The 57,671-nt window shown below is 42.9% G+C and carries 41 protein-coding genes (2 of these 41 only partly in view); 15 read left to right on the top strand and 26 right to left on the bottom strand.

What is annotated here, in order from left to right; genetic code table 11:
* Positions 1 to 426, bottom strand: the 5' end (the start) of a protein-coding gene (locus C5749_RS11255; RefSeq protein WP_105726086.1) for a S41 family peptidase. 1,185 nt of this gene lie to the left of the window's left edge; the window shows 426 of its 1,611 coding nt (coding positions 1-426); it begins with the start codon at positions 424 to 426; its stop codon lies beyond the left edge, outside the window.
* A 297-nt stretch (positions 427 to 723) separates the two neighbouring features.
* Here C5749_RS11255 and C5749_RS11250 point away from each other — a divergent pair, with 297 nt between their 5' ends.
* Positions 724 to 1,293: a hypothetical protein gene (locus C5749_RS11250; RefSeq protein WP_105726084.1), complete on the top strand. Its 570-nt coding sequence runs from the start codon at positions 724 to 726 to the stop codon at positions 1,291 to 1,293.
* 30 nt (positions 1,294 to 1,323) lie between these two features.
* Here C5749_RS11250 and C5749_RS11245 read toward each other — a convergent pair whose 3' ends face one another.
* From C5749_RS11245 to C5749_RS11220, 6 genes are all read right to left on the bottom strand, one after another.
* Positions 1,324 to 1,866: an outer membrane beta-barrel protein gene (locus C5749_RS11245; RefSeq protein ID WP_181151364.1), complete on the bottom strand. Its 543-nt coding sequence runs from the start codon at positions 1,864 to 1,866 to the stop codon at positions 1,324 to 1,326.
* Between the two features lie 120 nt (positions 1,867 to 1,986).
* Positions 1,987 to 4,155: a TonB-dependent receptor plug domain-containing protein gene (locus tag C5749_RS11240; protein ID WP_105726080.1), complete on the bottom strand. Its 2,169-nt coding sequence runs from the start codon at positions 4,153 to 4,155 to the stop codon at positions 1,987 to 1,989.
* Positions 4,155 to 4,979 (bottom strand): DUF4249 family protein, encoded by an 825-nt coding sequence (locus tag C5749_RS11235; protein ID WP_105726078.1) that lies wholly within the window; start codon positions 4,977 to 4,979, stop codon positions 4,155 to 4,157. The genes C5749_RS11240 and C5749_RS11235 overlap by 1 nt, the downstream gene beginning before the upstream one ends.
* A 188-nt stretch (positions 4,980 to 5,167) precedes the next feature.
* Positions 5,168 to 6,160 carry a hypothetical protein gene (locus C5749_RS11230; protein ID WP_105726076.1) on the bottom strand — a complete coding sequence of 331 codons (993 nt, stop codon included), beginning with the start codon at positions 6,158 to 6,160 and terminating at the stop codon, positions 5,168 to 5,170.
* Positions 6,161 to 6,311: 151 nt separating this feature from the next.
* Positions 6,312 to 6,707: a DUF3244 domain-containing protein gene (locus tag C5749_RS11225; RefSeq protein WP_105726074.1), complete on the bottom strand. Its 396-nt coding sequence runs from the start codon at positions 6,705 to 6,707 to the stop codon at positions 6,312 to 6,314.
* Between the two features lie 197 nt (positions 6,708 to 6,904).
* A complete protein-coding gene (locus tag C5749_RS11220; protein WP_105726072.1) occupies positions 6,905 to 8,578 on the bottom strand; it encodes a tetratricopeptide repeat protein in 1,674 nt (557 codons plus the stop codon).
* 236 nt (positions 8,579 to 8,814) lie between these two features.
* Between C5749_RS11220 and fumC the strand changes: the two genes are divergently transcribed.
* Positions 8,815 to 10,212, top strand: a complete 1,398-nt coding sequence (gene fumC / locus C5749_RS11215) for a class II fumarate hydratase (RefSeq protein ID WP_105726070.1) — start codon at positions 8,815 to 8,817, stop codon at positions 10,210 to 10,212.
* Positions 10,213 to 10,216: 4 nt separating this feature from the next.
* Positions 10,217 to 10,750 (top strand): fumarate hydratase, encoded by a 534-nt coding sequence (locus tag C5749_RS11210; RefSeq protein WP_105726068.1) that lies wholly within the window; start codon positions 10,217 to 10,219, stop codon positions 10,748 to 10,750.
* Between the two features lie 550 nt (positions 10,751 to 11,300).
* Here C5749_RS11210 and C5749_RS11205 read toward each other — a convergent pair.
* The 6 genes from C5749_RS11205 to pepT all read right to left on the bottom strand — a co-directional run bounded on the left by C5749_RS11205 (position 11,301) and on the right by pepT (position 17,024).
* Complete coding sequence (locus C5749_RS11205) at positions 11,301 to 12,410, bottom strand: toxic anion resistance protein (RefSeq protein ID WP_105726066.1); 1,110 nt, start codon at positions 12,408 to 12,410, stop codon at positions 11,301 to 11,303.
* Positions 12,411 to 12,413: 3 nt separating this feature from the next.
* A complete protein-coding gene (locus C5749_RS11200) occupies positions 12,414 to 13,202 on the bottom strand; it encodes a hypothetical protein (RefSeq protein ID WP_105726064.1) in 789 nt (262 codons plus the stop codon).
* A gap of 8 nt (positions 13,203 to 13,210) precedes the next feature.
* Complete coding sequence (locus C5749_RS11195; RefSeq protein WP_105727005.1) at positions 13,211 to 14,404, bottom strand: MFS transporter; 1,194 nt, start codon at positions 14,402 to 14,404, stop codon at positions 13,211 to 13,213.
* A gap of 84 nt (positions 14,405 to 14,488) precedes the next feature.
* Positions 14,489 to 14,965, bottom strand: coding sequence for a copper resistance protein NlpE (locus C5749_RS11190; protein WP_105726062.1), 477 nt, complete (start codon positions 14,963 to 14,965; stop codon positions 14,489 to 14,491).
* Positions 14,966 to 15,130: 165 nt separating this feature from the next.
* Positions 15,131 to 15,694, bottom strand: a complete 564-nt coding sequence (locus tag C5749_RS11185) for a nitroreductase family protein (RefSeq protein WP_105727004.1) — start codon at positions 15,692 to 15,694, stop codon at positions 15,131 to 15,133.
* A 61-nt stretch (positions 15,695 to 15,755) separates the two neighbouring features.
* A complete protein-coding gene (gene pepT / locus C5749_RS11180; protein WP_105726060.1) occupies positions 15,756 to 17,024 on the bottom strand; it encodes a peptidase T in 1,269 nt (422 codons plus the stop codon).
* A 78-nt stretch (positions 17,025 to 17,102) separates the two neighbouring features.
* On the opposite strand from pepT, the gene C5749_RS11175 reads away from it, so the two are divergent.
* The 3 genes from C5749_RS11175 (at position 17,103) to C5749_RS11165 (ending at position 20,937) form a co-directional block, all read left to right on the top strand.
* A complete protein-coding gene (locus tag C5749_RS11175) occupies positions 17,103 to 18,566 on the top strand; it encodes a WG repeat-containing protein (RefSeq protein WP_105726058.1) in 1,464 nt (487 codons plus the stop codon).
* A 68-nt stretch (positions 18,567 to 18,634) separates the two neighbouring features.
* Positions 18,635 to 19,075 (top strand): hypothetical protein, encoded by a 441-nt coding sequence (locus C5749_RS11170; protein ID WP_146113739.1) that lies wholly within the window; start codon positions 18,635 to 18,637, stop codon positions 19,073 to 19,075.
* Positions 19,075 to 20,937 carry a M1 family metallopeptidase gene (locus C5749_RS11165; protein ID WP_105726055.1) on the top strand — a complete coding sequence of 621 codons (1,863 nt, stop codon included), beginning with the start codon at positions 19,075 to 19,077 and terminating at the stop codon, positions 20,935 to 20,937. Before C5749_RS11170 ends, C5749_RS11165 begins: the two co-directional genes overlap by 1 nt.
* A 69-nt stretch (positions 20,938 to 21,006) precedes the next feature.
* On the opposite strand, the gene C5749_RS11160 is transcribed toward C5749_RS11165, so the two are convergent.
* Together C5749_RS11160 and C5749_RS11155 are read right to left on the bottom strand one after the other, a co-directional pair.
* Positions 21,007 to 22,458, bottom strand: a complete 1,452-nt coding sequence (locus tag C5749_RS11160; RefSeq protein WP_105726053.1) for a SusD/RagB family nutrient-binding outer membrane lipoprotein — start codon at positions 22,456 to 22,458, stop codon at positions 21,007 to 21,009.
* 11 nt (positions 22,459 to 22,469) lie between these two features.
* Entirely contained in the window at positions 22,470 to 25,742 is a 3,273-nt protein-coding gene (locus C5749_RS11155) for a SusC/RagA family TonB-linked outer membrane protein (protein WP_245893728.1), read from the bottom strand.
* 176 nt (positions 25,743 to 25,918) lie between these two features.
* On the opposite strand from C5749_RS11155, the gene hemW reads away from it, so the two are divergent.
* A complete protein-coding gene (hemW, locus tag C5749_RS11150) occupies positions 25,919 to 27,046 on the top strand; it encodes a radical SAM family heme chaperone HemW (protein WP_105726051.1) in 1,128 nt (375 codons plus the stop codon).
* Between the two features lie 176 nt (positions 27,047 to 27,222).
* Positions 27,223 to 28,671, top strand: a complete 1,449-nt coding sequence (locus C5749_RS11145; protein WP_105726049.1) for a glyceraldehyde-3-phosphate dehydrogenase — start codon at positions 27,223 to 27,225, stop codon at positions 28,669 to 28,671.
* A 68-nt stretch (positions 28,672 to 28,739) separates the two neighbouring features.
* Here C5749_RS11145 and C5749_RS11140 read toward each other — a convergent pair whose 3' ends face one another.
* A complete protein-coding gene (locus tag C5749_RS11140; RefSeq protein ID WP_105726047.1) occupies positions 28,740 to 29,984 on the bottom strand; it encodes a 3-deoxy-D-manno-octulosonic acid transferase in 1,245 nt (414 codons plus the stop codon).
* Between the two features lie 123 nt (positions 29,985 to 30,107).
* On the opposite strand from C5749_RS11140, the gene C5749_RS11135 reads away from it, so the two are divergent.
* Entirely contained in the window at positions 30,108 to 31,103 is a 996-nt protein-coding gene (locus C5749_RS11135) for a UDP-glucuronic acid decarboxylase family protein (RefSeq protein ID WP_105726045.1), read from the top strand.
* On the top strand, positions 31,100 to 32,128 hold the full coding sequence (gene galE, locus C5749_RS11130) for a UDP-glucose 4-epimerase GalE (protein WP_105726043.1): 1,029 nt from the start codon (positions 31,100 to 31,102) through the stop codon (positions 32,126 to 32,128). The genes C5749_RS11135 and galE overlap by 4 nt, the downstream gene beginning before the upstream one ends.
* 37 nt (positions 32,129 to 32,165) lie before the next feature.
* On the opposite strand, the gene C5749_RS11125 is transcribed toward galE, so the two are convergent.
* The 4 genes from C5749_RS11125 to C5749_RS11110 form a co-directional block, all read right to left on the bottom strand.
* Complete coding sequence (locus tag C5749_RS11125) at positions 32,166 to 32,468, bottom strand: DUF983 domain-containing protein (RefSeq protein ID WP_342748702.1); 303 nt, start codon at positions 32,466 to 32,468, stop codon at positions 32,166 to 32,168.
* A 131-nt stretch (positions 32,469 to 32,599) separates the two neighbouring features.
* Complete coding sequence (locus tag C5749_RS11120; RefSeq protein WP_245893727.1) at positions 32,600 to 33,562, bottom strand: helix-turn-helix domain-containing protein; 963 nt, start codon at positions 33,560 to 33,562, stop codon at positions 32,600 to 32,602.
* A gap of 27 nt (positions 33,563 to 33,589) precedes the next feature.
* Positions 33,590 to 35,164 (bottom strand): RagB/SusD family nutrient uptake outer membrane protein, encoded by a 1,575-nt coding sequence (locus C5749_RS11115; protein WP_105726039.1) that lies wholly within the window; start codon positions 35,162 to 35,164, stop codon positions 33,590 to 33,592.
* Positions 35,165 to 35,176: 12 nt separating this feature from the next.
* Positions 35,177 to 38,302 carry a SusC/RagA family TonB-linked outer membrane protein gene (locus C5749_RS11110; protein ID WP_105726037.1) on the bottom strand — a complete coding sequence of 1,042 codons (3,126 nt, stop codon included), beginning with the start codon at positions 38,300 to 38,302 and terminating at the stop codon, positions 35,177 to 35,179.
* A 215-nt stretch (positions 38,303 to 38,517) separates the two neighbouring features.
* On the opposite strand from C5749_RS11110, the gene C5749_RS11105 reads away from it, so the two are divergent.
* Both C5749_RS11105 and mfd read left to right on the top strand, forming a co-directional pair.
* A complete protein-coding gene (locus C5749_RS11105; protein WP_105726035.1) occupies positions 38,518 to 39,063 on the top strand; it encodes a hypothetical protein in 546 nt (181 codons plus the stop codon).
* Positions 39,064 to 39,115: 52 nt separating this feature from the next.
* Positions 39,116 to 42,451, top strand: a complete 3,336-nt coding sequence (gene mfd, locus C5749_RS11100; RefSeq protein WP_105726033.1) for a transcription-repair coupling factor — start codon at positions 39,116 to 39,118, stop codon at positions 42,449 to 42,451.
* Positions 42,452 to 42,508: 57 nt separating this feature from the next.
* Here mfd and C5749_RS11095 read toward each other — a convergent pair whose 3' ends face one another.
* Entirely contained in the window at positions 42,509 to 43,651 is a 1,143-nt protein-coding gene (locus C5749_RS11095; protein WP_105726031.1) for an Sb-PDE family phosphodiesterase, read from the bottom strand.
* A 160-nt stretch (positions 43,652 to 43,811) separates the two neighbouring features.
* Here C5749_RS11095 and C5749_RS11090 point away from each other — a divergent pair, with 160 nt between their 5' ends.
* A complete protein-coding gene (locus C5749_RS11090; protein ID WP_105726029.1) occupies positions 43,812 to 44,990 on the top strand; it encodes a trans-sulfuration enzyme family protein in 1,179 nt (392 codons plus the stop codon).
* Between the two features lie 67 nt (positions 44,991 to 45,057).
* Here the strand turns inward: C5749_RS11090 and C5749_RS11085 are convergent, their stop codons facing one another.
* From C5749_RS11085 to C5749_RS11070, 4 genes are read right to left on the bottom strand one after another with little or no spacing between them, the layout of a single operon-like run.
* Entirely contained in the window at positions 45,058 to 46,140 is a 1,083-nt protein-coding gene (locus tag C5749_RS11085; protein WP_105726027.1) for a family 43 glycosylhydrolase, read from the bottom strand.
* A 4-nt stretch (positions 46,141 to 46,144) separates the two neighbouring features.
* Positions 46,145 to 46,906, bottom strand: a complete 762-nt coding sequence (locus tag C5749_RS11080; RefSeq protein WP_146113738.1) for a carbohydrate-binding protein — start codon at positions 46,904 to 46,906, stop codon at positions 46,145 to 46,147.
* A 50-nt stretch (positions 46,907 to 46,956) separates the two neighbouring features.
* Positions 46,957 to 48,492: a RagB/SusD family nutrient uptake outer membrane protein gene (locus tag C5749_RS11075; protein ID WP_181151459.1), complete on the bottom strand. Its 1,536-nt coding sequence runs from the start codon at positions 48,490 to 48,492 to the stop codon at positions 46,957 to 46,959.
* A gap of 44 nt (positions 48,493 to 48,536) precedes the next feature.
* Positions 48,537 to 51,713 carry a SusC/RagA family TonB-linked outer membrane protein gene (locus C5749_RS11070; protein ID WP_105726023.1) on the bottom strand — a complete coding sequence of 1,059 codons (3,177 nt, stop codon included), beginning with the start codon at positions 51,711 to 51,713 and terminating at the stop codon, positions 48,537 to 48,539.
* A gap of 291 nt (positions 51,714 to 52,004) precedes the next feature.
* On the opposite strand from C5749_RS11070, the gene C5749_RS11065 reads away from it, so the two are divergent.
* Positions 52,005 to 52,808, top strand: coding sequence for a response regulator transcription factor (locus C5749_RS11065; protein WP_105726021.1), 804 nt, complete (start codon positions 52,005 to 52,007; stop codon positions 52,806 to 52,808).
* A 42-nt stretch (positions 52,809 to 52,850) separates the two neighbouring features.
* The gene (locus C5749_RS11060; RefSeq protein WP_105726019.1) at positions 52,851 to 55,994 is read left to right on the top strand and encodes a ligand-binding sensor domain-containing protein; all 3,144 of its coding nucleotides are present in this window, start codon (positions 52,851 to 52,853) and stop codon (positions 55,992 to 55,994) included.
* A 28-nt stretch (positions 55,995 to 56,022) separates the two neighbouring features.
* Here C5749_RS11060 and C5749_RS11055 read toward each other — a convergent pair whose 3' ends face one another.
* A protein-coding gene (locus C5749_RS11055; protein ID WP_105726017.1) for a GMC oxidoreductase crosses the window boundary here: on the bottom strand, positions 56,023 to 57,671 show its 3' portion. Its footprint extends 70 nt past the window's final position; 1,649 of the gene's 1,719 nt are visible here — the last part of the coding sequence; its start codon lies beyond the right edge, outside the window; the stop codon is at positions 56,023 to 56,025.

Here is a 57,671-nt window from a genome sequence, read left to right as displayed (position 1 = left end):
ATCCCCTACTCGGAAACCAGCCTTATCCGCAGGTCCACCATTAATCAATGATACGATCATCAATGTATCGTTTAGATTAAAGTATTCCATGCCGATACCCTCGAACGTTCCTTCCAAGATTTCTGTCTGACGTCGTGACTCGTTAGGGATCAAATAACTAGAATAAGGATCTAAATGGGAGATAATGTGATTGATGGCCCCATTTTGAACCGAGTCAATGTCTACACTATCCACATAAGTTTCAGCAATAAGGTCTAACAATTGCTGTACTTTCCAGGTATTACTGGAAAACCCGATAGGCACCAAACTGTTAACAGGTTTGTTCCCCTGCTCATCTACATAGTTCTGCCCCAGCAGTATGCCCAAGAGCAATACTGCTGCGTAAGTAGCTGCGACAAAGATGTTTCGTTTAGTGCCTTTTTGCATGGATAAAATTCGGTTGCAAAATTAAAATAGTTTTCTCAAATATTTGCGTAATAAATTAACACGTATGCGAATAATATACGCAGAAAATAACGTTTTGTTTATAAGATGTACGTAAAATCTACGTGATAATTTATTTCATCTATTTATTTTTGTTTCTTATGGCTGATGAGCGTTCAGGTAAATAATCATTACCCCCCGTGTTAACGATTATTTACATCTCAGTTTTGTACCTTTGTTGTTGTCGGCGGTGAGTTTCACACTTACTGTCGTTAGTCGAAAACAGAATAAAGATTTGCTTTGCACGAAATAGAACCATATTATAATTGGCGTGACTATTATATCGCTTCGGAAGACGAAAAATCGCCTTTTTATGGCATGATATATAGCGAATTTGAATTCGACAAACAAATCTATAACTTTCTGTTGCACCCCCAATGGGACCAATTCGGTTCGCTCACCCTGTATATAAAAATCCTATATGCCGACTATGACAGGGGATTTGCCATTATGGAGCTGATTGGCGAATGGAACGATACTATTTACAATGATATTATGCTCTTAAAAAGGGAAGTAATCGACATCATGATTGCGGAGGGGATCAACAAGTTTTTACTCATTGGCGAAAACGTGCTCAACTTTCATAGTTCAGACGACTCCTATTATGAAGAATGGTTTCAGGACATTGACGACGGCTGGATCGTGGCCATCAACTTTCGGGATCATGTTATCCACGAATTTCAGTCCCAAGGGGTTGATTACTACATCCACTTTGGCGGCGATTTCAATAGTTTCCCTTGGCGAACACTAAAACCCAAACAGCTGTTCCATCATATACAGCAGCATATTAATAAACGGCTAGGGATGTAACTCCCCGCCGATCATAGCCGAATCGTTCCCTTATCTCCTAAACTTATATCTTACCGTTCCGCCGACTTTCATGGAATTTGAAGTCCCGAATGTCCCTGCTTCTACCTCGATAGCATCTTGGTTCCGCAACGATATCTGGTACCCGGCGCCTACGCTTTTATATAAACTATATGCACTTCCGCCACTACGTTCATCACCGTCTGCTGTTTTGAAAGTACCCTTATCGTGCCCCGCACCTAATGCACCGCCAAGGTAAAAATCACCGATATAATATCGTGCCCCAACATGAAGCGCGTATACCTCGTGTCGCAACGTCTCGTCCCCAAAGCTGGATTCAGAAAAATCTTTTCTTGTTTGTTCATAATTAAATCCGGCTGTAAACCCGACGTTCTTAAACGGCCGAAACTCATACATTAACCCTCCACCATAGATGGGGCCTTTGATATCATAATCGTAACCAGCTATTGGTCCGATACTGAAATTATGCTTTTTAGGATGCATAAAAGACTGTGCCTGCACACCCGGCAACGTCATACAGAAAAGCAGCAATAAAAATAAGTAGCGTTTGTTCATAATTGAAATATTAAAGTTTAACAAATTACTGATATTCACGAAAATAGAGCAAAAACAACAGGGTACCAGCTTCTTTAACATTTTTAACTTTTTAATTCTATAAAATGATATTAAAATCATTTATTCTCTATTGAAGTTGACTTTCAGGGAGACAGATGGGATTGCCGGAAAGACCGAAAGACTCTTTATCTGAGGTATATTATTGTTTGCCTTGTCGATTCCCAAATAATAAAAACTAGCGTTTTTCCTGTTGTAAAGGTTGTATACCCCAAAACTCAGTACTGCCGATCTTCTGAATGCCGTCATATTTTTCGTGAAACCAATGTCCAGCTTGTGAAACGGGATCATTCTATAACCATTACGGACGCCATAACTGTAAATATTCTCCCCGGAGAGAACAAGTTCATTAGACGGATATGGTTTCGCCAGAACAAAATACGATTCGGGAATGTTGACGGGCTGCCCGCTGCTGAACATCCACGAGGCAGAAAATGACCACTTCGGATTGATCCGCCATACCACCGCAGCATTGAACAGGTGCCGTCTATCCTGTAACGCATCGAACCAGCCTCCGCCGTTCAGACCATCAAACTTGTTTTCAACCCGTGATAGCGAGTAACTCAACCATCCCGATAGGTTTCCGACAGTGCCATCCAGCTTAAAATCTACACCTTTTGCCCGACCAATACCGTCCGTAAGAATCATGTTATGTACCGAACCTGCGCGGTAAACACCACCAAACGCATGGTAAATAACACTACGCGTATCGTAACCATCGATAAAGGAAACAATATTTTTCATCTTCTTATGATATGCCTCAACTGACAGAGACAGTTGCCTATCTTCTGCAATAACAAAATCCCGTGCGATCCCGATAGTGAAGATATCTGAAACCTGCGGCCGCGCGAATCCATCAGATGGAAAGATAATCTCCATCGGCATCCCTAGACCTGCGTTCAACAAACGTTGAACGGGTTGTGTCATCCTGGAATAAGAGGCCTTCACCGCCAAATGCTCTCCTATCCCCTGATAGAGAGAAACTCTTGGTTCCAGAAAGGTCGTTCTGTAACCACTGTTCATAAATGTGACGTGCCTTGCCCCGGTTGTCAGTGCCGTTTTTTTCAGGGTGAATGATAGCTGCGCGAAACCCGACAGTTCCCCAATCCGGCTCGTTGCTAAGCCCCGTTCCCGAAACGGGGTGCCGTTATTTTCTCCGTAAAGTGTCGAGGGGTCGGTATTATGCAGGTTATAGTCAGCTCCTGTAATGATATTCATGTTTTTGTTCAAATCATAATCCAGTGTTGCCTTAAGACCTATCGCCGATATTTTAGAGCGGAAGTAATTGCGGTAAGAGTTGCTATCATATGGTCGCAATCTTTCTTCCAGCAGCTTGTTACTGTAGTAGTTGTGTGTTGCCGTTAGGTTACTTTTTAGCTTTTGTCCCATCTGCCGGCCCCAGTTCAAAGAAACAGCTCGTTGGGTTTTCATAAGGCCGTCGTTTTCCACATCCCGTCCACTGCTTTTGTAGCGAAACTGGTCACCTTCAAAATACGAGCTCAATTTGATCACATTCAACGAATCTGGCTGGTACGTCAATATACTGTTGACATCGTAAAAATTAAAAAACTCCTTGTTACTTGATTGATTCAAGAGAGAAAGCGCATCAAGAAATGTACGTCTTCCCGCCAGAAAGAGCGAAAGCTTATTGTTGACAACGGGTAACTCCAGATGTCCTTTCCCGGAGGTTAGCCCCAGTTCTACAGAACCAGATGCCCGATTAAAATTGGCATCCCGTGTTGTCACATCAACGACAGACGACACCTTACCGCCAAACCATGCCGGAAAAGCACCTGTATAGAGTTTCGCGTCCTTGACGACAAGGGGGTTGAAAGAAGAATACATTCCAAATAGATGCGTGGAATTATAAAGAGGCACACCATCGAGCATAATCAAATTCTGATCGGCCGTACCACCTCTTACTTGTATCTCCGCACTACCTTCGCTGCTTGCCGAAACGCCCGGCATCATCTGCAAAGTACGCATCACATCTTTCTCTCCGAGAAAAGCAGGCATAGTTTCCAGCATTTCTTTATCGATGGTAGTGACGGTACTTTTCATCATCTCTATATGTTTGCGCTGCCGGCCATGTACTGTTACTTCTTCGATCGCTACCGGGATACTGTCTTTTTGATAGACGACGTTTTTTAGCGTATCCCTGGACTGCGCATGGCCATTTGTCACCACGGAAATAGAAAGAAAAAAGGGAATGAGATACAGTGTATGCCGCATTAATTTATCGCTTTCGTGTGCAACAAATAACTACCAAAAACACCCAAGCCGTTTTCAATATTCGAAAATTGAGGGATGACACCCTTGAAACCTGAAATAATTTCATAGAACCTGGCGTCCGAATAATACATTTCCATTTCCCGCGTCAGCTCCGCCATTTTGCTGAAATTTCCGAGCATCTTGGTACGGGTCACCAAGACGGCTTCCAAGGAACTGCCGGTACCGGTATATACCACTCTCTCGACCGTGTATCCTCCCGACTTCGGGATAATGGACTCGTTTCCAAACAATAAATCCTGTGGTTCTGCTGATCGGTATACAAAGACGCCATAATCAATATCCTGCTCATCGAGAAGGGCATCCCACGAACCGGAAAATTGGTTTCCTCCATCATTGGTTTGCGATATCGTAGCCGATTTCCAGGTTGCTGCTCGTTCGGGTACCGTAGTTCTAGCTGTCACAGTCGTCATATCGGGAGCTGATACTGTTAGATGATATGTTTGCCCTTGAATAACCGGAAAGTCTTCTTGCGAACATGTATAAATGGGAATAGACGGAATAGAAAGGTCGAGTTGCTGTTTTGCTCCCGCGTCGTTTCTCAAGATAACAGTAGCATTCAGCACGTCCGTATGGACAGGATCGACCGGATTTCCAAAAGGAATAGACTTGTTCACAAATATTCGAATGGAGTCTCCGGGAGTCAGATAAGCCAGCACTACGAGTTTGGGCGAGATGTGCTCTCCATCTATGTCGATAATCTCCTGTCGAACGCAGGAAAAGGAGACTAAAAGTCCTAATAACAAGGTTAAAATGCTTCTTTTCATTTATTCTTTCGGAATATAAGTACACCGATACTACCTCTGTAATTCTCAAAATTTTTGGAAAACACGGTGTTTTATTGAGAAAACAAACTCGACGACTACTTTAAGCTATGTTCTAAACAAGTTAAAAATAGTCAAAAAAATGACTGGCCTCATTAATTTGACTATTTTTAACTTCTACCTCTTTAAGCTTACCAGTTCACGGTTGCCGTTTGTAAAACGCCCCCAATAACTGAAAGTGATATTGTTCTTAGAGGATTATGATTCGCTTTTCTATAACTGATATTTGCTTGCATGTCTGCAAAACCAAAATGCTCGCCTCCCGGAGCTGTCCCTCCTCCTACTGGGAAAGAGAAAATAGTAGTCTCTTCCCTATTGTACAACGTACCAGGTGAAATAGTCCGTCTCAACGGCAGAGGATTGGTTTCATACCAAGTACCTGATAGGATATTTAATACAGCAACCTCATCTGCACGCCAGTCAACACACCATAGTCCGCATCGCCTATAAGCTTCGCCCTTTACTTTCAAGCCACAACTAGGATATAATGCAGCAGTTGAGGCGTATAAAGTTGTTCTTACCCGTTCAGGCCTATCATTATTACCTACTTCTTCTGGGGAATAATAATGGACTTCTCCGTACCAGGTATTTGGTAAAGTGTAAAACGGGGTTATCGTTTGATCGGATTTTATCTCTAAATCCTGAGTTTGTACAGAATTTACCACTGGACGGATTTCAACTTCTTCAGATAATTGGTTTCCAGCCAATACGTCCTTATAGACATCTAGATCGGCACCCTTAATAATTATTTCTTCTTCAGCACGTAGGACAAATATCGAGTCATTTACCCTTACCGCTCCTTTATTATTAATGACTTTCTGTAATAAAATATCTGGGTGTACTTCAACTTCTTTATTTAAGGTTGTATCGCTATGATAGCTAATAAAATCAAAAGATTTCAATGCCTTTGTGACTTCAAGTTCATCCATTTGGCTCCACGCAGCCATTGTTTCCATAAAATGACTATGGCTTTTAAACGCCAACATACCGTTTTCAACTTTTACAGATTGAAATTCAGCGGACAAAGTTTCTTCTTGTTCTTCAATATCCAGATCAGCTGACTTTTGGCAGGATTGAAATGCGATAAATACAATAGAGAATAAAAATAATGTTACTTTTTTCATAATAATTCGTTTTTAAAATAATTTTAATAGGGATTGGTTTCTTCCGATATCTGATTTTTGTTGCTTGTTAAACTTTACCTCCTTTCTCTTCTTAATAGTTCTCGCTCAATTGATTTGTTTCATGTGATTACAAGGAATTGAAATAACACATTTAAATCTCAAATTCTCCCCACATACTGCCATTGCCGTTATCAAACGTAATCGTATAAGTACCACTCAATAAATTAGTAATAGGTATTATTACCTGCCCGGATTGGCTGTTTACGGTCGAAGAGTATACGACAACCTCCGATTGATCTTTTATAGTAATAGCCACAACCCCGACATTACGGTTGAAATAGACATTGATCAGATCTTCCTGCAAAAATGCAGTAAGAGTTTCGTTGACACTATGGATACCTGTCGACGGTAGATCTCCTTTTAAGTCTATCTTATCCGACTTCGACATTACGTAATTGCGAGCGTTAACGTCTACCCACGAACTACCCGTAATTGGTGAGAACATCCACCCTCCACATAGCAGCAATGCTAAAATTTGTTTCTTCATTATACTCCATTTTAAAGGTTATAATGACAAATTTATACCTGCCGAAGCAAGCTAATTGTAGCGATATAGGTTTATTTAAGACAGATATAGGATTTTCTTCTGGAAGAAAAACAAAATATTGACTATCAATATATTAAAAAATCATAAATATAGGTTTTGAGATACTAGTTGTTAGCCGATGTAACCTTTCGGTAAGATTATCTCAAGATATTGTCGATATGTTCAGCAATGTCACCTCCACTATGCAATCCTAATTTTTTACGGAGTGTAGTTCGGCGAGTTTGAATGGTATTAGGACTTTGCTGCAACACAACGGCTATCTCCTTCACGCTAAAATCCGCATACGTGAGTATACAAATACGAAACTCTGTTTCCGCCAAGTCCGGATAGTTTTCCCGTATTTTATCTGCATAACCCGGACGGGCATTTTTAAATGTCTGTAGAAGGGCTTCCCAATGCTCGTCTATAGTAGTTTCACCATAGACAATGTTATTAAATTGGGCAATAATAGATTTTTCCAACGTATTTTTCGGGCTCATACGCACTCCCTCATTCAGCTTCAAGACTTTCTTCGCGATATCAAAACGCCATAACAAGGCGCGGCGCAATGCCAATCTTTTCTTCTGCACGGTATTTTCCAAATCACGGTTCATCTCCGTCAAGGTATCCATGCTTTGCTGCACCTCTATTTGTCTATTTTTCTGTCTAATCCAATACCAGATAAACAATACTCCACCAATCATGACTATCCCTAGGAGTACAATAATCCATCGCTGTTTAATAGATTGGGCACGATAATGTTGGGTTTGCATCCGCTCATAATTATACTTCTGCTCAACCTCATAAACCGACTGATTTCCTCGATCTTCCATAATTTGAGCAACGACCTCCATACGCTTGGCTTGATACGCAAATGCACTATCGTAATTCCCCTGTTCTTTCTCCCAACCTGTCAAGAAATTCCATGCACTTGCTTGAAAGTAGTTATCTTTCAAATCGTCCACGCGCTCTTTCAGTTTCTCGAGGTAAACTTTTGCGGAATCTATCTGGAAACTTTCTGTGAATAATTTAGCAAGGTTTAAATAATATCGAGGTAAATCACTACTATCCGCATGTAGCTGCCATGATTGACGCAGGTATTTTTCCGCCTCATTATATTTTTGAATCTCTCTATAGGCTACCCCTAAACTTTGCGCCAACGCACTTTGCAACAAATTATTATTTGCCTCTTTTGCAATATCCAATCCCCGATGAAAGTAATGAAAAGCACTATCGATTTCTTCCTCAAGCAAAAACATCCGCCCCATCGCACTATAAGAATAGGCTAGTTTATCCGGCTCATCTTGATAATAGCTGGCAGCGGTTTTGTATCTGCCTAGGGCTTTATAATGTAGCCCTTGTTCGGCAAGGAGATCGCCGATATTGTATTCTACCAACCCTCTCAAACTGTTGTCTTTTGCTTTTTCAGCATACTGTTCAGCCTCTTTATAGTACACCATAGCCGGCTCATATTGCTTTTGCTGCCGGCGTACATTACCGCTGTAAAATTGTGCAAGGGAGGTCTGTTTTAAATCTTTATCATACTGCTTAAAATACCTTGCCGCATCGAATATCAGCGTATCTTCCGTAATATCGAGATAATTCTTATGCCGTACCTGTACTCGGGTTACAAGGTATTGCATATACTGCTTTTTATTTAAGCTTCCCTCCGGATCAACAATAGCGTCAATAAGCCGCAGAGCGCTATCGGGATGGCGCTCAGCCAAATGACGGGCTTTCTGGAGTAGAGAAGGGGTCTCCATCTGTGAAGTACAGGGTCCCATGAACCCTATAAAAAGTATTAATCCTAAGAAATAAATTGGTATGCGCATGGTTTGATATTACTCGACTCATGCAAACCTAAATAAAATGCATTGCATTCACGAACCGAATGTTAAATGAGTCTAACCGTCATTTCGTTGAAAGACTTGGTCAAAACAAAAAGGAATGCTTTAAGACGTTATGCTTCGGAATGACATTAAAATTCCTTTTTCCTATAAGTTTCCTTAACTTTGTTGCACAACCATTTACAGGTTGTTTTTGTAATTTTTAACTTTCACATTATACTATGTCATTTAGGATTGAAAAAGATACCATGGGCGAAGTTCAGGTTCCTGCGGATAAATACTGGGGAGCACAAACCGAACGTTCGCGCAACAATTTTAAGATTGGTCCGGCAGCATCTATGCCGAAAGAGATTATCGAAGGTTTCGCCTACTTAAAGAAAGCAGCAGCATTTGCTAACCATGAGTTAGGTGTTTTGTCTATTGAGAAACGCGACGCTATCGGCGCTGTCTGTGATGAAATTTTAGCCGGCAAGCTAGACGACCAATTCCCATTGGTTATTTGGCAGACAGGCTCAGGTACACAATCTAACATGAATGTGAATGAAGTTGTAGCGAATCGTGCACAGGTTTTGGCTGGTGGCAAAATTGGCGAAGGCGAACCTGTTTTAAAAGCGAATGATGATGTCAATAAATCACAGTCTTCTAATGACACATTCCCTACGGGGATGCATATCGCTGCATATAAAGCCGTAGTGGAAGTAACGATTCCCGGCGTAGAGAAACTACGGGATACCCTGCAACGTAAATCTGAAGCATTTATGCATGTCGTCAAGATTGGTCGTACCCACTTAATGGATGCTACACCATTGACACTTGGCCAAGAACTTTCCGGATATGTTGCGCAGCTTAATTACGGACTAAAAGCATTAAAGAATACCTTAGCCCATCTATCAGAGCTGGCCCTGGGTGGTACAGCAGTAGGAACAGGATTGAACACCCCCGATGGCTATGATGTTGCCGTGGCAAAATACATTGCCGAGTTTACAGGATTACCTTTCGTTACGGCTCCGAATAAATTCGAAGCGCTAGCTGCCCACGATGCTATTGTGGAAACACATGGCGCCCTTAAACAGCTCGCTGTCTCCCTGAATAAAATTGCGAATGACATCCGTATGCTGGCCTCGGGTCCTCGTTCGGGCATTGGCGAAATCTTAATTCCGGAAAACGAACCGGGGTCTTCGATCATGCCGGGCAAGGTAAATCCAACCCAATGCGAAGCGCTCACGATGGTTGCTGCACAGGTAATGGGAAATGATGTTGCCATTACGATCGGAGGTACACAAGGACATTACGAACTCAATGTATTTAAACCATTGATGGCAGCCAACTTTTTACAATCGGCACGCCTTATCGGAGATGCTTGTATATCTTTTGAGGCGCATTGCGCTGTAGGTATCGAGCCTAATTATGCGCGTATTAAAGAACTTGTGGATAACTCTTTGATGCTCGTAACGGCCCTTAATACCAAAATCGGCTATTATAAAGCAGCAGAAATCGCGCAAACAGCCCATAAAAACAACTCCACCCTCAAAGAAACAGCGATTGCTTTAGGTTATGTAACGGCAGAACAGTTTGATGAGTGGGTGAAACCAGAAGGCATGGTGGGAAACTTAAAATAAGGAAGTGACTATATTTTTATCAGCAAAATATTGCCTATTTGCATGCCTATCTATATTGGTAGGCATGCTTCTTTTTGTCAGCAGCTGCGTGCGTCATTCAGAAATGCAGTCCGAAGGCGCAGACTACCTCCAAGGGGTATGGGTACAGGATAGTATCCCCCATCAATCGCAAATGATGGACTACACGCTACACGAATTCAAGTTCATATGCGATTCGGTATACACCACCATGCGGGTACACGCTAAAATGCAACGTATCGCCGATTCTTGTTATAAAGACGGGGCGTGGACGGAATATGCAAGGGGTGTATATGTCATTCGTGGAGACAGCCTGATAGGTGAAGGCATCTACACGAAACCGAACGGCAAGTACAAAGTATCAGGCTGCTACCGAACGGGCACATATTTGCCGCGCTATCGTGTTGCTTACCACGATACGGACTCCCTCGTTCTAGAAAGTCGGTACGATCAACGACCGATTGTGCTACGAAAAATACACGATATTTCTTGTGTTCCTAAAAAGCGATGGGAAGATTAATTTCTTCTTCATTTTTTTCTTGATAAAAAAACGAAGCAAAAAAATCAAGACTGAATATGGTTCTGCTATTTTTCTTTGTCTATTCCTAAACAAAATAAACTCGCTTCGCTCAAACAGTATTTTGTTTTTAACAGAATAGTCTTCAGAAAAATGGCCGCAGAACAATATAAGGTCGTTTTAGCCCACATTCCGTGGCTTTAAGGTGTCTACATTGGTATTACCTTTCTATGTTATGATTATCAAACACAGAATTAACACACTATACAAAATTGTATTGTCCCTTATTAACACAAAATGTCCATCCGAATGTTTTACAATTGTACAATCCGTAAACAAAAGCGATCAATATTGCTTCATGGTGATGCGATTTAATCGACATAGCATTGTTCCGCGGCCAGCTTTACGTAGGCTATTCCGTTAAAAACAAAATACTGTCTGAGCGAAGCGAGTTTATTTTGTTTAGGAATAGACAAGTAAAGGTAGTGGAACCTTGCAAGTCTTGACTTTTTTTGCTTCGTTTTTTGTGTCAAGACAAAAAATGAAGAACAAACTAATTTAATAAACTATTCTCATCCGTAGCAGACTTCAATATATGTGTCTTCAGTTCATTTTCGGATTGCAGTAATTCTTGTTCGACGACCTTTCGTTTCTCTCTACCTTCTCGTTGTATCTGGAGTACTTGATCAATAGTCGAGACAATATCCTGATTCGCTTTTTTGATGGTTTCTATATCGACAATGCCACGTTCGGTCTCTTTCGCGATATTAACGGTCGATTCTTTCAGCATCTCTGAATTACGTCGGAGCAACTCATTGGTTGCGTCTGTAACTGCTTTTTGGGCTTCCAGCGCACGTTGCGAATGGGCGATACCCAATGTCAGTACCATCTGGTTTTTCCACAGTGGAATGGTGTTCACAAGAGAAGATTGGATTTTTTCCATCAACGCAGAACTGTTATTCTGTATCAACCTGATCTGTGGTGCGGTTTGGAGCACCACCATACGTGTAAGTTTTAAATCGTGAATTTTACGTTCAAAGCGAACCACGTGCTGCTCCATATCTTTGTACGCTTGGACTTTATGCTGATCACCCGAAGCTTCCGCTTCCGCCTTCAACTGTGGAAGCGTAACCGAATGGACTTCCTGTAACTTCTCCTCACCCGCCGCAATATATAATGAAAGCTCTTTAAAATAGTTTTGATTCTCCACAAAAAGCTTATCGAATATATTGACATCTTTGCCCAAGTTTTTGTAATGTCCTTCGAGTTTCAGTTCGATTTGATGAATGTTTTTCTCCACCGATTGGTACTCGGTGCGCATCCGTTTTACTTTTTTCTTCAGGTTGTCAAAAAAAGGAATTAAGGGCTTTTTATTGAGGTTTTCATCAAAAGATTTTATGTCCGTCCGTAGGTTTAACAAAATATCTTCGGCTCCGCCCATATCTTTGGTGCGTACCTGTTTTAATATTTCGTTCGAAAAATTACTGACCTTCGTTTGGCTCCCAACACCATACTGAATCACATCAGTAGTCGAGGTTAGGTTTATTTTATCTTTATATTGCTTTATTACAGCCTTCTCTTCATCGGAGAAATTGACCGATACGTCCTGGCTTTTTTTATTTTCTTCGTTATCGTCGTATGTCGTCAAATCTAGATTTGCCATAAGTTAATCGTTTAATAGGTTCCTGTTTTTTAATGTCTGTATATATACGTCTGTTTCAGCGGATACATCCAAAATACCCGCTTTAAATTGGTTCGTTACCTCTTGCTCAATTGCTATCGCCGCCTTGGCAATAACTTCTTCCAATTTCTTTTTAGATTCAATCGCCACTTGGTTATTAAGCCTTGAATTTTCGATTTCATCGTACTTCATCAATACATTGACCACAGTTGAATGCCGAACGAGAAATTTCTCCGCTTCGATTTTATCGCGTTGTTCTAAGAGATGAAAAAGGTGGATTATTTTGTCAATATTCTGATGTATTGCCCGGTTGTTGATTGCTTTGCGCCAATGCAACAATCTTTCAATAAAGAGTTGCGGAGTGTCCAACGTCGCTTGAGGCAACTCTTGTAATCTGTTTCGGGAGGCAGCTGTGGGAATCCATGCCAAGGGACGTACTTCTGCCAACTCTAAACGTTGTAAATAGGGCTTCACGCGATTTAACAGCAGCCCATTCCCGACAACATAAGAAGTAACGTATCCGCCAAGCGTTAACAACATACCCTGCGAAAGAGTCCCAAAAAAATAAACAAACGAAGCGAACAGACCCAATTCAACCAACAACAACGCGACTCCCGTAGCGTACCAGGAACGGATTTTGCTTTTTTTGGCTTGGGATAACATCACAAAGGGGAAGATGTGCACCGGAAAAGGAATGAACATGGCAATGGATATAAATGTCCATGTCAATTGACGTAGCTCCCAGCGTTTTGGTTTCTTCGTTGCAAATCCCATGGTGCAATTTACTTATTTTTCATTAAAAAAACTCGTCCTAACAAAACATGTGCACTAAATGCTGAAACACTGAAAACCGTACCAACGAAACAGACACCTGTCCAACCAGCATACTGCCAACCTACGGCACCTAGATAAGTCCCTAAAGATCCTCCAATAAAATAGCTGACCATGTAAACCGTATTTAAGCGATTAGTAGCATTGGTAGGTAAAGCGAAAAAATCAGATTGATTCATGATATGCGAACTCTGCAACCCCAGATCAATCAAGATGATACCTATTATTAAACCCCAATACGTATATCCCCCAAAATAGATAAACACCCAGCTCAGCAATAAAATTAATAGGGCGTAATAAATTAATTGGTATCGGGTAAACCGTTGCACTAACCTTCCCACAAAAGCCGCTGCCAACGCCCCTACTGCACCAATCAAACCGAACCCACCTACGACGGATGAACCCGCATTAAAGGGATCCCCTTCCATATGAAAAACAAGTGTCGTAAAAACTGCTGACATAGCCCCAAAACCCATTGCACCCCGGAATGACGCGAGCTGCAGGACGGGCTGGGTTTTCGCCAACTGCCATACCGATTGCATCAACGAGCCATAAGATCCTTTAAAATTTGGACGTAATTCCGGCAAATAGCGGTAAACCAACAGCCAGGCCAGTATCATCATACCAGCTGCTATTTCAAACATCGTCCGCCAGCCCCATAGCTCACCGATCACACCACTGAAAAAGCGGGACAACAATATCCCGATTAGTAATCCTGACATGACCATACCAATATTGACCGATTTTTCCTCCGGGCTGGAAAGCTCTGCAGCCATGGGCACAAATAGCTGTGGAATAACGGACGTAACTCCGATAAAGAAGCTAGCAATAAAAAGCCCCATTAGTTGTTGGGCAAAGGCCATAAACAGCAATGCCAGAATAACGAGTGCCAAATCTACCAGAATCAATTTCTTTCGCCATAATTTATCCCCCAACGGCACGATGAACAGTAATCCAAAAGCGTATCCTATCTGGGTCAGCACAGCAATTTTACTCACCGTACTTTCAGTTACCTGGAAGTCCGCCGCGATTAAACCCAAAAGAGGTTGGTTGTAATAGTTATTGGCAACCACCAGACCGGACAAAACGGCCATCAACCATAATATGGCCGACGTAAGTCGAGGATTCTGTGCGTTTGTTTGCATATTCATTCGATTGGAGACAAACATAACCAATAAAAGAAAAGCCCGCAATGTATGCAGGCTCTTCCTTTATAAATTTGACATTTATCACATCTGTTTTTTATATATATAATGTTCCGCTAAATCACCTGTGATTTCGTTACCATCTTGATCTAACTGAAACAGCATATGTTCGCCCACTTTAAGCTTAATATCCGTATCTTCCCCCTTCAAATGCACGACAGATCCATTATTTTTCCACTCAAATGTTCCTTTGTCTTCAAACTTCACGTCCCTTTCCAGATATTCACTACGCATTTCAAACGTTTCATCTTCACGGAGAACCAATACTGTTTTAATACCCGGACAATCTGCGCACGGTAAAGTTGCTTCGTAGGTTCCCATCCAATCAATAGCGTTTTGGGAATTATGTGCCGGATCGGGATTTTGCGTCTCCAGCGGCCTCGACACCATTTGGTCTTCCAAAGAATCTTTTAGCTCTTCCGAGCTCGTTTGCGAATTATTGGGCGACGTACAAGCTGAAAAAGCACATACTGCAAGGGCCACATAAAACAATTTTTCCATAACTTTTTTAGTTTTATTGACAAATACAAATATTGCGCCATGCTTTCCTAAGCCTCTTCATTTTTTGTCTTGACACAAAAAACGAAGCAAAACCGAACGAAGTAAGCTCATGGATACCAAAATAAACACGATTTTTTGGTTCTTTTTTCTAAAAAAAGAACCATGCTACCCTTCCCAACGTACCTTCTCGGCTATAGGCGATCTTACCGGCTCACGCGGTTCACTGTTGTGATGGCCCATATAGAAAAGTCCAACGCATTTTTGATGGTCTTCTAAGTTCAAGAACGATCCTAAGTGATTAATAAGACCCGGGGAGGCCCAATAGCCCCCAATATGGAGCGAATGTGCTGCTAACCACATATTTTGCACAGCACAAGCCGTAGCCGCTAGTTCTTCCCACTCGGGAAGCTCTCCCGTGTAATTCACAACAATAGCAATCGCAACATTAGACATCGTCGCCTTCTTTGCCATATTTTGTTCCGCCAGTTCCGTATATTTTTCGGATGGCGTGATTTCTTTATAAATCCGGCTCAGCTCCGCGCCTAAACGATTTAATCCATCCTTTTGAAATACCACAAAACGCCACGGTTGCGTACGCTTGTGGGTGGGCGCAGCATTCGCTGCTTCCAAAATAGTCAGGATATCCTCGTTGGAAATATCTTCGTCGGTAAAACTATTCTGGTTTACTGTTCTTCTGCTATGAATAGCTCCTAGTACTTCGTTGCTCATATTTTTTTCGTTAATCATTACTTGTTATTCACTATCTAACTTATCACTTATAATTCATCACTCATTTTCCGCTTCTTTCTTCCCATACGCTAGCAATATGTAAAATGGTCAATACCGCCTTTTCCATATCCTGCTTGCTCACCCACTCCATTTTACCGTGGAAGGCATGCCCACCTGCAAATACATTCGGACAAGGTAGTCCCATAAATGAAAGCCGGGAGCCATCCGTGCCCCCACGTATACTTCGCCGTTCGGGCGTAAGTCCGACGCGTTTGATAGCTTCTAACCCGATCTCCATGACCTCCGGATGCTGGTCGAGGACTTCCTTCATATTGCGATATTGCTCTTTAACATCGAACGCGTAGGTCGAACCCGGATAGCGTGCCACCACGTTCTCTACGATACGTTGTAAAATAGCTTCGTATTCCTTCAGTTTCGCTGCATTATGATCTCTGATAATAAAATTGATTTCGGCCTTGTCTGCGCCTCCACTTATCTCTGTTGGATGAATAAAGCCCTCCTTTCCAGCGGTTGTTTCCGGCGATAACTCGTCCTTCGGCAAATCGGCGATAATCTCTGCTGCCAACTTCAGCGCACTAACCATTTTTCCTTTGGCGAAGCCCGGATGTACAGAAATGCCTTGAATAACGATTCGTACGCCATCTGCCGAAAATGTCTCATCTTCAATGGTGCCAGCCCTTTCTCCATCGATGGTATAGCCAAACTGCGCGCCCAGCTTCTTCAAGTCGACATGATCAACCCCCTGTCCAATTTCTTCGTCCGGGGTAAACAATATTTTAATTTCGCCGTGTTTTATTTCCGGATGGCTCATCAGCAAACGCGCAGCGTCCATAATCTCTGCTACACCGGCTTTATCATCTGCTCCCAGTAGCGTCGTACCGCTAGCGGTGATAATATCATTACCAAATTGATGCTGCAAATCGGAATGTTCGCTATATTTAATAATAACCGACGGATCATCCGGCAATACCATATCCTGACCTTGGTAGTTAGTATGTACGAGCGGTTTCACATCTTTCCCCGAACAATCCGGCGAAGTGTCCACATGGGAGCAGAAACATATAACAGGGACTTCCCGATCTGTATTCGCCGGAATAGTTGCATAAACATAGCCGTATTCGTCAAGATGGGCATCCGTTATTCCCATTTGTTGCAACTCCGTCACTAAAAGCCTACTCAAATTCTTTTGTTTTTCCGTAGAAGGAAAGGAAGTCGCATGGGGATCGGATTCCGTATCAATCTGAACGTAGCGCATAAAACGTTCCACCACTTGAAAATCGCTTACCTTATTTATGTCAAAATAAATCATACATACTTGTAAATATCATTCAAAGGTAGAAAGTTTTGCAGTTTTTTCTCAAATTTGCAGCCTAATTACACAACATCTATGTATCGAAGTATATTGGCTCTACTATTGAGTTTCTCTTTTTCGACTGTCTTTTCACAGGAAAAGCTTTTTAAGATTGACTATAAACTCGCGCTGTCTTCAGAAACACTTACGCAAACTGACACAACAGAGGACAATTCTCTTGACTTGTTATCAGCATTGGCAGCAGCATTCGGTGAGGATGACACACCACAAGTACAAGCTTGGGTAAACCAAAATTTTATCCGGGTGGAAACGCAAGGTATTACGCAGAACAACCAGATTCAAATTACCAACCGCAACACAGAAGATTCGTATATGCTCTACCCTTCTATGCAGGCCTATACTAAAACCGCCGATGCGACAGATAAAGTAAATATCCATGAAACTGAGGATGACATCACCGTTACGAGCACGGCTGATTTGCCTATACGTTTCGTCGCGGACACCAGCAAGACCATCGCCGGCTTACTCTGTAAACTGGCCGTCTTGGAATTTGATTCAGATGAGTTTAATGCCGCTCTCCCGCAAGACACAAGACTGGAAATCTGGTATAATGAAAGCCTCCCATCCTTATACTGGGGAGAATATGCCTATCTCAAAAATATTCCAGGCGCAGCATTGTATATTGGTGCTTTCGGAATCGGTATCGAAGCCAGTGCCATCGATGAAATTGATTTTGACCCATCCCTCTTCGAAATTCCCGAAGACTATACGTTACAAGAGAATATTTATGCCCTCAGCTTCTTTGACATGCCACTAGGCCATAATCTGTATGCGTTCCAGGATTCCACAAGCCATCTTATCGGTATCCGGGATGACAGCCAGCAGGTCATCGTGGAACCAAAATACGCTTCCATCAATGAATTTATAGGAACACGCGCCATTGTCACGAATCCGGATTTCCAATATGGTATTATTGATATAAACGGACAGGAAGTTGTACCCTGTACGTGGGAGTACTTAGCTCTGGATCCTGAACTTGAGATTATATTCTTCTCTATAGATGGCAAAACGGGGGTCATGGATTACAACCGAGAAACGCTTATTCCTGCTCAATATGACCATATTTCGTTCTTTTCAAAAGATTACGCTTTATTTTCCGAAGACGGTAAAACGGGATTAATTGATCTAGATGGCAAAATCGTTTTACCTGCAGTTTTTGAAACCATCATGGAATACGACGAAAGCCACGTCATCATCATCGAGAACGAGCGTTATTATGTTGTCGATATACAATCGCAGCAAAAGACCACAGCTGGACACGATTACCTACTGCTGGCAAATGAGGGTGACTTGGTAGTAGCTCTTCAAGACAATAAGTACGGCTACATTACCAAAGATGGAAAAATAGCCATTCCTTTTAAATATGAATACGCTACCCCATTTTATGATGGCATAGCGGCGATTAACGAAACCGATGATGACGACGTGTTGTATATCAACACCAAAGGGGAGTATGTGCAGGTGGAGGAAACGGAATAATCCGTAAATAACTCGTGATATTTAACCAAAAGGGCGGCTATATGGCCGCTCTTTCTTATTTTTGAAGCATGACCGACAAGTCTTTTCATATAGCGACGCTACATCGCGGACGATACATGTTACTCCTTTTGGCAGGGGTCTGCATTGTTACTGCTATCGCTTCCCGACTTCCTATATCCGAAATCATTAAGATTCTCACGGTGTTGGTTAGCCTGCCTTTACTGATTTTCTGCAGCACTAAATGGAGCAAAAACAATTCAGTATGGACGATACAACAGGGAGAGATCAGGATACGATTTCAGAACCAGCAAGAGGATTCTTTTCTATTGGAAGACATTAAGTACCTACGCAATGTACCTCGATCCGGCGGCAATCTTGTAATGTTTTTTTTTAAGAAAGACCAAAAAACAAAAAGATACTGGCGTAATAAATTATTTGAAAAAGCCGATGACCTTAATGCACTCGTCCACACGATAAAGCAAGAGGGCGTCGAATATTATTATATGTAATGAAAACAAAACTACTTTTATCTTTTTTACTACTTTTCCATAGTATTTTATTTGCACAACGGGCAGGATACTGGCAGCAGGCGGTCGATTACAAAATGGATATTGATGTCGACGAAACAAGCTATCAGTATCAAGGAAAAATGGCACTGAAATATACCAACAATTCCAATCAAGCGCTTAAAAAAGTATACTTCCACCTATATTTCAACGCATTCCAGCCAGGAAGTATGATGGATTATCGATTAGCGAACATCGCTGATCCTGATTCGCGGATGACGACCAACATCGGCACAGCAGCAAATCCGAAGTTCCAAAGTCGGATTGCCACGTTGACACCGGAACAAATCGGTTATCAGCACATACACTCACTCACGATGAATGGGCAGCCAACTTCGTTCCAGGTCGATGGCACCATACTGGAAGTCACCCTGCCGACCGAGATCCAAAGCGGAGAAACGGCGACATTCGACATGAGCTGGGAAGCACAAATCCCTGAACAGATACGCCGTAGCGGTCGAAATTCCAAGGAGGGCGTTGCTTTATCAATGACACAATGGTATCCTAAGATGGCACACTTTGATGAGTTTGGATGGCATTTAGATGAATATGTAGCGCGTGAATTTATCGCACCTTTCGGCAATTTTGATGTTACCCTAAACCTGCATAAAGATTATGTCGTGGGAAGCTCCGGCGTTCTACAAAATCCGTCGGAAGTAAAAGGGTATGACAAAAAAGCCAAGATAATTTCTGCTAATGGGAAAGCTACATGGCATTTCAAAGCCGAAAACATCCATGATTTCGCGTGGGCGGCCGATCCAAAATTTGTCGTCGATTCGACCAAAAGTAAGGGGGGAGTGACGGTATATACCGTTTATCTGCCAGCTAACAAACAGGTGAAAGAGAACTGGAAAATTGCACAAGAATTGGCAGCTGAGTTTTTTGATTTCTGCACCGAACGATTTGGACCATATCCGTGGCCAACATATACCATTGTACAAGGTGGCGATGGCGGTATGGAATACGGCACGGCAACTTTAATCACAGGCAACCGGGAAATAAAGAGTTTAGTTGGGGTCATTTTCCACGAAGCAGCTCACTCTTGGTATCAACATCTATTTGGCATCAACGAAACGGTAGACGAGTGGTTTGACGAAGGCTTTACAAGCTATGTCGAAGAATTAGCTTTCCAAAGTTTGTTCGAAAAAAGAGGCCAGTTAGACACGAATCCAGTAATCAATGCTTATCGATCATACTACAAGCTGGCTTTATCCGGCAAGGAAGAACCCATGAGTCTGTTAGCCGATTATTACAACACGAACTATGCGTACAGCCAAGCAGCCTACAACAAAGGGCAAGTGCTTGCCCAACAATTAGGCTATATTATCGGCCAACAAAACTTGGACAAAACGTTTTTGAAGTTTTATGAATTATGGAAATTTAAACATCCGACCGCTAATGATTTTAAACGCGTCGCCGAAGAGGTATCGGGTATTAATCTGAAATGGTACTTTAACCTATTTATCAATACTACTCGTACCATCGACTATGCCATCGAAAAGGTAGATGACAACGAGATCACACTGGTCAACAAGTCTAACCTTGCCATGCCTATCGACCTACTGGTAGAATACGAAGACGGCAGCACCGAGCTGTTCTACATCCCCCTACGCGAAATGCGTGGTGAAAAACCCGTAGAATCCTTTGCGATCTACGATGGCGTGCAACGCACGGTATTGGAAGACTGGTTCTGGACCAAACCAAGTTATACCTTACAGACAAATAAGAGGCCGGTTAAAGTGCAGCTAGATCCATCGTTACGATTGGCAGATATTGAATCCGAAGACAATAGTTGGGTAAAATAGGGAAACAAAAAGGCGTAGCGACCATCCTGATCACTACGCCTTTTTGTTTATAAGCAAATCCTACCGGGATTATTTTTCCCACCACACCTTGGTGTGAAAATCGTCTGCTCCCATTTGTTCAACCGCTTTCGCATAATTTTCCGGATTGAAACGACGAACCTCGTTTTTATACATAAAACGACTAGGCATCACGCCATTATGAAACATATATGGCGTTGTTGGCAACTCCGGATAACCTGTACGACGATATTCGAACCATTGCTGGTAATCTACCATAAACAATCCGATATACTTCTGGAACATGATCCGTTCGAGTGTACCATCAAATTTAGCGGCCTCATTATCAAAATAGTCGGCAGGAACCGCAGCACCATACTGCTCAATAGATGCTTTTACACCGGCTTCATAAGCCGCCTCCGCTTCTTCCAGCATGCCTAATTCCAGATATACCTCCGCCTTTATAAATTCCACTTCCGAATACGGCATCAAAATTTCCTTAATCGGTGTGCCCACTGACTCTGGGAACATCAAATCACCATTTGGCGTGCTAGGATTAAACTTATAGGCAGATAAGTCGCCCGAGTGTCCGGCAGGAATACCTTTATAACCTATTTTAACAAGTTTCCCATCCACCAATTCAGACGCTTCTGTCATGATAAACGGACGACGTGGATCATTCAATTCATTCAGGTTCTTAACGAAGAACTCAGCCATCGCAGTAAAATTTACATAATCTTGCCTCCTTCCCCAAGCATAATCATAAGGGGCCAATCCGGTGATCTCCACAAACGCCCCTTCGTCATTCGAGGTAAAAATCGGATATTCTGTAGGGTTATCTAAAATCGCTTTGATCTTCTCGGGAGCATTTATACGTTTGGACTGACGCAGATAAAAACGTAACAATAGTGAGTTATTAAACTTACGCCATAAGTCTTTTTTGTTGTTGTACAACAGGTCCGCACCATCCATATTAGAATCTTCAGTATACAGCGCGTTAGCTTCTTCTAAAGCCGAGATCATATCCGCGTAAATCTGTTCCTGCGTATCAAATTTTGGCTGACCGACCCCCTCCTCCGCCTGCAGCGCCTCCGAAAAAGGCACATCACCAAAGCTGTCCGTTAAGATCCCAACAATATATGCTTTCAGCGTCGTTGCCACCGCGGCGTATACCGGACTATTGGAAGCGATTGCCGCCGCTTCCATCTCTCGTACATTGCGTAAATAGCGGTAACAGGTATTCCAAGTGCCATCACCGGACGTCTCTGTGAAATAATAGCGGTGTACCCCGTTTGCTGCGCTCGGGTTGGACAATCCGGTCTGCATAATTTCCCAAGTAAACCCATTGCTTCGTACCGTGAAATAAGTTGACATCCCATAAATCGTAGGTGTCAGTAACGTTCCAGGACTAGCCGTTTCAACTCTATTGGGGTCTGTATTTAACTCATCAAAATGTTTGGTACACCCACTCAGCCCAATTGCGGTTGTAAACAATATCGCCGCACTAATATGTTTGATTTTCATTTTTGTTCTTTTTAAAAGTTAGCTCTAAGATTGATACCAAAGGTTCTTGTACTTGGCATTTGTCCCATTTCGATCCCCGGCATAATGGTCGCGCCGTTTAACGCTGCGGTCTCCGGATCATACATCGGAAAATCAGACCACATAAACAAGTCACGTCCAAAGAAGGCCACAGATGCACTATTCATTTTCCAGCGGGATACTAATGCTTTTGGCAAACCGAATTCCAAGCGGACCTCCCGCAATTTCAGGTAGGATGCATCAAAACTATTCGTCTCCAAATTGGCTCTGCGGTAATAGTCACCGTACCACGTATTAATCGGCGTGGCTGTCGTATTCGGGCTATAGGTGCCGTCACCGTTGTCCACCACACCTTCCCCTACTATCGTTCCTGTCTCACGGCCCTTTAAGGTATGTCCTAACTTTCCTTGTTCGGTCATTTTATGATGCGATTGTGAATACACAATACCGCCATATTGTCCATCCAGAAGTGCACTTAACGAAAAGTTCTTATAGCGAAATTCGTTATAAAACCCTCCCCGCCAGTCGGCATAAACATTGCCGATATTCACTTTATCAGCCGGTCTCACAGCCAAGCCGGTCTCTCCGTCGTATAGAACATCTCCGTTTTCATTACGGACAAGGCCATACCCCCATAGATCGCCGGTTGATCCACCAACCACCGCTCTAAGCTCAGCAACACCATTTCCGCTAGTAGAAATAATTTGGTAGGGTGTCTCTACGCCCTCCGTAAGTTCCAAAACGCTATTGTCGTTTGTAGACCAGTTTACGGTCGTTGTCCACTGGAAGTCGTCGTTTCTAACAGGCGTTCCAGACAAACTTAACTCCCAACCTTGGTTACGGATTAATCCGCCATTGATCCACGCAAAGCTATAGCCTGTGGTCACATCAAGCGGCACCCGTAACACTTGGTTTCGCGAGCGGTTATAGTAAAAATTCACATCTGCCGTCAAACGGTTGTTCAGAAATGCGAAATTTAGACCAGCTTCTGTTGACGTCGATATTTCCGGTTTCAACGCCGCATTATGCAGTTCCGATGGTGCACCCACTGAGCCTGGGAACTGAGACGTTTCAAAATATTTAATTGTTTTATACGGATCAGCATCTGTTCCTACCTGCGCCCAGGACAAGCGTAACTTAGCAAAAGATATCGCTTCCGGCATCGGCATCAATTCGCTCAACACAAAACTACTACTCACCGATGGATAGAAATATGATCTATTATTCGAAGGCAAGGTAGACGACCAATCGTTACGAGCCGTCAAATCCAAAAAGATTCTATCTTGCCATGACAAGTTCACCAATCCGAATACGCTCTGTATTTCCTTTTTCGTCAAATAATTTTCAGCCATCGCATTGGTCAGCGCATTACTCAACTTATAAATACCGGGAGATGTCAGGCCTCTGGCTACTCCTGCACTCTCTTTCATATTACGCTTCATCACATTTCCCCCTACTGACGCACGGATACTGAAATCTTCGTTCAGATTATTATTGTACGTTAATAATGCGTCCGTATTGGATTCGATGTAAAATAAATCCTGTTCTTTATAATATCCTTTTGGAAAGTTGGCCGTATCGTAAGGACGACGTTGTGCCCGGGCATCAGAGCGCATATTTATACCTGAACGGATCATCAGCTCCCAGTTCGGATTGAATGTGTACGCTCCCTGCAACATCCCGTCAAGGCCATGGCTGGCTAAGCTATTCGTCATTTCATGGGCAATAACAAAGGGGTTTTCGATATACGAACTAAAAGGATGTATTTGCTCGATGTTCTCTCTTCCCGCTTTCCACATTGGGCGATACCAGTTTAAATCAATACTCGGATTCTGAAAGATCATAAAATAAGCGATCGACTGGTTGTTATAGCCCGTTCCAGGGAGGTTATCGCTGCTTTTATTTGTATAATTCGCTTTAAAATTGATTTTCAGTTTATCGCTTAAATTCGCCGAACTATTCAAAGAAGCCACAATACGTTCAAATCCCGTGTTTGGCATAATCCATTCATTCTTAGTGTGTGTTAAGGATGCCCTTGAGGTGAAGTTGTCGTTTCCACCATCAAAAGCCACACTGTTCATAAATGTCGCGCCTGTACGGAAAAAACCTTTGACACCATCTTTATACGGTCGCCAAGGCGTCCGGACGGATCCCTGCCCCTCAGTCGCGGGATCGTACTGAAAGTATTCCTGTCCATCGAATTTCGGCCCCCAAGCACTAGAAGTTCCTCCTGTATGTGCGCCATCGTCACTCAGTTGATAGGAGTAATATTGATCTCCCTCTGCATTACGGTTTAAATTTCCCTGTCCATATTCATATTGAAAATCTGGCCATTTTAGCACATTTTGAAAACTGCTGTTTGAATTGACCGTAACACCGATTCCCTGCGCATTCCGTTTGCCAGACTTGGTGGTAATGATCAAAGCGCCATTTCCGGCCCGGCTACCGTAAAGAGCGGTCGCAGCCGCCCCTTTTAATACAGATATAGATTCAATATCATCCGGATTGATATCACCCAAGCCATTTCCGAAATCCACCGGAACATCTTTATCAGGTCCAGTAGACCCCGCACCATAAGCATCCGTCACGCCAGAGCTAAAACGACCGTTCACCATCGGTACCCCATCAACGACAATTAAAGCCTCATTTTTCGTCGGGTCTAAAGATCGGTCTCCACGAAGGTTGATACGCGCCGTATTAAGAGGCCCAGAGCTCGCTTGTGTGATATTCAGACCGGCGACCTTACCTTTCATGGCATCTACCCAGTTGCTGGGTATGGCTTCCGTCATTTGCTCTCCACTGATTTTTGTCACAGCATAACCCAGCGACTTCTCCTCTCGCTTGATCCCTAAGGCGGTAACGACTACCTCAGAAATTTGCTGATCCGTCGCGTGCAATGCAACGGTTGCATTTGTCGTCGCTTCAGTCCAATCCCGAGTCAATGTCTGATAGCCGACACTCTGAAAAGTAATGTCTTTTCCAGGCGTTACCTGTACGTTAAAGCGCCCTTGATTATCGGTTGATCCCAATATCCGTCCTTCCTCAAGAACGGTCACACCGGCCAGCGGCGACCGTGTATTATCATCCAGTACAGCTCCTGAGACCGCTATTTTTTCTTGATCCAACCATAAATGCTCTTTTTCCGTTACGGTAAAAGAATGCGTTAATTCGGGCGAAAACCCAAGTCCTATCAAAAGTAAAAATGCCCGGCCGGTGCGGCTCGATCGGCGATAGAACGACGAAGTAACTGTTTTCATTTCTCTCATAATAAACACCTGTATACAGAATATTCTGTAATCCAACGGGGGCAAAGCTAGGTACGCAAGATTAAGAGTGTGTTAATAAATTATTAACAAAAAATACAACAACGACATATGAATAGGAGCTTAAACGGATCAATATGCTGCGTCAATGCAAACAAGAATTTGCGTAAATTTGCAACATGATTTACTTCCATATCCCATTTTGTAAGCATGCCTGCCATTATTGCGACTTTCATTTCAGCACATCGCTGAAATATAAAGATGCGTTACTCCAGGCGTTAGAAAAGGAAGTAACATTACGTGCACATTACCTCACGGACAAAATCATACCATCGATTTATTTTGGGGGAGGCACCCCCTCTTTGCTGACAGCCGACGAAATTGAGCGTCTTATTAATCAGGTTGCCACACATTTCGATATTGCAAACGATGTCGAAATAACCTTAGAAGCGAATCCCGATGATCTAGACAAGGCAAAGGTACAGGCCCTTCGACGCACGCCCATCAACCGTTTCAGTATTGGGATACAATCCTTTTATGAGGAAGATCTACGTTGGATGAACCGCGCCCACAATGCCACTGAGGCCGAGGCCTCCATTAAGCGGGTACAAGACGCGGGGTTCGAAAATATCACGGCCGATCTTATTTACGGCTATCCATTGCTTACGCATACTAAGTGGACAAATAATATACAAAAACTACTGCTTTTTGAGATCCCACATATCTCTTCCTATGCCATGACAGTAGAGCAGAAAACAGCACTTGCCCATTTTATCCGACAGGGGAAAACCCCTCCCATGCAAGAAGCACAGAGCGCCGAACAAATGAGTATGCTTATCGATACCTTAACGAAAAACGGATTTGAACATTATGAAATCTCGAATTTCGCTAAAAACGGACAGTACGCTAAACATAATACGGCCTATTGGCAGGGTAGACATTATCTCGGTATCGGCCCCTCAGCACACTCGTTTAACGGAAAATCCAGAAGTTGGAATGTAGCAAACAATGCACGCTATACCGAAGGTATAAACCTAGAAAAACCCGTTTATGAAACGGAGAATCTATCTCGCGAAGATCAATTTAACGAATACGTCATGACCTCCTTGCGGACGATGTGGGGTATCGATTTGGAGAAAGTCATACATGATTTTAGCAACGAAATGGCACAACAGCTCCAAACGCAAATTGCTCCTTTTATCGAACAGCAGCATGTGGAGCGCGTACAAGGACGCTTTTTTAAATTGACTGCAAAAGGAAAGCTAATGGCAGATTATATTGCATCGGAACTGTTTATTATTCCGTGATAGCTACCTCATAAGTCGTCTCTAAATTTAAAAATCATCAAATATTACCTCTATTTTTATAAAATTGTAAAAACAGCAAGCTTTAAACGTTGTATTTTTGCCAATTTTTCAAATTCATATCGTTTTATATAGAACATTTAATATGTTTGTACCGTAATCATCTATAACAATAAATTATGGTACCATTCACTACTTTTGAGCAGGAAATCAAAAGTTACCAACAACAGCAGAATGCAGCTGCTCGTCTCGCTGAAATCGTCAGCGATCTATGGATCAATCAAGGTGTTGAACTCGTCTTATTCCGAAATAAGATTCTTCATCAACGCCCTAGCTCGCTTCTCCATCTACATAGTCATAACGCCATTTTAACAGGTACAAAAGTGAGGATTTCTGATGTACTGGAAGTAGCGGGGATTATCCAAGAAATGGAGCTTCCTCCCGCTACTATTGACCTAGGAACGCTAACAATGGATTTCCGAAAGCAACAAGACAGCGAAGATTCAATCTACTTATTTGTTCGTAAACGGCTAGCCTCCGCTATACGCCACCAACCTTTCCCAGCTAAGGATGTTGTGCTGTATGGCTTTGGACGTATCGGACGATTGTTGGCTAGAGAACTCATAAATACCACCGGAGATGGCAAACAGCTCCGACTTCGCGCGATTGTGGTACGCGAAAAAATAGATACGATCAGTTTAAGGAAACGTGCGAATTTGTTAAAACGAGATTCCATTCACGGCGATTTCGAAGGCACCGTGGACATCGATAATGAAAAGAACGCACTTGTAATCAACGGCATCACGGTCTATGTGCTGTCTTCCACTGCACCGGAGGATATCGACTATATCGCTTATGGCATCCAAAATGCACTCGTTATAGACAATACAGGAGCTTTTCGAGAGCAACGGGAATTGGAACGTCATTTAAAGGCGAAAGGAGTCGACCAGGTGCTGCTGACGGCTCCAGGAAAAGGTATACCCAATATCGTCTACGGCATAAACGAAAGCGATGTCTCACCGGGCGAAACCAGCATATGTTCCGCAGCATCCTGTACGACAAATGCAATTTCGCCTGTGTTGGCAGTCATTGATAAGGAACTAGGCATAACCACCGGTCACGTCGAAACCATACATGCTTATACGAATGATCAGAACCTCGTTGACAATATTCATAAAAAATATCGTCGAGGACGTGCTGCAGCTTTGAATATGGTTATTACAGAAACCGGGGCGGGCATTGCTGTATCAAAAGTATTACCTTCACTCGCTGGCAAGTTGACGTCTAATGCCGTCCGGGTACCGATACCAAATGGCTCGCTCGCTATATTACAATTGGAAGTCCAACAGGCGTGCACCGCCGAGCGTATTCATAACATCCTATTAAACGCCGCATTAGGAGGGCCGCTGGTCGAGCAAATCAAATATGAAAATAATCCCGAATTAGTATCTGTGGACATTGTTGGTACTACCGCAGCTGCTGTAGTCGACGCTCCAGCCACGATTGTATCTTCTACTGGCAAAAATATTGTTATCTATGTCTGGTATGACAATGAATATGGCTATGTTAACCAGGTCATGCGTCTCGCCCGACACCTAGCGGGAGTCAAGCAATACCGTTATTACTAGTGTTTCCAATTTTCAATTTTTTCTATAATCAGGCAACGGGCTTTTTTCGAAAGAGAAAGGTCCGTTCCTCAAATTAGGCCCTCCGTCTCCAAATACTTCATAATAATCTGTGTCGCGCCGGCTTTTTCCCGCACATATTGTTCGGCGGCTTCTCCTGCGATAGTCCGCCTCTTTTCATTGGACAAGGCTTGCGCAATAGATTTCAATTCTTCGGCAGTTCCCACTTGAAAACCGCTTCCAACCGCTATAAGATCCACCGCCTCTTGGAAACGTGTATAATTAGGTCCAAAAATAACCGGAATGCCATAGGTTGCGGCTTCCAACGTATTATGAATCCCTACACCAAAACCTCCACCTACATAAGCCAATTGTCCATATCCATACAGCACCGAAAGCATGCCAATATTGTCAATGACCAAGACCGAGGCTTTTTCTATTTCAAACGTCGTATATGCAGCAAAACGAGAGAAAAACAATGCGTCAGGAAACAATTGTTTAATCTCCTGCAAATGGGCTTCGTGGATTTCATGCGGAGCCAGTATCATTTTCCAACCCTGTTGGGTCGCCAATAATTCCGCTAATAAACGTTCGTCAGGTGTCCATGTGCTTCCGGCCACCAATACCTGTGCATGATCGCCTATAAATTGTTCTACTTCCGATATGGGGCGGCGGTGTCTAGGTAGTTCGACCACCCTGTCAAACCGGGTGTCCCCTGCAAGTCCTGCTTGTCTGATATGAATAGCTCTCAACCAAAGCACCGAATCCGTATTCTGGGCGAAGAAAAAATGAACTTGTTTCAATATCCCACGAAAGAATCCACCGTACCATTTAAAAAATACCTGCCCTTCCCGAAAAATTGCAGAGATAACGAATAAAGGGATATTACGTTTATTAAGTTCGCGAAAATAATGATACCAGTACTCATATTTGGTGAAGACCGCAAATTTGGGTTTGAGAATATCTAAAAAGTTTCGAGCATGGGTTGCCGTATCTGTAGGCAGATAAAACACATAGTCCGCTAAAGGTGTGTTTTTTCGGATTTCATATCCCGACGGGGAAAAAAAAGTGATGACTATTTTTTCGTTCGGGTATTTTTTTTTGATAGCCTCCATTACGGATCTTCCCTGTTCAAACTCACCCAATGAAGCGAAATGGAACCATATCGGTCTAGTCCCCTTTTCAATCGTTTGTTCGATGTGATCGAATACCCTTTTACGCCCATCTACCCACAATCTAGCCTTTCTGTGAAATGGCGAAATCAAGCGTAATAGTACGGTATAAAGGCCTATTCCTATATCGTAGAGAAGACGCATGTTGATAAAACCTAAATAAATTTATTTATTTTGCTCTCCTCTGTCAACAAGAAAAAATGTTACAGAGGAAAATATGCTTATATTCGTCAAAGATAACACTAAACTACAAAGAAATATTGGTTCGTGGATAAACAAGAAAGGAAACGTATACTCATAACAGGCGCAGCGGGTTTTCTAGGCTCGCACTTATGTGACCGCTTTATTGCCGAAGATTTTGATGTCATCGGTATGGACAATATGATTACAGGCGATCTCCGCAACATCGAACACCTGTTCAAGCTTCCCAATTTCGAGTTTTACCACCATGACGTTTCTAAATTTGTACACGTTCCCGGTAAATTGAATTTTATCCTACATTTTGCATCTCCTGCGAGTCCGGTGGATTATCTACGTATTCCGATCCAGACCTTAAAAGTAGGCTCGTTGGGCACACACAATCTTTTAGGATTAGCCAAGAGCAAACGCGCCCGGATTCTGGTTGCATCGACCTCGGAGGTGTATGGAGATCCTCTAATTTCGCCACAATCAGAAGAATACTGGGGGAACGTCAATCCCGTAGGGCCTCGCGGCGTATATGACGAAGCAAAGCGCTTCCAAGAAGCCATCACAATGGCTTACCACAACGTTCATGGACTAGATACACGTATCGTCCGAATTTTTAATACCTACGGGCCTCGTATGCGCCTAAATGACGGACGAGCGTTACCCACCTTTATCGCACAGGCTTTACGTGGGGAGGATCTTACGGTTTTTGGAGACGGAAATCAGACACGTTCTTTTTGCTACGTGTCAGACCAAATTGAAGGCATATTCCGTTTATTGTTTTCAGATTACGCACAGCCCATGAACATTGGCAATCCGGATGAACTGACCATCAACAATATGGCAAGGGAAATCATCTCTTTAACAGGCAACCAATCGAAGATCCGTTATGTACCGTTGCCCATAGATGATCCGAAGCAGCGGCGTCCGGATATCCGTAAAGCGCGGCGGATTTTGAACTGGACCCCCACCGTTAATCGTAAAGAGGGGCTGCTCCAGACGATAAATTATTATCAGCAAATGCCGCCGGAGGAATTAAAACAAAAAAACTTTACATACTATAATCAAGAACAATGAGCAAAATATTGGTAACTGGGGGAACCGGGTATATCGGTTCCCACACGGTAGTAGAATTACACAACGCTGGTTATACACCGGTTATTATTGACAACTTATCCAACTCGAATGTCCAAATTTTGGATCAGATAGAGAAGATTATTGGTGTACGCCCGGAATTTCATCAGTTTGATTTAAGTAATGAAGCTAAGGTAAACGCTTTTGTTCAAGAAAATCCAGCTATTTCCGGCATTATTCATTTTGCGGCCTCAAAAGCGGTGGGAGAATCGGTACAGAAACCACTCAAATATTACCGCAACAATTTTTTCTCGCTGATTAATCTGCTGAACGCCTATCAAGGTAAGAACATCAACTTTGTATTTTCTTCCAGCTGTACAGTTTATGGCGAGCCGGATACCTTACCCGTAACCGAATCTGCACCGGTAAAAAAAGCAGCGTCACCTTATGGCAATACCAAGCAGATTGCCGAGGAGATATTGGAGGAAACAGCTGGCGCCTACAATAATTATAATTTTATCGCGCTGCGTTATTTCAACCCAGTAGGCGCACATGCATCTGCATTGATCGGCGAACTTCCCATTGGCGTTCCACAGAATCTCTTGCCTTTCATTACGCAGACAGCGATTGGTAAACGAGAAACATTAACGGTGTTCGGGGGCGATTACGACACGCCGGATGGTTCTTGTATCCGTGACTACATTCATGTAGTGGATTTAGCGAAAGCGCATGTTGCCGCCATCCGTTTATTGGAAAAAGGAAACCCCAATGGCAACTACGATGTATTCAATGTGGGCACTGGAAACGGTTATTCCGTATTGGAAGCTATTGCAGCTTTCGAAAAAGCGTCCGGACAGAAGCTCAACTACGTAGTAGGTCCTCGCCGCGAAGGAGATATCATCAAAGTTTGGGGAGATGTGACGAAGTCGGCTGAGCAATTGGGTTGGAAGGCCGAATTGGGTATTGACGAGATGATGGCATCGGCATGGGCATGGGAAAAGTACTTAAAAGAAAATCCGATTGGATAAAGTACAAGCTGGGGCAATTCGATTATTGCCCCACGCATTATGATCTCTTCTTATACGCCGCTCCGTAGTATTTCTCGTTGAAATGCAGGTTTGGTGTCAACCAATACAATTGGATAACCCGGGAATATCTAAAGTTAACTCCCGCTAATATAACTGCTGTTAATAAACATGCCGTTAAATAAAGCCAAGGCGATTCCGAACCTCCAGATAGCACGGATACAGCAATGCAAACAGTCACAAATTCCGCAACGTTAAGCGCATAACTAACGAACATGGCGACATAGAAAAATCCGGGCTCCATTTCAAACTTCAATCCGCAATGCGGACAGTTCTTATTCATTTTCTGCCCTTTCAAACGAAACATGCCTCCTTCAAAAATTTTCCCAGTTCGGCATCGGGGGCATTTACAGTGTGTTGCTGCTTTAAACTTGCTAATCGTATATGTGCTGTTATTTTCCATTTATACACTAATTAAATATGCTTTTTCCTAAATTCTTCCGGTGTTACCCCTTCTCCTTTTTTAAAGAACTTTGTAAAGTAAGAATTGTCATTAAAATTAAGTTCGTAAGCAATCTCTGCTATCGTATAATCCTTAATCACCAACAAACGTTTTGTCTCCAGCAGCACCCGGTTTCGGATAATTTCACCAGCAGATGAACCTAATATTTCTCGGCACAGTGCATTAAGATGATTCGGCGTGATATACAGCAATGCCGCATAATCTTTTGGCAATCGCAGTGACTTATAATTCAGCTCTATCAAGTTTAAGAAGTTACGCAATAACGTATGATTGTATACATCGTCTCGCAATGCCAGAGGTAAATCGCGTTGCTTTTCCAGTAGATGGAAGATATACAACAGTGAAATACGCGCAAAATCCACATCGCGCATGTATGTTTGCAAACGCTGAAATGTATCTACAATCAGTTCTCGTTCTGCGCCCTTCACCATAAATACCTCATCCCGTACCAATCCCGAGAAAAAAGAAAAGGAGCCAATATAATCCGGGCGTAACAAAAAGGTTTTGAAGAAATTCTTATCAAAGTTAACCACAAAGCCATCCATCTCTCCTTCGAAAGACCAGGTATGGATTTGACCGGGCGACATAAAATAAATCTGCCAAGGGACAATTTCAAATGTTTCAAAATCAATGGTATGCTTCCCTCCCCCTTTTGTAAAGAGTAACAAATGGTAGAAATTATGGCGATGCGGAAAAACCAATTTTTTATTTCGGGCTAAATATCCTGCCAAATCCTCCACTATAATACCTTGTTGGACATTTTCCGAAACGGTACATTGCTCTATGATAGGCACTTTTGAAACCATATACAAAGATATGGCGATATTTCCATAAATAATGGTGGAATTACGGGTTTTAATGGTATTTTTTATGGATTTCAAAGACACAGCCCTACCACGGAGGTAAGGCTGCATTCATCATTGTGATTCCTATCCTAAAAACTATTGCACTTGATAATCCGGATTCTGGGTTAATTTAGGATTTCGTTGTAGTTCATCCATGGATATTGGCCACAGAAGATCCGACTCTTTGAATGTAGCACCGGAGGCATTGGTAGCACCCACTAAAGGCTGGAAAGTGACATGTCCCTTTTGACTGGCCGAAATATTGGGAAATTGCTGAGTACGCAAACAATCATCCCACATTTTAAATTCCAACGGAAGCTCTCGCAGACGTTCCTTCCATACCTCTTCCACGAACGCATCAACACCCATTCCTTCTAACTCACTGGTATATTCGGCAACTGTCTTACCATTAATATCCGCGCGTGCTTTTATTTGAGCAAGGTAGCCTGCTGTTACGTTATTAACGCCAATCGTTCTGGCATTGGCTTCCGCAGCGATTAATAGCGCCTCTGCATAGCGATATAAGTTCCGATCTTTGGTGGATCTACCTGAAGTTAACAAAGCTGTTTCGTCAAAATAATACCATACACCGGCGACCTCCGAAGACCATTTCTGACCGTTATTCGGATTCGTATATTCCCAATGATAAAACTGATTCGGTTGGATCCGCAGATCTTGTTCGTCATAGACATTTAAAAAACGATTCGTCGGACCGTATACACGCTCGAAGATAGCATACGTTCCGAATACGGATACAGCGGATGAACTAAAGGCATAAGTAGGCCACCATCCACCATGACTGATCGTCTCATCAAATTCATACGAATAGATTACCTCCGGTAGATCATCCGAAGTCCGCAACTTGTTGTATGCACTGTTCATCGCTAAATCCTCGTTCAGCGTTAGCTCGTGGGGAGAATCAATGACGATCTGTACGGCATCGGCAGCGTCTTCGTATTTACCCTGTTGCAAATACACATTAGCTAGTGCCATTGCGGCAACATACCGCGTCAGCCGATAACCACTTTGCACGAACATACTAGATGGTAACACGTCCACAGCTTCCTTCAAATCTGCCTCTATCAACGCATAGACCTGTTCCTCTGCCGTACGTGGGAGATATAAATTATCCTCTAAAGACGAGTACATGGTGGTAGAAAGAGGGATTGCACCAAACATTTTTACCAGATAAAAGTAATTGAACGCCCGAAAAAATTTAGCTTCGCCAATAAGCCGGGAACTCAAGGCCTCATCCATTTCAATTTCTGGAATATAATTTATCGCGCCGTTGGCTATATTTATTGCCTGGTAGGATTCATTCCATATACCATTCATAGTATTGGACACGATCCGAGTGTTCTCTTGTCGTGACAATAACCGGGAATACTGAGCGATCAATTCCTGACCTTCATAACTGTTAGTAAAGTATCCCGTCAGCATTGGAGGAACAGAAGCCGACGGTCCTATATACGCACTAGCGGCAACCCCGTACCTTACCGGCGCTCCCATGCGGTACAACGTATTGACATTTTCCTGCGCCTGCGCTGCATTTTGATAAAAAGAATCAAGCCTTTGGTTAGACCGAGGATCTTCCTCCAAGAACTTATCACATGAGTTCAGACTCAACACCCCAGCACATACAACTCCTAATAATATATTTCTCGTTTTCATATTCTTTTTATTTTACAATGTAAGATTTACTCCGAATGTGAACGTTTTCGCCCGCGGGTAGGCAAAGAACGTCATATTTTGTCCAAAAACATTCTCCTCTCCCTGTGAGGTGCTTTCTGGATCGTATCCCTGAAAGTCTTTTGCCATAAATAACCACGGATTATTTGCACTTGCGAATAGTCGTAGTGATGAGATCCCCATACGTTTTGCCATATCTGGTTCAAAAGTATAGCCTAGTTGTAAAAGATTTACACGCAAATAAGAACCATCAACGATCCACGAGGAATCCACATTTGTATCTTGCCCGGCATGGCCACTGTTCGTCAGGTAAACAGCCTGCTGCATTGTATTGGGGTTTGCCCCATCGTATGCATCGGTCATGATTGACCGTAAGCCGTTTGTGATACCAAAACGATCATATGTTGAATGGAAAAACTGCTGCATCGTCTCTATGCCGTATACAAACTGTAGGTCGACTGTTAGATCAAAATTACGGTAAGCAAAGTTATTAATAAAACTTCCTGTCCAATCAGGCATCCCTTTTCCAAGAATCTCTTGTGTAGAAGATCGTCTCGGCCGGCCAATACTACTCTCTTCAATTTCACCATTTTGGAAATCTTCCATCGTATAGATACCATCACGGCGATAACCATAAAAGCTGTTCAGGTTTTCTCCGACGCGTATAATGCTGTTCGGTCCACCAACCCAACTGTTCAACAAAATATCTTCATCATTTTCACCTAGACTCAGAACCTCGTTTTTATTATAATTCATGTTAAGCGTGGAATTCCATACAAACGCATCATTTCGCACGGGAGTTGCAGTCAACATAAAATCCATTCCCCTATTTCTGACAGAACCAATATTTTCCATGACTGACAAAAATCCTGTCGATCCCGGGAGTGGTCTTGCCAAGAGTAAATCTGTCGTCGTTCTATTGTAATAAGAAACATCAAAGTTCAGCCGGTTTTGAAAGAGGCCTAATTCAAATCCCGCATCCCAAGTACCCGTTCGCTCCCACCGTAGATTTTCGTTCGCCATCGTATTTACATATGCAATACCTTGCCTAGAGTTGTTTCTCAGGATTGTGCCCGCCGCAACATTGGCAATTGCCGAATATGGATCGATCTCCGAGTTCCCTGTCAAGCCATAACTAGATCGCAATTTCAAATTGCTGATGTAATCTACATCTGCCATAAAATCTTCGTTAGAGACATTCCAAGCTACACCCATCGACGGGAAAAATGCATATTTATTTTGCGCACCAAATTTCGACGATCCATCCTGTCTTCCCGTCACCGTCACTGAGTAACGATCATTGTACGTATACGCTGCTCTTAAAAAATAAGAGTGCATACCCCAGCGATCCCAAGCAGATTGTGGTGGTGCCGGAATTGTTCCAATTCCCATATTATACCATTGAAAAAAATCATTACTAAAGCCTTCTGTACGAGAACCATCGTAATTAGACGTACGTTCCTGCCAAGAAATACCTGCCATCGCATTTATGCGGTGTTTATCAAACGTTTTATTATAGTTCATATACGTTTCCTGTTGCCAATATAGGATGTCCTCGTGCTGCACTTCCGCCCAACCATTAGGCATGGAAATATTGTTGAGCGTGATGGATGAATATCCTCTGTAGGTTCGTTTATGATTGTCTACACCGAACTGCGTTTTTAAATCTAATCCATCAGCTAAATGGAAGGTTAATGCTGCGTTACCAAATATCTGTGTATTGGAACGGGTACGATTTTGTAAATCGAGGATAGAGACTGGGTTAGACATTCCTTCAAAGCCAAGACGATTGTTGACGGTAGACGACGCCGAATGTGTATACTCCCCATTCGGTTGTCTGACCGGAAGCCACGGCAACATCTCGATCATCGTCCGTCGCGCTTCCTGGCCTCCTCCATCTTCCGGTGTATACCGTCCCCAAGTATGATTCACCGTCAGGTTAATCGCTGTCGAAAGCCAGTCTTTTGGCTTCGAATCGTACGCTAATTTCCCGTTTATCCGTTTGTTGTCTGTGTTCATCACGATTCCTTGCTGGTCGGTGTAGTTCAGGAAAGCGCCTACAGAAGAATTTTCGTCGCCTTGTTGTATATTAAGCTGATGATTATGCGATAACGATGTGCGTGTAGCCTCTCGTTGCCAGTCGGTGTTATAAAGAGGGTTTCCGCTAGCGTCAAAGTAATCGGGATCATTAAACCAGTCTGCCCTGTCAAGCGACCAGGTTTTGCCCTGCCAACGATTTTCGTTTTCCAATCCGATCATGAAAGTCTCTACCCATTCATTGGCATCAAGCAGATCCATATAGCGTTGTGGTGAGCTCGAACTGACCGATCCCATATAGCTGATGGTTTTCCGTCCATCTTTACTTCCCCGTTTTGTCGTTACGAGCACGACACCGTTTGCTCCCCGTGCACCATAAATGGCTGCCGAAGAGGCATCTTTCAAGACCTCAATCCGCTCGATGTCATTCGGGTTTAATAAATGAAAGTTTTCCATCACAACGCCATCTACTACGTAAAGCGGGTTTGACGAGGTGTTTATAGAAGCTACCCCGCGTATAACAACACGGTTAGCATAAGCGCCCGGCTGGCTAGAATTAGAATAAATATTAACACCAGCAGCCTGCCCCCTTAAGTTTTCGAGGGCACTAAAATTTTGTGCCTTAACCATTTGTTCGCCTTCCGCAATAGATATGGAACCTGTGACATCTGATTTCCGCATCGTACCGTAACCCACAACAACCACTTCCTCCACCATCTCCTGAGCCAAGGTTAGCGAAAATGCAATTGGTCCCGTACCGACCACGTCCTCTCCAGGCAGGTATCCTACAAAGCTAGCAACCAATGTCTGCCCCTCACTGGCTGTTATTTCAAATCCCCCTTTTTCATCGGTCAGGACAGATGTGCTGGTTCCTTTGATCGTAATCGTAGCGCCGGCAATAGCGTTTCCAGTGGAGGCATCTCTAACCACTCCAGATACTGTACGCTGAAGAGTTTCTTTACTTTTCTCTAGCGGTTGGTGAGAGGAAGGCATCGAAGCATTAGCGGCCCCTGTGCTCACCATTCCCGCAAAAGCCAAAGGAATTACCCAAAAACGGATTTTTCTCCGTTTGAATTTGTTCATTTGTATCATATAATATAGTTTAGTTTATAGTATTTAGACGTCGTACAAATCGCTTTTCTCATATTCATTAATAAATCACAAGGGATATGTTTTCATATAACAAACACTATTTTAATAAATAAGTTTTTCAGAAAAATACGTTAACATTTATCACAAAAGGTGGAAAGCTCGTCTGATAGCAGTAAATCATAAGATAAAAACAATAAATTCGCAATATGTCATTACATAAGCAGCCCGAATTGAAGGAAGCCGTCTTAAATCTTCCGCAAAAGGAAAAGGATAAATTGCTGGTTCGACTTGTTGGCAAAGACAAGATGTTGATGAAGCAACTCCATTTCCAATTGCTAGAAGACCAAGTTGACTTGGAAGACCGTATCGAGAAACTCAAAGAGAGATTAGCTCTTCTCTTTGCAGATGGCAGAAATACTGTCAAGAATATTCCGGTCTACAGCAACTACAAGGAGCTTCAGAGTCTTATCCGACAAGCCAGTGGCTTGGTTAACGAACATGAAAAGATAACAAAAGACAAATACAGTGAGATTGATTGCCGTATCTTCATCTTAAATGAAGCTTTCCGACGTTTCCCCCGCCTGTTTGAGAAATCGGCTGTGCACAGTGCCTTCAAGTTGCATGATTATGTGAAAGCACGTGTCAAAACGACCACCAATAAATTTGAAAAACTGCACGAGGATTTGCAGTTTGATTTACAAGAATCCATGGAGGAGATGATGGCTTTTGCGATGGAGCGTGATTTGGCGTAATGAAGGTAGTAGAAAATTTATGTAAATTTGCAAAAACAAGATCTGGCATTACGTGGGTATACAGGAAATTCTCGATAAGTACGCGCAAAGCGAAAAGGTAAAATCACTAGTTAAAAGCATACAGGCAAAAAATCCTAAAATTCATCTTAAAGGGCTTATTGGCTCGTCTGATGCAATGTTAGCCGCGGCAGCTTATACCTTACAGGAAAGACCTTTCATCTTTATTTTACCTACACACGAGGAAGCTTCCTATTTTTTAAGTGATTTAGAAAGCATATTGGACAAACAGGTTCTATTCTTTCCTGCATCATTCCGTAAGGCTTATGAATTCACACAAATAGACGCTTCCCATGTACTGCAACGTGCCGAGGCGTTAAGTGCACTAAACCATACTTCTGAACTGCCCAAAATGCTGGTAACCTATCCGGAAGCCATTGCCGAAAAGGTTATTAATCGAGATGATTTAGAAAAGAATACGCTGAGCATTACGCAGCAAAGCAAACTCAGCATCGATTTTATCAATGAGTTTCTTTATGAATACGATTTTGAACGTGTTGATTTCGTATACGAACCGGGACAATTTGCCATCCGTGGGGGGATAGTAGATATTTTTTCTTTCTCTAATGATCTCCCCTACCGGATTGAGTTTTTTGGAGACGATATAGAAAGCATCCGGACATTTGATGTGGAATCACAGCTTTCCGTCAGCAAGATACATACGGTCATTATTGTGCCCAATGTACAGGCAAAATTCCTATCCAATAACCATATCTCCTTATTGGAATACATTGACCGGAATAGTGCCATCTGGTTAAAAGATGTGCAGTTCACGCTAGACGTCTTGAAAGATGGCTACAAAAAAGCATCCGAGTTCTGGAAGGCTCTCCCCGAGAAAGATATCCAGGCCAATAGCGAATGGGTAGATCCGAGGGTTACCTTTACGACCGACCGGGCCTTCGGGGAGATGCTATTTGACTTTCCCAACATAGAATTTGGAAAGCAATTTTTCTACAAAGCAGATGAAACGGTTTTTTTTGACACACATCCACAGCCGTCGTTCAACAAAGATTTTAACCTCCTGATCCATAATTTCAAGGAAAATGAAAAACAGGGCATACAAAATCTTATTTTCTCAGACTCCACGAAACAAATCGAACGGATTTTCACCATTCTGGAAGATATCGATAAATCGGTGACGTTTATACCGATACACCGTGGTTTCCGCGAAGGTTTCCGTGATGACGAACAAAAATTAGCTTGCTACACAGATCACCAGATTTTTGATCGTTACTATAAATATAAGCGTAAAAAGGGTTATGAACGCTCGCAGGCCATTACACTGAAAGAACTTCGTGATTTGAAGCCGGGCGATTACATCACCCACATCGATCATGGCGTGGGAAAATACGCCGGATTAGAAAAGGTAGAGGTCAACGGGAAGGCACAGGAGATGATCCGTTTGGTCTACGCAGACAACGACCTGCTCTATGTCAATATTAACTCCTTAAACCGCATTTCTAAATATTCGGGCAAGGAAGGTACCGTTCCTAAAATGAACAAGCTAGGAACGGATGCTTGGGACAAGCTTAAAAAAACGACAAAGAAAAAGGTCAAAGACATAGCCCGCGACCTTATTAAGCTGTATGCTAAGCGGAAAGCCCAAACCGGAAATGCATTCAGTCCGGACACCTATTTACAAAACGAACTCGAAGCATCCTTTATCTACGAAGACACACCAGATCAGGAGAAAGCGACCAACGATGTAAAAAGAGATATGGAATCGCCCCACCCGATGGATCGATTGGTGTGTGGGGACGTAGGTTTCGGAAAAACAGAAGTCGCTATCCGGGCAGCTTTCAAAGCTGTAGCTGATAGCAAACAGGTAGCGGTGTTGGTTCCAACCACCATTTTAGCTCTACAGCATTATCGTACTTTTCGCGAACGTCTGAAAGGTCTTCCTGCTAATGTTGATTATATCAATCGATTTAAATCGTCAAAACAAATTAAAGACACATTAACTCGTCTTGCAGAAGGCAAAATAGATATTATCATCGGCACGCACCGATTAGTCAGTAAGGATGTTAAATTTAAGGATCTGGGATTGATGATTATTGACGAGGAACAAAAGTTTGGTGTCTCTGTTAAAGAGAAACTCAAAGTGATGCGGGCTAATGTAGATTCGTTGACATTAACCGCCACACCCATTCCGCGCACCCTCCATTTTTCACTGATGGGCGCACGTGACTTAAGCATCATCTCCACGCCACCTCCCAATAGACAGCCTGTCCAAACGGAACTGCACGTGTTTAATGAGACACTTATACAAGGCGCGGTTTCGTACGAACTCGAAAGAAATGGACAGGTATTTTTTATCCACAACCGGGTAGCTGATTTACCTCAACTGGGTGCCATGATTCAAAAGTTGGTGCCGGGTGCACGCGTGGGTATTGCCCACGGACAACTGGAGGGAGACGAACTCGAGGATGTCATGCTGAAATTCATCAATCATGAGTTTGATGTACTGGTCGCTACGACGATTATTGAAGCGGGTCTAGATATCCCGAATGCCAACACCATCATCATCAACCATGCGCACATGTTTGGTCTAAGTGATCTCCACCAGATGCGTGGTCGTGTAGGGCGTTCCAACAAAAAAGCGTTCTGTTATCTGCTAAGCCCCCCATTATCGACGTTAACCAACGAAGCTTATAAGCGACTTTCAGCATTGGAAGAGTTTTCTGAACTAGGTTCTGGATTTAATGTCGCTATGCGTGATTTGGATATACGCGGCTCGGGAAACCTGTTGGGTGCAGAACAATCTGGCTTTATAGCCGAAATCGGCTTTGAGATGTACAACAAGATTCTTGACGAAGCTGTCCAAGAACTAAAGGAAGATGAATTTGGGGAACTATTTGCCGATGAAAAGGATAAAAAGTATGTCTCTTTTACCCAAATAGACACTGATCTGGAGGTGATGATTCCGGACGAATATGTTACCAATATTGGAGAGCGCTACAATCTCTACAACGAGATCGGAAAACTGGAAAATGAACGACAGCTCGCGACATTCGAAAAAGAGCTGGAGGATCGTTTTGGCACCATACCTAAGCCTGTTTATGAGCTATTCAATACCTTGCGTCTGCAATGGTGGGGCAAACAGATTGGTTTCGAGAAGATTTCCTTTAAAAAGAACACACTTAAAGGTTATTTTGTCAGCAATCCAAAGTCCAGTTATTTTGAATCTGATCAATTTGGGAAGGTATTGGCATTCGTGCAGGCACATCCGGCCATATCGAATTTAAAAGAAGTGAAAGGGCAACTTAGGCTGGCGCTGAGCAACGTGAATAGCATTGATTATGCATTGCATTTGCTAAACGAAATGACATAAACACGAAGGTCAGCACACCGATGCTGACCTCCTCATTTTATCTATTTTCGCAATATACTATAAGCTTAACTTAACTTCTAAATGTTTGTCGCTGCGGATATAGGTCGAAACGACTTCGTAAGTTAACTCTGATTCTCCCTCTTGGGCAGTAATGATCTGGGAGGAGGAAGGAAAAAGCGTCACTTTTTTGGTGCCTTTACCACTCTTCAGGTGTAATTCAAAATACAGGTCACTGTGATTGCTAAGTTCATAATAGTTGGTTACCACACCCTGCGCATTCTTTTTGCTATGGTAAGCGCTACCTAGCGAAACACATGCGTGAAAAAGATCTTTGATGTGCTCTTCTTTACCAAATAAGTAATTACTGGACCAAGCGATAGTTCGACCTCGCTCTAACGCTTCACGGATAGCGGTAGCCGAACGACCTTCTGCCATGACCAACGTCATGGTGCGGTGCACACCCTTTCTCTCAATATCATAATCATGCGCTATCAAATTATGAATATCTGTATTCCCTATAATGGTTAAATCTCGATCTAAAGCCCAATCCAGAGCTTTTTTATGAAATCCGAAACCATTCACAACCTCAATCCCGTGCAATTTTTTTTCTTGATACATTTTTTCTACAAATGGAATCCATTCGTAAGACCCTTCGATCTGCGTCGCTTTCCAACCTGGATGATTCCAGAAAACAAACGCATCTTGATCTATCACCGATTGAATGGCTTGTTCATCCAGCGCGTTCGCTCTATCGGTTAAAAAATTCTTATCATTATCGATAAAAAGCGCATTAAAATGTCCCGGAGGCGTGTTCCTTGTTATTTCGGTTCCCTTGATCAAGATAATATTACTTTCATCAGCCAAATTTTTAGCTAATTCGTAAGATCTTAGATTCCCGGGCGTTACATCAGCTTGATGTGGCGTATATTCAACGTGTTCTGTAAAAGAAATCACGTCCAACCCTTCTTTCCAGGCCTCCTGAACACGTACATTCGGCCACACATGTCCATCCGTGAACACGGTATGCATATGGAAATCACATTTTAAAACCTGTAATCCGTTGACGTTTGGAATCGTTATAATTTCACGTTTTTTTTGGTAACGGAATTCGTCCAGTCGTATAATTCCATCATCTGTCTGTGCTTGACTTAGGTAACTACATAAACTTGCGAAAGCAAGTAAAACGCCTAATTTTTTCATGTTTTATTGATTGATTTATCTGCCTCAAGATACGTATATCATATAATCCGAATATTAGCTAAATATTTTCTTTTTATCAAGTCATCGCGACTGAAACGCACTAAAAAACTACTATTTAGCTAGATTATTCATTAACTTTGCCAAATATCATATACGTACTATGGCAAAGCTAGAAACCTCTTTAATTCACGAAGGTGAACATTTCAATACCACGAAATCGGTTGTTACACCGATTTTCCAGACATCGACGTATCTCGCGGACGATATAGCATCTTTCGCACACGCTGCAACGGCAACAAAATCGCCCGAATTCTATCATCGCCATGGTAATCCCAACAATAGCCAAGCAGCAGCACTTATAGCGAAATTAGAGCAAAAAGAAGATGCGTTGGTATTGGCAACCGGCATGGCAGCAATCAGTACGGCTGTCCTTGCTGTCGTAAAGAGCGGCGATCATATCATTACGCAGAAAGCACATTACGCTGCATCATTGACGTTTATTCGTGATTTTTTATTACAATATGGCGTAGAGGTGACCCAGGTCGATCAGACCGACAACGATGCTTTCAAGGCTGCTATTCGCCCTAATACGAAACTCATCTTTGTGGAAACACCTTCCAATCCAAACCTCGATATTACCGATTTGGAGTATATTGGCAAACTTGGTAAGGAACATGGGATCTTAACCATGATAGACAACACCTTTGCTTCTCCTATCAACCAAGTACCAGCTGATTTCGGTATCGACATTATCGTCCATAGCGCTACAAAATACCTTGGCGGACATAGTGACCTTACAGCAGGAGCCGTATGTGGTTCGGCAGCGTACATCGAACAAGTTTGGCGCCGGTCACTCTTATTAGGCGCTTCGTTGAGTCCCTTTGATTCTTGGTTGCTATTACGTGGCTTAAAAACATTGGCATTGCGCGTTCGCCAGATTAATGAAAACGCGCTCGCCTTAGCGCAATGGTTGGAAAGACAGCCCACCATCAAGAAAGTTGCCTATGTAGGACTTGAAAACCACCCCCAGCATGCGTTGGCAAAAAAGCAGATGAAAGGATTCACGGGTATGCTCGCTATCGAAATCGATGGCAAAGACGATACCGAACAGTTCCAAAGAGCACAAGCGATACTAAGCAAATTAAAATTCTTCCACAACGCGGTAAGCTTAGGTGGAATTGAATCCTTGATAACCCATCCTGCTAGCATCTGGGGTGCACATCAAGCGGGGAAAAAAGGAAATCAGCTATCTTTTAGCAAAGGACTCCTTCGTATCTCGGTAGGCATAGAGCATATCGATGATCTTATTGGTGATTTTGAGGAGGCTTTAAAAAACTAGACTATCAACTAACCCGGATTAACATACCGGGTCGTTGACAGTCTTTTATTGTTTTTCTTTCCATGAATCAATTAAAAACGGGAGCCTTTGTCCGCATTGCGCCCGGTATAGAACCTCCTATCGAAGGCCATCCGTCTCGCCATTCAACTTTATCCAGCATCAGGGGACGTCTAGTAGCGCCGCTAGAAACTGTTCCTTGAGCCCTGTCTATCCCATGATAAAGCATCCAATCTGTGCCTTCATCATCGGTAATGATACGTGAATTATGACCTGGTCCGGCAAATATTTCACTCCCTTGGATCAATATCGTACCTCGACCACGCTCCGTGATGTCGCGCCCATCTCTATCGAGATAAGGTCCTTTTAAATTTGTTGAACGTGCTACCAATACACGATATTGGCTATTGGCCCCTTCACAACAACTCCCCTTAGAACCAAAGAAGTAATAATAATCTTCCCTTTTATGAATCATGACCGCTTCAAAATCACCAGCTGCTATCTTTGTCTTTTGAGATAAATCAGGTACGCTCAAACCATCGTCACTCAAATCGACGACATACGTTCCCTGTGTAGCAGCATTGCTAAAACTTCCCCAAAATAAATACCGATGCCCCTCTTCTTCAAAGAAATGCGGATCAATAGAATTCGGCACATTTATTTCGTTACTTGTAAAAAGCTTCCCCTGATCGGTAAATGGTCCTGATGGCTGGTCAGCCGTCGCTACCCCCACTCCCGGATTAGCATCTCCCCACGTAGAATAAGAATAATACATGACAAACCTCCCGTCCATATAAACCACATCAGGAGCCCATATATTACCTGAGTTTTTCCAATTAGGCTTTGTAGAAAACGCTTGTCCGACCAACGCCCATGAAGTTAAATTTTCTGAACTGACAACCGGTACTACACGATTCCCAGCGCCATCTCCCCAATTATCTTCCGTTCCGTACGCATAGAATAACCCCGTCCGGGGGTCCCTAACTACGGTCGGATCTGCTAAAATCGGTTCAAAAACAGGGTTTCTATACATAGTCTCTTCTGCCGGATCGGCCTCTGGTGGCTTGGGAGCCCCGAGGTAAAGACCTGCCCCCTTATCTTCGCAAGCTATGAAAAATAACAACGCCCATATATACATATACATTTTTCTCATATCATTATCGTTTTGAATATTCTATATAATCCAATTCACCATACCCACTTTGACGACGAATACTTATTTTATGGCTACCAACTTCCAGATCAAATAGTAGGTCGAAGGCTTGCCATACGTTCCATCCGAGGTTTGGAATATTATAAACCTGTGCTTCGGATTCTTTGTCATCAATATAAATTTTGTGCGAAGTATTGTTGAAACCAGTACCAGCAGCTACCCGAATTAGATATTCTCCCGCCGCTCGTACGTCGATCGTTACATCAATACCACTTTCTGCATTATCTATGGCGCCAACTTTTGCTTGGTTAGATGATGACTCTCTTGTCTCCCGATCGGTAGCCACCCGCGCTAAACCTCGCAAAATTGCGTGTTCAGCCTCTATCCGGATAGGCAACACCTTAACCGTTGCCGTCACCACATCACTTTTTACGCTGTTCCCGGCAACGTCAGACAAAACGGCATGAAAAGACAGCTCCTGATCGGGTATATTTTCAGTGACCGGATATGCCCATGTGTAAGGTGCAATATCCTTTTCGCCGATTTTCTCCTCTCCTTTATAAAACGCTACTTTACTCAATTTTGCGCCACCGTAAGCGCTCCTTCCTTCGACGTTCAGGATGTAGGTGCCGTCGGCTATCGCAATGGCATCCGCCTGCAATATAACCGTCGGCGGCAGCGTACTCGAAGGGATTTCCACTTCATCTTTGCAGCTTGTTATGATTAGCATCAGACAAAACGGGAATAGACAGACTAACTTCTTCATGTTCATACTCTTTTTGTGGTTGTGTATATAAATCATTCTATCTCTCTACGTTAATAGCCCGGGTTTTGCGTCAAATCGGAATTATCTACATCTGACTGTGGGATAGGATACCATTCATGTTTACCGGGCACAAAATTATGGAAATCTGCATCCCGCTCTTTCAGCACCTCCAGGTTATCTGCCAGCTCACCCCAACGCACCATATCAAAATAGCGCCATCCTTCGCCAGCGAGCTCCAGCAACCTTTCGTGTTTAATTTGTTCGCGAAAAGCCGCTTGGTTTAATCCGGGCTTAGCAGTCGTTAGCGTGGGTAAATTGACCCGAGTCCTTACCCTATCCACATACGTATAAGCATCTCCTGTCCGGTTTAATTCATTTAAACATTCGGCATACATCAACAGGATATCGGCGTAACGGATCATCCGGTAATTGTTCGGTGAGCTGAAGTTCTCATCATTTCTCCAGTGGTCGTTCAACAATTTCCGGAACCACACTCTTTTGTCATTCGTACCGTACCGTTGCTGCCAGGTCTGTCCATATACCATCGTAAAGGCAGGCCCACGCTCATCCGCGTAGTCATACAAAAAGCTTACGCCCGCCCGTGGATCTCTTTTGTTGTCGACGGTTCTTTCGGTTTCGAATGCATCCACTATCCAACGCCTTGCAGCACCATCGGCGTATCCCGGACCGGGTGCTGGCGGCGCTAAAAACTTGGCCACGGACGTGCCGGTATTTAGACTAATGCCTGGATTAGTATCGTCGTCCCCATTCTCTGCAGGATTTTCTTTATATTGTATCTCATAAACCGACTCCTGGTTATTCTCATGATCTTTATCGAAATTATCTGCGTAATTGGCCATCAAGCCGTAGTGTATTGCACCCTCTCCGGTCACTAACCATTCCATCGCGTCTTTCGCCTCATTGAACCTACCCTGTTGCAAATAGACTTTTGCGAGCAACCCATGCGCAGCCCCTTTGGTAACCCGGCCAACCTCGGCGGCATCATACGAGACCGGCAAATCAACCAGCGCTTCCGTCAAGTCCTTTTCAACCTGTGCATACACTTGTCCCGGTGTTGCGTTGGGTGGATAATCCGTAGGTAACAATGGTGCCAAGACTAGTGGTGGGCGTCCCCAAAACACTACCAAATTAAAGTAATTTAACGCCCGTAAAAATTTGGCTTCGGCTATAATACGTCTTTTCAAAGTCTCATCCATACTGATCTGTGGCACGTTGGCTATGACCAGATTCGCCCGATAGTTGACATGAAAAATTGCATTCCATTGTCCGTTGCCCGTATTGTTGCTGGTATAGGAAAAAGCCATATTATTATTTAGCCCGATATCACCGCCTGAGCCAAAGCCTTCATCAGACCGTAATAAATAAAGAAAGTGCATCCAACGGTTATAATAGTTATTGCTTCTATTCAAGCCGCTGTATACCGCATTGATTCCTTTGACAGCATCAACATCATCTTGCCAATAAGATTCCTCCGTTAGCATATCGGGATTTGGCTCATCAAAATTTCTCTTGCACGAAACAGAGAGAAAGACGATAGCTGCTAATATTATTGTCAATTTTTTCATCTTAATAAATTGTCCCATTCTACATTTATTTTTGGTTCAACGATTTACAACCCTAAAGCTATCCCGAATGACACAATCCGGTTGGGTGGCCATCCGCCAACATCCACGCCTGGCTCCAGGTTGGCATTAGCACCCACCACATCCGGATCCAATCCGGAATAGTTTGTGATGGTCAACAGATTTTGTCCGCTGACGTACACCTGCAACGAAGAAAGGTTCATCCTTTGCACGATACGTGCAGGCAGATTGTACCCCAGCTGAACATTACTCAGTCGCAAGTAAGATCCATTTTCCAGCCAGCGCTGCGTATCGCCGCGCACATTGGATTGAATACCCTGATCCACCGCAGGATCGCCCGCTGTGTTACTGGTATAGGACACACCGAGGCGTGGAAAATCTGTTGGATTTTCAGCTGTCCATGGCACAATTCCTCTCCTATAGTTGGAGTAGCCCATACCGTCGAAATCGCGACGCATATCGTTGTAAAGTTTCGTGCCGTACACCCCATAAAGTTGCATATTAAGTGTAAAGTTTTTATAATACCCGTTAAACATCAAACCGGATGTGAAGGTAGGCCATGGGGTACCTGCAAAGGTTCGGTCTTCCGAGTTGATATCATTACCTGTGCCCATATCTTGCAAGTTTACGTACCGGATGTCGCCGGGCTTCGCGATACCAGACTGTGCACGATGTTCATCAATTTCAGCTTGATTCTGAAAGATACCATCCGTCAATATAACATAGTATTCGCCAATGGAACGTCCGACCTGCGTACGCGTATTGCCCGATTGTATGTAGTTTCGAGGAAGTCCCGTTGCCGGATCAATGCCCAGATTACCGAGCGACAGCACTTTATTACGAACAAAGCTAATGTTTCCCGTTACATCCCATCGAAAGCCTTCTTCGTTCGCTGCTTGGGGCTTATAGGTTAGTTCAAGCTCCACCCCTTTATTTTCAATAGATCCCATATTCGTGAATATATCCCCCCCCAAGCTACCTATATAACCGGGAATCGGCAGATATAGTAGCACGTCGGATGTAATAGACCTGAACACATTAAAAGAAGCATCTAGTTTCCTATTAAATAACGAAGCATCAAAGCCTAAGTTTAATGTCGCTTTCTCTTCCCACCGCAGGTTGGGATCCACCAGCCTCACCTGCGTGCCCCCCACATAAGCATTTTGCTCACCTGGTCCAAATATCGCACGTGGCGCCTGATTGATTAGCCCAATATATTGGTAATTGGATAAATTGGCAGCACCTAGCAATCCGTACGAGCCCCTTAATTTCAAATCAGACACCCAATCCACATCAAAAAACTGCTCATTGCTAATTCGCCATGCCAAGGCTCCTGAAGGAAAAAATCCCGAGCGATAATTTTTGGAGAATCTAGAGTCCTTATCTGAGCGGAAGGTAAAGGTCGCCAAATAACGATCGTCATACGTATAGTTGAACCTTCCTAACCAAGAGTCGATAAAATTTCTGCCCCTACTGCCAGACGACGTATTTTCTCCGGTAGCCGAGTTGATCGTGTTGAAATAGCGATCTCCAGCCTCGAGCAGATCGGTTTTTCCCGCGTTGATACCATCCCTACCTATGGTTTGTTGGGTATAGCCTACTACACCATTGAGCTGGTGCTTATCGAACGTTTTATTGAAATTCAGTGTGTGCTCAAAAAGATAACTCAAAAACTGGGAGCGTCCCTCGTCGATCCGCGTTGGGGCATTAATCTGATTCCAATACCATATTCCCTGCCCTCGTAAACTTGTATTCTTGTCGAAACTGGTTTCCATTCCGGCATTTAATCTATAGGTCAACCAATCGGTAATGTCCGCTTCACCGTATACATTTCCCATGAGCTTAAAGTAGTTGTAACCAGAATTGGTGATGTAAGCTTGGGCCACATGGTTTCTGGAGTATGTCCGGGCGTTATCGGAGCCGATTCCCCATCCTCCAGGGTTGGCTGCACTTACAAATCCCGCATGCTGAACCGGAATAATCGGTAACATACTGAAGGCATCGTAAAATGGATTGCCTCCAAAGTTCCCTCCTGAAAACGGAGATCGACCATGTGATGATGATATCATGATATTTTCTCCGACCCGGAAGCGGCCCCGTGAAGTTTCCGTATTAATACGAAGTGCTGCTCGGTCAAACTGTCGTTCGATCACTGTGCCTACGTCTTTGAAATAAGCACCGGACAGGAAATACTTGGAACCCTTACCTCCGCCGGATAAAGAAACGCTATAATCTTGTATTGCCCCCGTGCGGAACAGTTCATCCGCCCAGTCTACATCCGTACCGTCATAATTCTCCACAGCAGCTTGTTGTGTATAACCTGCATTTTCATAGGCTTGCCGGTTCATCGCGACATATTCTGCCCCATTCATCATATCAAACATCTTCGGTAGACTAGTGACACTATACCTTGCGGAGGCATTGACTACCATGGGGGAATCGGCCTTTCCTTGTTTGGTAGTAATGATGATAACGCCGTTGGCGGATCGGGCGCCGTAAATCGCAGCGGCAGATGCATCTTTTAAGACTTGGATGCTCTCAATGTCATTCGTATTGATAGTTACGTTAGGATCTGAAAGCATCCCGTCTATGACATACAAAGGGCTAGCATTGCCATATAAGGTACTTAACCCCCTTATGTTGACTACGGCACCTTGACCAGGTCCTCCGGAGTTTCTCACCACAACACCTGATGATTGACCTTGTAGTGCTTCCGGTAACGATCTTGCCACCTTCGCTTCTGTATTTTTGGTATTTACCACCGACGCAGCACCCGTAAGATCTTTTTTACGTATCGATTGATAACCAATGACAACCACTTCATCCAGCTCACTTTCTTCCGCGAGCAATACGATGTTTACTATTTGGTTGGGTGATACAGAGCTTTCTTGTGTGACATACCCTACAGACGTAAATACAAGTGTTATGTCAACACTACTTACATTAATGGTATAGCTGCCATCCGTCGCTGTCGTCGTACCATTATTAGTACCTTTTTCATATACTGACACATTACCGATTGGGTTTCCGTCCATATCAGTTACTGTACCTTTTACCGGAACCAATTCTTGGGCTCCTTCAAAGTTTAATCTGTTGTGGCTACTTTGTTTAGTTGTCGTAACGGGTGAATCATTTACGCTAGCGAACGACTGCAACACAAAGATGCATAAAAACAAGACTAATATAATCGTGAAATGCTTCATACAATAGTTTGTTAAATTTTTAAGTGGCGATAACGCCATGCATTGATAGTTCTTTGATAAGTTTCCCACTTGTGCGTAACGGGGGACTACCCCTTGGTTTATTTTTCATTTGTTTATATGGTTAACGTGTTATTATAACAATCGCAATTACGGAAAAATACCTCCGTTAACTTCCACGTTTTGTTTCAAAAACTCGTTATTTTGTCTTTTCCAATTCATCTCACCCGGTCGCACTTTCTAAACGAGAAACTATTGTGTAGTTTTGGTGATAGCTAAGCAAAAACGATAATTATGATAGATGCTATAGACCAACTCCATAAACCCAAAATTTTAATTGTAGATGACAATATGGAGGTTTTAGACTTTTTAGAAGATGATCTAAGCGATCAATTTGAAATCGCGAGAGCGTCCGACGGAGTAGAAGCCCTAGAGGTACTAAACCTCCGTTTGATTGATCTCATTGTCTGCGATGTGATGATGCCAAAAATGGATGGTTTCGAGGTATGTAAAATTATCAAGTCTACTCCAAACCATGCGCACATTCCCATTATTTTGCTTACGGCTAAGAATACGCTGAACGCTAAAATAGAAGGTTTGGAGATTGGTGCCGACGCTTATATCGAAAAACTTTTTTCACCAGAATACCTTCGTGCACAAATCCATAGCTTGCTTCTTAACAGAAATAAGATAAAAGAGTTTTTTATCTCCTCACCTTTTGTACATGTCAAAACTTCTACTGTTCAAAAAAATGAAGAGTCTCTTTTTTTGGAAAAAATATATGACGTAATCCAACAACATTTGGCGGATCCGAATCTGGACGTCGAAAAACTTGCAGATTTAATGAACCTGAGCAGACCGACTTTATATAGAAAAATTAAGTCCATATCAGATGTATCACCTAATGAACTTATCAATATGGCGCGATTGAAAAAAGCGACCGAACTGTTATTGCACCATGATTATAAAATATTTGAAGTCTCGTTCTTAGTAGGCTTTAGTTCACACACACATTTTGGACGGAATTTCCAAAAACATTACGGAATGTCACCCCGTGAGTATATTCAAGAGATCAACAACAAGAAAGCCGACATCTAGGACCGTATTGTCATTCAAAATAATATGTAATAAATCGTGGTTATGTCGGATACCCAAAAATATATCGTTCTGTTTTTCATCAGCTTGCTACACTTTTCATCGGTGTATAGCCAGCAATATTACTTCAATCACTATCAAGTAGACCAAGGATTATCGAACAACTTCATCTCATGTGCAGTACAAGACGAAGATGGTTTTTTATGGTTCGGAAGCAAAAACGGCTTAAATCGGTTTGATGGCAACCAGTTCAAAATTTACCAGAGCGACCCTTCTGTGCAGAATGGATTGGAGAGCAACTTCATCCGACAGCTTTTAGTGTATAGAGATCACACAATTTGGGTAGGGACCGATCAGGGAATTTATATTTTTGACAAAGAGAAAGAACAATTTCATATCTTCCGGGACGATATACGTGGTGAAGTTTTATCTATCCGGACAGACGATAAGGAACATATATGGTTTGTTGCCAATCTCACTTTATATTCCTATAAACCTATATCCAACCAACTGCGGCAACTGACGAAACCGGAAGATTTTTTTGTTTCTGCACTTACTATAGATGCGGATGGCAAAGCGTGGTATGCGAATCACCTAGGTTTACTGACCTGTGTTCACAGCCAACAGTCCCTCAATCTAAACGAGGTACTCGGCACAAAAGATATTTGGGTTCAACAACTCTATACAGACCAACAAGGTTATATTTTAGTGGGAACAAGAAGCCACGGCTTATTACGCATTTCACCCCATGATTTATCTGTTGAGCATATTTTCGGGACAAATACCGAAAACAACAATCTTTTCGTGCGGGACATTCTCCACATCAATCAAGAATATTGGGTCGCTACAGAATCTGGAATATTTATATACAATACGAAAACGAAACTCACCAAAAGACTTTATCACGAGCACGACAACCCGTGGAGCCTTTCAGACAATGCTGTATATGCCTTATGTCAGGATCACGAAGGAGGATTATGGGCAGGCACTTATTTTGGAGGATTAAATTACCATCATCCCAAACTCGATTTATTTGAGAAAATATTCCCTAGAAACCAAAAGCCATCTATCTTAGGGTATGCTGTCCGTGAGATGGTCGAAGATCCATACGGGAATATCTGGATTGGCACCGAAGATAAAGGGATTAGCTGTTGGAATTCCGACTTAGAAACTTTTTCGCACTATGGCACTGCAGATGGGCTGTCTCACAACAATATTCATGGACTATTATTGATAGGAGACACCCTATTAATAGGTACTTTTGACAAAGGACTGGATTTATTTGATATCCGCCGAAGACAGATGATAGCGCATTATGACAGCCATAATACTGGGGGGACTTTAACTAATAATTTTATCTATTATATCTATAAAACACGAGCCGGTCTTATTTATCTCGCAACAGGGCGAGGTCTCCATATTTTCAACCCGAAAACCCGAACTTTCAGTATATTCAAAAAAGTTCACAATTACATTTTTTACACGACCATCTTTGAAGATTCGCGGGGCAACATCTGGTTTGGCACCTGGCGGGATGGACTACTTAAATACGATCCCACTATCGATAAAACGACGATATATACTCATAACATACAACAACCTCATTCGCTAAATAGCAACAGAGTAAACCACATTCGTGAACTCTCTACAGGAGCAATATGGGTAGCCACCGAAAATGGCATTGCTATTTTAAACGAAAATAACGAGGATTTCACTAGGATAACCACAGCCCAAGGTCTTCCCAGCAACCAGATTCTCACCTTTACCGAAGACGATTTCAACACGCTCTGGATATCCACATCACATGGACTTGTCAGCTACCATACACAAACAGGTAGCATGCAAATATATAACAAAGAAAGCGGAATAATCGGACTACAGTTCAATTATAACTCCGTATTTGAAGATGCCAATAAGTTTATCTATTTTGGTGCAACCGGGGGGATGATCAGATTCAACCCGAAACGTATTCAACACCATTCTCCCTCTCCAAAAATTCCTATTTATTTCACCAGTCTGCATGTACAACACAAAGAAGTACTGGCATCCAATCCCAATACTATTATCAATACGGCTATTGCTTATACGCATTCCCTTAACCTGGAACATGACCAATCGACTTTCAGTATCGAATTTGCGGCAATGACGTTCCTCTCGCCACGATCAAAGGTATATCGTTATAAGCTTGACGGATACGACAATAAGTGGATTACCCTTAAAAACAGTAACACAGCGTATTTCACACAAGTACCGGCAGGAAAATACACACTCTGTGTACAACTAACGGAGATTGACGGAACCCCACTTTCCGCCGAAAAAAAACTTGACATTGTTATCCATCCGTCTATCTGGCGGTCCCCTATCGCCCACACGCTATACGGATTAGCAATACTGTCTCTTATTGGATATATCATCTGGTCTTATGACCGAAAAGTAAAAGAAAAAAACAGAAAGCGCATCGAGGCACTTAAAATTCATCGGGAAAGAGCGTTATATAAAGCGAAGATCGATTTCTTTACTAATATTGCACACGACATTAAAACACCGCTGATGTTAATAAAAGCACCATTAGGAAAGATCATGTTTAGAATTGATGAAAATTCGCCGTTGCTCAAGTGGTTGCACACCATAGAAAGAAATACCAATAAATTGGTATTGATGACTAATCAATTGCTGGATTTCAGAAAAATGGAATCAGATAGTTTTAAATTATATTTTACCGCTGTGAATATCAATCAACTCCTAAAAGAAATCGCTTTTGATAATAATACACTTATCCAATATAAGAACATTAAATTATTTTGGCATTTAAATGCGCCGGAGTCATTAGTACTCGACAAAGAAACGGTTTCCAAAATCGTATCCAACTTATTAAGCAATGCAATAAAGTATACACAAGATTATATCCATATATCAACGGATGTCGTTGCCGACAAGCAACTGCATATCACATTTCGGAATAACGGAAATCTGGTTCCAAAAGAGGAAATGGAAGACATCTTCAAACCCTTTCATAGAGCGACGGCACATATAGGTAAAGCCGAAGGTACCGGTCTGGGTTTGTCACTGGCCAGATCGCTTGCTGAGCTACACAGCGGTACACTGACTATGGTAACAGAAGAGCGAGAGAATATATTTATACTCAAACTACCACTGCAAGAGGAGCAACAAATAACTACCCCTCCTTAAATGCGTGGCGTTTAATTATATGCCCTACCTACAGATCACCATTTTTCAATGATTTTACTGCATGATCAACAGCTCGCGCTGTAAGTGCCATATACGTCAACGTTGGATTCTGCGTAGCTGTAGAGGTCATACACGCACCGTCCGTGACGTAAACATTGTTGCAGAGGTGCAATTGATTCCATTTATTCAACAGCGATGTTTTAGGGTCATGTCCCATCCGGACGCCTCCCATCTCATGTATATCATTTCCAGGCCGACGACCATCATCTTGCGTTCGTATATTCGTAAACCCGGCAGCTTCATACATCGCGGTCATCTGCTCATAATAGTCTTTACGTCTTTGCCAGTCATCTTCGGCATAATCTATCGAAATATGTAAGAGCGGCACCCCCCATTTATCCGTTTTATCCGCATTGAGCCATACCCGATTGTCTTCTTTCGGAATGGTTTCCGCCATCATATGGGAATGTATACGCCAGTTGCTCCACTTTGAATCGTCTAGCAGTGCATTTTTGAGCGCATCGCCGACGCCATTGGTATCTCGAATCTGCGATCGGCTCGCACCGAAAGCAGCTGCCCATCCGCGCAAAAAGTCTGTTTCCTGACGGTCTACATTGCGGAAGTTAGGGATATATCCTCCTCCAGCGGGATTTCGGCCATCCGTCCTGTATTCTAGCAGACCATCATATTCTGCGCTGATTCGGGCCGTATAGTTATGAAAAGCGATATATTTCCCTAATAATCCGTTATCATTTCCCAAGCCTTCTGGAAAACGATCGGATTTGGAGTTAAGGAGGACGAGGTTCGTGTTCAAAGCCGAAGCGTTGACGAAAATTACATTGGCGAAGAAATCCAATTCTTCGAGCGATTCCGTGTCGATAACCTTCACCCCTGTCGCTTTTCCGGTTTCCTTATCATACAATATAGAATGCACCACCGAATGTGGACGGAGCGTTAGGTTTCCGGTTTTTTGTGCCCAAGGAATCGTAGACGCATTGCTACTAAAATAACCTCCAAACGGGCATCCACGTTGACACAAGATACGGTGTTGGCATTTTACACGCCCTTGCTCAATATGGATAGGTTGTGGTTCTGAAAGGTGGGCGCATCGGGCACTGATTACATGTCTGCCTTGAAAATTTTTATTAACCGATTGACGAAAATAATCTTCTGCAGCATTCAACGGATAACCTGGCAAAAAGTCGCCGTCTGGCAACGTATATAATCCATCCTTGTTTCCCGCAATGCCCACGAAACGCTCTACATAACTATACCAAGGATCGATATCTTGGTATCGGATAGGCCAATCTACCGCAAAACCATCCCGAGCCGGCCCTTCAAAATCATAGGCACTCCAGCGCTGCGTTTGTCTTGCCCATAAGAGTGATTTCCCACCTACCTGATAACCTCTTATCCAATCGAAATCTTTCTCCTGAATATAGGGATGCTCTTCGTCTTTCACAAAAAAATGTCGCGTATCCTCTTTATAGGCATAACATCTATTGGCAATTGGATTTGCTTGTTTATCGGCATATGTCGTCTCCCCGCGGTGTTCGAGTTCATAGGGGTAGAGGTTTGTTGTAGGGTAATCTTTGACGTGTACCACGTCGCGTCCTCTTTCAAGTACAAGTGTTTTTAGGCCTTTTTCGGTAAATTCTTTTGCTGCCCACCCCCCGC

This window comes from Sphingobacterium gobiense, assembly GCF_002980575.1.
Taxonomy (GTDB): Bacteria; Bacteroidota; Bacteroidia; order Sphingobacteriales; family Sphingobacteriaceae; genus Sphingobacterium; species Sphingobacterium gobiense.
Note: the sequence above shows the minus strand (reverse complement) of the source record. Positions and strands in the feature narration are given on the sequence as shown.

Excerpts from the sequence above, each read along its gene's own strand:
- C5749_RS11245 (WP_181151364.1), bottom strand. The coding sequence starts at position 1,866 with ATGAACAAACGCTACTTATTTTTATTGCTGCTTTTCTGTATGACGTTG.
- C5749_RS11240 (WP_105726080.1), bottom strand. The coding sequence starts at position 4,155 with ATGCGGCATACACTGTATCTCATTCCCTTTTTTCTTTCTATTTCCGTG.
- C5749_RS11235 (WP_105726078.1), bottom strand. The coding sequence starts at position 4,979 with ATGAAAAGAAGCATTTTAACCTTGTTATTAGGACTTTTAGTCTCCTTT.
- C5749_RS11230 (WP_105726076.1), bottom strand. The coding sequence starts at position 6,160 with ATGAAAAAAGTAACATTATTTTTATTCTCTATTGTATTTATCGCATTT.
- C5749_RS11225 (WP_105726074.1), bottom strand. The coding sequence starts at position 6,707 with ATGAAGAAACAAATTTTAGCATTGCTGCTATGTGGAGGGTGGATGTTC.
- C5749_RS11220 (WP_105726072.1), bottom strand. The coding sequence starts at position 8,578 with ATGCGCATACCAATTTATTTCTTAGGATTAATACTTTTTATAGGGTTC.
- fumC (WP_105726070.1), top strand. The coding sequence starts at position 8,815 with ATGTCATTTAGGATTGAAAAAGATACCATGGGCGAAGTTCAGGTTCCT.
- C5749_RS11205 (WP_105726066.1), bottom strand. The coding sequence starts at position 12,410 with ATGGCAAATCTAGATTTGACGACATACGACGATAACGAAGAAAATAAA.
- C5749_RS11200 (WP_105726064.1), bottom strand. The coding sequence starts at position 13,202 with ATGGGATTTGCAACGAAGAAACCAAAACGCTGGGAGCTACGTCAATTG.
- C5749_RS11195 (WP_105727005.1), bottom strand. The coding sequence starts at position 14,404 with ATGCAAACAAACGCACAGAATCCTCGACTTACGTCGGCCATATTATGG.
- C5749_RS11190 (WP_105726062.1), bottom strand. The coding sequence starts at position 14,965 with ATGGAAAAATTGTTTTATGTGGCCCTTGCAGTATGTGCTTTTTCAGCT.
- C5749_RS11185 (WP_105727004.1), bottom strand. The coding sequence starts at position 15,694 with ATGAGCAACGAAGTACTAGGAGCTATTCATAGCAGAAGAACAGTAAAC.
- pepT (WP_105726060.1), bottom strand. The coding sequence starts at position 17,024 with ATGATTTATTTTGACATAAATAAGGTAAGCGATTTTCAAGTGGTGGAA.
- C5749_RS11175 (WP_105726058.1), top strand. The coding sequence starts at position 17,103 with ATGTATCGAAGTATATTGGCTCTACTATTGAGTTTCTCTTTTTCGACT.
- C5749_RS11170 (WP_146113739.1), top strand. The coding sequence starts at position 18,635 with ATGACCGACAAGTCTTTTCATATAGCGACGCTACATCGCGGACGATAC.
- C5749_RS11165 (WP_105726055.1), top strand. The coding sequence starts at position 19,075 with ATGAAAACAAAACTACTTTTATCTTTTTTACTACTTTTCCATAGTATT.
- C5749_RS11160 (WP_105726053.1), bottom strand. The coding sequence starts at position 22,458 with ATGAAAATCAAACATATTAGTGCGGCGATATTGTTTACAACCGCAATT.
- C5749_RS11155 (WP_245893728.1), bottom strand. The coding sequence starts at position 25,742 with ATGAGAGAAATGAAAACAGTTACTTCGTCGTTCTATCGCCGATCGAGC.
- hemW (WP_105726051.1), top strand. The coding sequence starts at position 25,919 with ATGATTTACTTCCATATCCCATTTTGTAAGCATGCCTGCCATTATTGC.
- C5749_RS11145 (WP_105726049.1), top strand. The coding sequence starts at position 27,223 with ATGGTACCATTCACTACTTTTGAGCAGGAAATCAAAAGTTACCAACAA.
- C5749_RS11140 (WP_105726047.1), bottom strand. The coding sequence starts at position 29,984 with ATGCGTCTTCTCTACGATATAGGAATAGGCCTTTATACCGTACTATTA.
- galE (WP_105726043.1), top strand. The coding sequence starts at position 31,100 with ATGAGCAAAATATTGGTAACTGGGGGAACCGGGTATATCGGTTCCCAC.
- C5749_RS11125 (WP_342748702.1), bottom strand. The coding sequence starts at position 32,468 with ATGAATAAGAACTGTCCGCATTGCGGATTGAAGTTTGAAATGGAGCCC.
- C5749_RS11120 (WP_245893727.1), bottom strand. The coding sequence starts at position 33,562 with ATGCAGCCTTACCTCCGTGGTAGGGCTGTGTCTTTGAAATCCATAAAA.
- C5749_RS11115 (WP_105726039.1), bottom strand. The coding sequence starts at position 35,164 with ATGAAAACGAGAAATATATTATTAGGAGTTGTATGTGCTGGGGTGTTG.
- C5749_RS11110 (WP_105726037.1), bottom strand. The coding sequence starts at position 38,302 with ATGAACAAATTCAAACGGAGAAAAATCCGTTTTTGGGTAATTCCTTTG.
- C5749_RS11105 (WP_105726035.1), top strand. The coding sequence starts at position 38,518 with ATGTCATTACATAAGCAGCCCGAATTGAAGGAAGCCGTCTTAAATCTT.
- C5749_RS11095 (WP_105726031.1), bottom strand. The coding sequence starts at position 43,651 with ATGAAAAAATTAGGCGTTTTACTTGCTTTCGCAAGTTTATGTAGTTAC.
- C5749_RS11090 (WP_105726029.1), top strand. The coding sequence starts at position 43,812 with ATGGCAAAGCTAGAAACCTCTTTAATTCACGAAGGTGAACATTTCAAT.
- C5749_RS11085 (WP_105726027.1), bottom strand. The coding sequence starts at position 46,140 with ATGAGAAAAATGTATATGTATATATGGGCGTTGTTATTTTTCATAGCT.
- C5749_RS11080 (WP_146113738.1), bottom strand. The coding sequence starts at position 46,906 with ATGAAGAAGTTAGTCTGTCTATTCCCGTTTTGTCTGATGCTAATCATA.
- C5749_RS11075 (WP_181151459.1), bottom strand. The coding sequence starts at position 48,492 with ATGAAAAAATTGACAATAATATTAGCAGCTATCGTCTTTCTCTCTGTT.
- C5749_RS11070 (WP_105726023.1), bottom strand. The coding sequence starts at position 51,713 with ATGAAGCATTTCACGATTATATTAGTCTTGTTTTTATGCATCTTTGTG.
- C5749_RS11065 (WP_105726021.1), top strand. The coding sequence starts at position 52,005 with ATGATAGATGCTATAGACCAACTCCATAAACCCAAAATTTTAATTGTA.
- C5749_RS11060 (WP_105726019.1), top strand. The coding sequence starts at position 52,851 with ATGTCGGATACCCAAAAATATATCGTTCTGTTTTTCATCAGCTTGCTA.